53 protein-coding genes and 2 tRNA genes (1 of these 55 cut by a window edge) are annotated in these 56,931 nt (G+C 64.1%); 25 read left to right on the forward strand and 30 right to left on the reverse strand.

The window, feature by feature from the left end; all coding sequences use genetic code 11:
* Positions 1–206: the 5' end (the start) of a radical SAM protein gene (locus VNK82_02355; protein ID HXE89783.1), read on the reverse strand. The gene continues 1,930 nt to the left of window position 1, outside the view; only the first 206 of its 2,136 coding nucleotides appear in the window; it begins with the start codon at positions 204–206; its stop codon lies off the left edge, out of view.
* 322 nt (positions 207–528) lie between these two features.
* On the opposite strand from VNK82_02355, the gene VNK82_02360 reads away from it, so the two are divergent.
* From VNK82_02360 to VNK82_02390, 7 genes are all read left to right on the forward strand, one after another.
* On the forward strand, positions 529–1,185 hold the full coding sequence (locus VNK82_02360; GenBank protein ID HXE89784.1) for a hypothetical protein: 657 nt from the start codon (positions 529–531) through the stop codon (positions 1,183–1,185).
* Between the two features lie 2 nt (positions 1,186–1,187).
* Positions 1,188–1,646 carry a hypothetical protein gene (locus VNK82_02365; protein HXE89785.1) on the forward strand — a complete coding sequence of 153 codons (459 nt, stop codon included), beginning with the start codon at positions 1,188–1,190 and terminating at the stop codon, positions 1,644–1,646.
* A 651-nt stretch (positions 1,647–2,297) separates the two neighbouring features.
* Positions 2,298–3,707, forward strand: coding sequence for a hypothetical protein (locus VNK82_02370; GenBank protein HXE89786.1), 1,410 nt, complete (start codon positions 2,298–2,300; stop codon positions 3,705–3,707).
* A 121-nt stretch (positions 3,708–3,828) separates the two neighbouring features.
* A complete protein-coding gene (locus tag VNK82_02375) occupies positions 3,829–4,629 on the forward strand; it encodes an alpha/beta hydrolase (protein HXE89787.1) in 801 nt (266 codons plus the stop codon).
* A gap of 143 nt (positions 4,630–4,772) precedes the next feature.
* Positions 4,773–4,976: a hypothetical protein gene (locus VNK82_02380; GenBank protein ID HXE89788.1), complete on the forward strand. Its 204-nt coding sequence runs from the start codon at positions 4,773–4,775 to the stop codon at positions 4,974–4,976.
* Positions 4,977–5,134: 158 nt separating this feature from the next.
* A complete protein-coding gene (locus VNK82_02385; GenBank protein HXE89789.1) occupies positions 5,135–5,674 on the forward strand; it encodes a septal ring lytic transglycosylase RlpA family protein in 540 nt (179 codons plus the stop codon).
* 101 nt (positions 5,675–5,775) lie between these two features.
* Positions 5,776–6,117: a histidine triad nucleotide-binding protein gene (locus VNK82_02390; GenBank protein ID HXE89790.1), complete on the forward strand. Its 342-nt coding sequence runs from the start codon at positions 5,776–5,778 to the stop codon at positions 6,115–6,117.
* A gap of 136 nt (positions 6,118–6,253) precedes the next feature.
* Here VNK82_02390 and VNK82_02395 read toward each other — a convergent pair whose 3' ends face one another.
* The 7 genes from VNK82_02395 to VNK82_02425 form a co-directional block, all read right to left on the reverse strand.
* Entirely contained in the window at positions 6,254–6,874 is a 621-nt protein-coding gene (locus VNK82_02395) for a response regulator (GenBank protein ID HXE89791.1), read from the reverse strand.
* 794 nt (positions 6,875–7,668) lie between these two features.
* Complete coding sequence (locus VNK82_02400; protein ID HXE89792.1) at positions 7,669–8,145, reverse strand: VOC family protein; 477 nt, start codon at positions 8,143–8,145, stop codon at positions 7,669–7,671.
* A 4-nt stretch (positions 8,146–8,149) separates the two neighbouring features.
* A complete protein-coding gene (locus VNK82_02405; protein ID HXE89793.1) occupies positions 8,150–8,950 on the reverse strand; it encodes a hypothetical protein in 801 nt (266 codons plus the stop codon).
* Positions 8,951–9,100: 150 nt separating this feature from the next.
* Complete coding sequence (locus VNK82_02410) at positions 9,101–9,451, reverse strand: hypothetical protein (protein HXE89794.1); 351 nt, start codon at positions 9,449–9,451, stop codon at positions 9,101–9,103.
* A 336-nt stretch (positions 9,452–9,787) separates the two neighbouring features.
* Complete coding sequence (locus tag VNK82_02415; protein HXE89795.1) at positions 9,788–10,144, reverse strand: hypothetical protein; 357 nt, start codon at positions 10,142–10,144, stop codon at positions 9,788–9,790.
* 171 nt (positions 10,145–10,315) lie between these two features.
* Positions 10,316–11,377, reverse strand: a complete 1,062-nt coding sequence (locus VNK82_02420; protein ID HXE89796.1) for a serine/threonine-protein kinase — start codon at positions 11,375–11,377, stop codon at positions 10,316–10,318.
* Positions 11,374–12,117: a sigma-70 family RNA polymerase sigma factor gene (locus VNK82_02425; protein ID HXE89797.1), complete on the reverse strand. Its 744-nt coding sequence runs from the start codon at positions 12,115–12,117 to the stop codon at positions 11,374–11,376. Before VNK82_02425 ends, VNK82_02420 begins: the two co-directional genes overlap by 4 nt.
* A 333-nt stretch (positions 12,118–12,450) precedes the next feature.
* Here VNK82_02425 and VNK82_02430 point away from each other — a divergent pair, with 333 nt between their 5' ends.
* From VNK82_02430 to VNK82_02450, 5 genes are all read left to right on the forward strand, one after another.
* Entirely contained in the window at positions 12,451–13,953 is a 1,503-nt protein-coding gene (locus tag VNK82_02430; protein ID HXE89798.1) for a radical SAM protein, read from the forward strand.
* 43 nt (positions 13,954–13,996) lie between these two features.
* A tRNA-Val gene (locus VNK82_02435) sits at positions 13,997–14,071 on the forward strand.
* Between the two features lie 303 nt (positions 14,072–14,374).
* Complete coding sequence (locus VNK82_02440; protein HXE89799.1) at positions 14,375–15,004, forward strand: sigma-70 family RNA polymerase sigma factor; 630 nt, start codon at positions 14,375–14,377, stop codon at positions 15,002–15,004.
* Positions 15,001–15,495 (forward strand): hypothetical protein, encoded by a 495-nt coding sequence (locus VNK82_02445; GenBank protein ID HXE89800.1) that lies wholly within the window; start codon positions 15,001–15,003, stop codon positions 15,493–15,495. Before VNK82_02440 ends, VNK82_02445 begins: the two co-directional genes overlap by 4 nt.
* Before the next feature lie 307 nt (positions 15,496–15,802).
* Positions 15,803–16,396, forward strand: a complete 594-nt coding sequence (locus tag VNK82_02450; protein HXE89801.1) for a DUF3106 domain-containing protein — start codon at positions 15,803–15,805, stop codon at positions 16,394–16,396.
* A gap of 89 nt (positions 16,397–16,485) precedes the next feature.
* Here the strand turns inward: VNK82_02450 and VNK82_02455 are convergent, their stop codons facing one another.
* The 6 genes from VNK82_02455 to VNK82_02480 all read right to left on the reverse strand — a co-directional run bounded on the left by VNK82_02455 (position 16,486) and on the right by VNK82_02480 (position 21,688).
* On the reverse strand, positions 16,486–17,091 hold the full coding sequence (locus VNK82_02455) for a sterol desaturase family protein (GenBank protein HXE89802.1): 606 nt from the start codon (positions 17,089–17,091) through the stop codon (positions 16,486–16,488).
* 467 nt (positions 17,092–17,558) lie between these two features.
* Positions 17,559–18,095, reverse strand: coding sequence for a VOC family protein (locus tag VNK82_02460; protein HXE89803.1), 537 nt, complete (start codon positions 18,093–18,095; stop codon positions 17,559–17,561).
* A gap of 122 nt (positions 18,096–18,217) precedes the next feature.
* Positions 18,218–18,637: a group I intron-associated PD-(D/E)XK endonuclease gene (locus VNK82_02465; protein ID HXE89804.1), complete on the reverse strand. Its 420-nt coding sequence runs from the start codon at positions 18,635–18,637 to the stop codon at positions 18,218–18,220.
* Between the two features lie 205 nt (positions 18,638–18,842).
* The gene (locus VNK82_02470; protein ID HXE89805.1) at positions 18,843–19,760 is read right to left on the reverse strand and encodes a proline dehydrogenase family protein; all 918 of its coding nucleotides are present in this window, start codon (positions 19,758–19,760) and stop codon (positions 18,843–18,845) included.
* 116 nt (positions 19,761–19,876) lie between these two features.
* Positions 19,877–20,803 (reverse strand): thioredoxin-disulfide reductase, encoded by a 927-nt coding sequence (trxB, locus tag VNK82_02475; GenBank protein HXE89806.1) that lies wholly within the window; start codon positions 20,801–20,803, stop codon positions 19,877–19,879.
* Between the two features lie 216 nt (positions 20,804–21,019).
* Positions 21,020–21,688: a hypothetical protein gene (locus VNK82_02480; GenBank protein ID HXE89807.1), complete on the reverse strand. Its 669-nt coding sequence runs from the start codon at positions 21,686–21,688 to the stop codon at positions 21,020–21,022.
* Positions 21,689–21,768: 80 nt separating this feature from the next.
* Here VNK82_02480 and VNK82_02485 point away from each other — a divergent pair, with 80 nt between their 5' ends.
* The 6 genes from VNK82_02485 to VNK82_02510 all read left to right on the forward strand — a co-directional run bounded on the left by VNK82_02485 (position 21,769) and on the right by VNK82_02510 (position 28,079).
* Complete coding sequence (locus tag VNK82_02485; GenBank protein ID HXE89808.1) at positions 21,769–21,969, forward strand: hypothetical protein; 201 nt, start codon at positions 21,769–21,771, stop codon at positions 21,967–21,969.
* 212 nt (positions 21,970–22,181) lie between these two features.
* Complete coding sequence (locus VNK82_02490; protein ID HXE89809.1) at positions 22,182–24,374, forward strand: SpoIIE family protein phosphatase; 2,193 nt, start codon at positions 22,182–22,184, stop codon at positions 24,372–24,374.
* A 104-nt stretch (positions 24,375–24,478) separates the two neighbouring features.
* Complete coding sequence (locus VNK82_02495; GenBank protein HXE89810.1) at positions 24,479–25,186, forward strand: lipid-binding SYLF domain-containing protein; 708 nt, start codon at positions 24,479–24,481, stop codon at positions 25,184–25,186.
* 173 nt (positions 25,187–25,359) lie between these two features.
* On the forward strand, positions 25,360–26,346 hold the full coding sequence (locus tag VNK82_02500; GenBank protein HXE89811.1) for a substrate-binding domain-containing protein: 987 nt from the start codon (positions 25,360–25,362) through the stop codon (positions 26,344–26,346).
* A 4-nt stretch (positions 26,347–26,350) separates the two neighbouring features.
* Positions 26,351–27,610, forward strand: a complete 1,260-nt coding sequence (locus tag VNK82_02505) for an MFS transporter (GenBank protein HXE89812.1) — start codon at positions 26,351–26,353, stop codon at positions 27,608–27,610.
* 31 nt (positions 27,611–27,641) lie between these two features.
* Complete coding sequence (locus tag VNK82_02510; GenBank protein ID HXE89813.1) at positions 27,642–28,079, forward strand: nuclear transport factor 2 family protein; 438 nt, start codon at positions 27,642–27,644, stop codon at positions 28,077–28,079.
* Positions 28,080–28,128: 49 nt separating this feature from the next.
* Here VNK82_02510 and VNK82_02515 read toward each other — a convergent pair whose 3' ends face one another.
* On the reverse strand, positions 28,129–28,593 hold the full coding sequence (locus tag VNK82_02515; protein HXE89814.1) for a hemerythrin domain-containing protein: 465 nt from the start codon (positions 28,591–28,593) through the stop codon (positions 28,129–28,131).
* 197 nt (positions 28,594–28,790) lie between these two features.
* Between VNK82_02515 and VNK82_02520 the strand changes: the two genes are divergently transcribed.
* Positions 28,791–30,239, forward strand: coding sequence for an aldehyde dehydrogenase family protein (locus VNK82_02520; protein ID HXE89815.1), 1,449 nt, complete (start codon positions 28,791–28,793; stop codon positions 30,237–30,239).
* Between the two features lie 104 nt (positions 30,240–30,343).
* Positions 30,344–30,904, forward strand: coding sequence for a DUF4256 domain-containing protein (locus tag VNK82_02525; GenBank protein ID HXE89816.1), 561 nt, complete (start codon positions 30,344–30,346; stop codon positions 30,902–30,904).
* Positions 30,905–31,058: 154 nt separating this feature from the next.
* On the opposite strand, the gene VNK82_02530 is transcribed toward VNK82_02525, so the two are convergent.
* The 11 genes from VNK82_02530 to VNK82_02580 all read right to left on the reverse strand — a co-directional run bounded on the left by VNK82_02530 (position 31,059) and on the right by VNK82_02580 (position 47,847).
* Entirely contained in the window at positions 31,059–31,784 is a 726-nt protein-coding gene (locus VNK82_02530; GenBank protein ID HXE89817.1) for an alpha/beta hydrolase, read from the reverse strand.
* 40 nt (positions 31,785–31,824) lie between these two features.
* The gene (locus VNK82_02535) at positions 31,825–32,499 is read right to left on the reverse strand and encodes an isochorismatase family cysteine hydrolase (protein ID HXE89818.1); all 675 of its coding nucleotides are present in this window, start codon (positions 32,497–32,499) and stop codon (positions 31,825–31,827) included.
* A gap of 44 nt (positions 32,500–32,543) precedes the next feature.
* Positions 32,544–33,611: a nitrilase-related carbon-nitrogen hydrolase gene (locus VNK82_02540; GenBank protein ID HXE89819.1), complete on the reverse strand. Its 1,068-nt coding sequence runs from the start codon at positions 33,609–33,611 to the stop codon at positions 32,544–32,546.
* A 99-nt stretch (positions 33,612–33,710) separates the two neighbouring features.
* Positions 33,711–36,845 carry a TonB-dependent receptor gene (locus tag VNK82_02545; GenBank protein HXE89820.1) on the reverse strand — a complete coding sequence of 1,045 codons (3,135 nt, stop codon included), beginning with the start codon at positions 36,843–36,845 and terminating at the stop codon, positions 33,711–33,713.
* Positions 36,846–37,047: 202 nt separating this feature from the next.
* On the reverse strand, positions 37,048–39,375 hold the full coding sequence (locus tag VNK82_02550) for a molybdopterin cofactor-binding domain-containing protein (protein ID HXE89821.1): 2,328 nt from the start codon (positions 39,373–39,375) through the stop codon (positions 37,048–37,050).
* Positions 39,376–39,389: 14 nt separating this feature from the next.
* A complete protein-coding gene (locus VNK82_02555) occupies positions 39,390–39,854 on the reverse strand; it encodes a (2Fe-2S)-binding protein (GenBank protein HXE89822.1) in 465 nt (154 codons plus the stop codon).
* Between the two features lie 15 nt (positions 39,855–39,869).
* The gene (locus VNK82_02560) at positions 39,870–40,757 is read right to left on the reverse strand and encodes an FAD binding domain-containing protein (GenBank protein HXE89823.1); all 888 of its coding nucleotides are present in this window, start codon (positions 40,755–40,757) and stop codon (positions 39,870–39,872) included.
* A 42-nt stretch (positions 40,758–40,799) separates the two neighbouring features.
* Positions 40,800–43,925 carry a TonB-dependent receptor gene (locus VNK82_02565; GenBank protein ID HXE89824.1) on the reverse strand — a complete coding sequence of 1,042 codons (3,126 nt, stop codon included), beginning with the start codon at positions 43,923–43,925 and terminating at the stop codon, positions 40,800–40,802.
* Positions 43,926–44,161: 236 nt separating this feature from the next.
* Positions 44,162–45,277 carry a carbon-nitrogen hydrolase family protein gene (locus tag VNK82_02570; protein HXE89825.1) on the reverse strand — a complete coding sequence of 372 codons (1,116 nt, stop codon included), beginning with the start codon at positions 45,275–45,277 and terminating at the stop codon, positions 44,162–44,164.
* Positions 45,278–45,355: 78 nt separating this feature from the next.
* A complete protein-coding gene (locus VNK82_02575) occupies positions 45,356–46,480 on the reverse strand; it encodes a nitrilase-related carbon-nitrogen hydrolase (protein HXE89826.1) in 1,125 nt (374 codons plus the stop codon).
* A 128-nt stretch (positions 46,481–46,608) separates the two neighbouring features.
* Entirely contained in the window at positions 46,609–47,847 is a 1,239-nt protein-coding gene (locus VNK82_02580) for a styrene monooxygenase/indole monooxygenase family protein (protein HXE89827.1), read from the reverse strand.
* A 191-nt stretch (positions 47,848–48,038) separates the two neighbouring features.
* Between VNK82_02580 and VNK82_02585 the strand changes: the two genes are divergently transcribed.
* The 4 genes from VNK82_02585 to VNK82_02600 are packed head-to-tail and all read left to right on the forward strand — an operon-like array spanning position 48,039 to position 53,121.
* Positions 48,039–49,763: a styrene monooxygenase/indole monooxygenase family protein gene (locus tag VNK82_02585; protein HXE89828.1), complete on the forward strand. Its 1,725-nt coding sequence runs from the start codon at positions 48,039–48,041 to the stop codon at positions 49,761–49,763.
* A gap of 17 nt (positions 49,764–49,780) precedes the next feature.
* Complete coding sequence (locus VNK82_02590; GenBank protein HXE89829.1) at positions 49,781–50,863, forward strand: LLM class flavin-dependent oxidoreductase; 1,083 nt, start codon at positions 49,781–49,783, stop codon at positions 50,861–50,863.
* On the forward strand, positions 50,860–52,302 hold the full coding sequence (locus tag VNK82_02595; GenBank protein HXE89830.1) for a styrene monooxygenase/indole monooxygenase family protein: 1,443 nt from the start codon (positions 50,860–50,862) through the stop codon (positions 52,300–52,302). Before VNK82_02590 ends, VNK82_02595 begins: the two co-directional genes overlap by 4 nt.
* Positions 52,303–52,332: 30 nt before the next feature.
* The gene (locus tag VNK82_02600) at positions 52,333–53,121 is read left to right on the forward strand and encodes an SDR family oxidoreductase (GenBank protein HXE89831.1); all 789 of its coding nucleotides are present in this window, start codon (positions 52,333–52,335) and stop codon (positions 53,119–53,121) included.
* A gap of 41 nt (positions 53,122–53,162) precedes the next feature.
* On the opposite strand, the gene VNK82_02605 is transcribed toward VNK82_02600, so the two are convergent.
* The 4 genes from VNK82_02605 to VNK82_02620 all read right to left on the reverse strand — a co-directional run bounded on the left by VNK82_02605 (position 53,163) and on the right by VNK82_02620 (position 55,695).
* Positions 53,163–53,237, reverse strand: a tRNA-Glu gene (locus VNK82_02605).
* A gap of 81 nt (positions 53,238–53,318) precedes the next feature.
* Positions 53,319–54,011: a hypothetical protein gene (locus tag VNK82_02610; protein ID HXE89832.1), complete on the reverse strand. Its 693-nt coding sequence runs from the start codon at positions 54,009–54,011 to the stop codon at positions 53,319–53,321.
* 101 nt (positions 54,012–54,112) lie between these two features.
* Positions 54,113–54,820 carry a hypothetical protein gene (locus VNK82_02615; protein ID HXE89833.1) on the reverse strand — a complete coding sequence of 236 codons (708 nt, stop codon included), beginning with the start codon at positions 54,818–54,820 and terminating at the stop codon, positions 54,113–54,115.
* A gap of 26 nt (positions 54,821–54,846) precedes the next feature.
* Positions 54,847–55,695 carry a hypothetical protein gene (locus tag VNK82_02620; GenBank protein ID HXE89834.1) on the reverse strand — a complete coding sequence of 283 codons (849 nt, stop codon included), beginning with the start codon at positions 55,693–55,695 and terminating at the stop codon, positions 54,847–54,849.
* 235 nt (positions 55,696–55,930) lie between these two features.
* On the opposite strand from VNK82_02620, the gene VNK82_02625 reads away from it, so the two are divergent.
* Positions 55,931–56,779: a hypothetical protein gene (locus VNK82_02625; protein HXE89835.1), complete on the forward strand. Its 849-nt coding sequence runs from the start codon at positions 55,931–55,933 to the stop codon at positions 56,777–56,779.
* The last annotated feature ends 152 nt before the right edge of the window (positions 56,780–56,931 follow it).

Consider the following 56,931-nt stretch of genomic DNA (forward strand, 5'->3'; position numbering starts at 1 on the left):
GGCACGCAGCGCGGGCACAGCGAATCCGTGGTGCGCGGCCAGCCCAGCGGCGGCTTGGTCTTCTGGTAGGACTTCAGGATGGGCTTCTCCGACCACTTGGGCGTGAAGGAGGGATTCGGGCGGTACTGGTTCAGCCAGTCGTACACTTTCCAGCCGCCCTTGGCGGCTACGGTCAACCCGAATTCGACGAACTTGATCGGCTTCATCGTGTGCGTTTCTCCCTACCGAGTTTGTGCGCCCACCGGTTCCTTGCTGGCGCGGAAGCACAGTCCTCCCGCGTCATTAATCCTTCAGGCTACAGGGACTTGCGCCGTCGCCCACCAAGAAACCCCGGAAAGGTGAGAAATCGCGGCTCAGTGGCGGGCTTGTGCATTGAACGGTGCGCTGGTTTTTGTCTGCTAACCCCTTCGGAATCAACAAGAAAACCTGCTTCCAGGCGGCGTCATCCGGGACGCGCGCATTCTAGCAGACCGCTGCCGCTCGTCGCTAAGGAATTTGCTATCCTGACACCTGAGACCTGATACCTGAATGTCCCATCCGCATCCCAACCTGTTTGTCACCCTGCACGGCATTCCCTTGCGCATCGAGCTGCGGTGGCCGTTCCACCGTGCCACCTCCGGAGCTGACTTCTACGTACTCCACGGCGATGTCCAGTTGGAGGACGGGAGCGGCCTGCGCGCCCAGGTTTCCGCCAACCTGACGCTTACCTTGGCCGGAGAGCTGCCGTCGCTCGAGCCCGTCCACGCGGAATCTCTGGTCATCAACGCCATCCGCAAGACGGTGGACAACGGCCAGCTCGAGTTCCTGAAGTCGGCCAAGCTGCAGCCGGTCGAGGTTTCGTCCCGCTACTACGCCTTCCGCGAAAAGAAGATCCGCTTCCCCACGCAGAAAGAAGAGGACGTGGTCGGGCTGCTGCGTCGCAAGGTGTACTGGCTTGCGGTCCGCCTGGGCGCTCCCAAAGTCTGGCTCGCCGATCCGCACGATGCCAGCTACGTGAACCTTCCCGCGGAGAGACTGTTGCAACTGGCACAGGGGTTGGCTGATGCAGGCCTGATGCAGATGGAGGGCGAGTACGCCACGCCCACCGCCGCGCTCGCCGCCATGCAGGAAACCCTCCAGCACGAACTGCAGGCCGGCCTGGCGCGCACCAAGGCGCAGTACAATCCGTCGATGATCGCTTCCTGACGATGGAATACGCCACCATCACCGAGATGGCTCAGGACTTCGCGCAGGGCGCCGTCGATATCGCCCGCGAGTTCCAGGTCGAGCTCGACTACAGTGAACAGAGCCTCGAGCGCGTGGAGTTCATCCTCGCCCGCTTGCACGACGAGTTGCGCGGAGGCCCGCCGGGCGTATCGTCCGCCGAGGCCGTCGCTCCGCCCCCCGACCAGATGGAGATGATGTGCAAGCTCTGGGGCGGCTACCTGGGCGAAGTCGTGCGCCGGCGCTGGGGCGGCGAGTGGAGCGTCGAGACCTATCCCGGCGCCCTGTTCGCCACCCTTACCCTCACCATCGGCTCCGCCAAGCTGTTTCCTTCCATCAAGATCTACCGGCGCCTCACCGAAGGCGAGCCCGACAACATCTGGACCTTCTACCAAGCCGTGCGCGAAAAACTGGAAGCCAAGCCCGGTTCCTCCGTGCAGTAGGCTCCCCCGTTCGCGCCGGTCCCGTTGCCGTTCCCTGTTGTCGTTTTGGTCTTGTCATCCCGAGTCCGCCGCGGCAACCGAAGAATCCCTACACCTCAGAAATCGCAGGTTGCACGCAAGCGTACCACTTGATGGTTGCTCGGCTTTCACCAGAAAGTTGATGGCCTCGTTTCGTGCCAGCTCACGCCGAGTCCCGAAGGGACGGCAACTCGATAGCCCGGCACGTCAGTGCCGGGTAGCGATAGCAAAAGCGCCATTGAGTGCCGTAGGCACGACACCGTCTCGGCCCCATCACCGACGCTGCCATCCCGAGCCGCGCTCCCATTGCCCGAGGGAGTCCGCCGTGGCGGAGGCGGGATTCCTGTGGTCGTAGATTCCTCGCGAGAGTGTAGGTTGCTCGCTGATAGGCCACGTATCAAGGCACGACTTCAGTCGTGCCGACGCCTGCGCCTCTCTCACCCCCGCTGCCATCCCGAGCCGCGCTTCGGCGACGAAGGGAGTCCGCCGTGGCGGACGACTGAACGGCGGGAGCGCGAGCGAGGGATGGCAGTCTCGACTCGCCGAATCCTTCAAAATCTTCAAAAATCATTCAATCCGAGATTCCTTGCGCACCCGGCAAGTGCACGGTACAACCATCACACGGAAACGCCCATGAAGCTTCCTGACCTCTTCCGCTGGCAAGGCACGGTCGACCGTGGCACCTACACCCTGGTCGGCGTAGTCGGATTCGCCATCAAGCACAACCTCGACCGCATCGTCGCCTCCTGGGTCTTTCACAAGGAATGGGGCATTTTCAATTACTACATTCCGCCGGGACAGGCGCTGCACGTCACCTCGCTGCCCCGCGAGGAAGCCGTGTTCTTCGCCACGATGGTCGCGATCTCGCTGCCCTTTATCTACGTGGGAGTCGGGATGACGCTCAAGCGCCTGCGCTCGGCCGGGCTGCCGGAGTGGCTGGTGGTGCTATTCTTCGCCCCCTTCCTGAACCTGCTCTTCTTCCTGCTGATGGCCGTGATCCCCGCGCGCGCGGAAGTGGCGCGCGCCTTGCCGCCGCACAGCCGGCTGCTTGACCGACTCATACCGCGCTCTGCGCTGGGTAGCGCAACCATGGCGGTGCTGCTCGTGGTCCCGTTATCGCTCGGGGTGCTGCTGCTGAGCACCAACGTCTTCAACGACTACGGCTGGGGACTGTTCGTCGGCTTGCCTTTTGCCATCGGTCTGGCTGCGGTGCTGCTCTATGGCTACCATGCGCCGCGCGGATTCCCCGGCTGCATCGGCATCTCCACCCTGGCCGTAGCGCTGGTCGGCGTGTTGCTGATGGCGGCCGCCATCGAAGGCCTGGTCTGCATCCTGATGGCCGTGCCGCTGGCCGTGCCGCTGGCCTGGATCGGCGGCGCGGTCGGCTACGTGATGCAGCGGCGCCCGTCACATCCGCAGCCTGCTCCGGCCACTCTCGCCATGCTGGTCCTGGCAGTGCCGGGACTCATGGGACTGGAGCATGCGCGACCGCTCGAGCCGCCGGTCTTTGCCGTCGAAAGCGTGGTCGAAGTGAACGCGCCGCCCGCGGTAGTGTGGCAGAACGTGGTCGCCTTCGCGCAGTTGCCGCCGCCGACGGAGTGGCTGTTCCGGGCCGGGGTCGCCTATCCCACGCGCGCCGTGATCTACGGCAGCGGGCCGGGCGCGGTGCGCCACTGCCAGTTCTCCACCGGCGCCTTCGTCGAGCCCATCGAGATCTGGGACGCACCCCGTCGCCTGGCCTTCCGCGTCACCGCGCAGCCGGCGCCCATGGAAGAGTGGACTCCTTACGAGCAGGTCGACCCCGCGCATCTGCACGGATTCCTCGAGGTGCAACGGGGCGAGTTCCACCTCATCGAACTGCCCGGCGGCCGCACCCGCCTCGAGGGCACCACCTGGTATCGTCATCGCGTATGGCCCGCCAGCTACTGGAAGCAATGGGCCGACTTCGCCATCCACCGCATCCACTTGCGCGTGCTGCGCCATATCCAGCGGCTCTCGGAAGAGAAGGCGGTCGCCAACATTCCTAAACGCTCCTTACCGTAGAGACGCAGCTTGCTGCGTCTCCCTGAGACGTTGCAAGCAACGTCTCCACCTAACCCCGCCGTCCGCGCTTTTCCTTTGCCTTTTTCCCCTCGCCTTTTTAACTTTGCCCTGCGGAGTTGCCGTGCCTGAAACTTCTCTCCTGCAGAAGATGCTCAACCTCCTTCTTACGCTCGCGGCCGTCTACGGCGCTGTGCTGGCCTATCTGTGGTTCTTCGGCGACACGCTCGTCTACTTCCCGCCTCCGTCGAGCTACCGTGATGACCAGCACATCCTGAAGATCTCCGCGCGCGACGGCACCCGCCTCTCGGCTATCTACCTTCCCAATCCGCAAGCGCGCTTCACCGTTCTGTTCACGCACGGCAACGCGGAGGACATCGGCCACAACGATTCTTTTCTCCAAGCCCTGCATGACGCCGGCTTCGCCGTGCTCGCCTGGGATTACCGCGGTTACGGCACCAGCGAAGGCCGGCCCTCGGAGGCCACCTTCTATAGCGACAGTGAGGATGTCTACGATTACCTCACGCGCGAGCTGCGCGTTGCGCCCGAACGCGTCCTGCTTCTCGGACGCTCGCTCGGCGGCGCGTCGGCCGTGCATGTGGCTTCCGCCCGGCCGGTCGCCGGACTGGTTCTCGAGAGCACCTTCGTCTCCGGCCGGCGCATGCTGGCGCGCCATCCTATCTTCCCCATCGATCGTTACCGCAGCATCGACCGGCTGCGCCACGTGCGTTGTCCGGTGTTCGTCATTCACGGCACGAAGGACTCCACCATCCCGTTCGAGCATGGCCAGACCCTCTTCGAGACCGCCAACCCGCCGAAGCGCTCCTGGTGGGTCGAAGGTGCCGGGCACAACGACCTGTTCTTCGTCGCCGGCGCGGAGTACTTCCGTCGCCTGCGCGACTTTGCTGCCTCGCTCTGCACCTAGCTTCCCGCACTTGGCTCTTGGACATTGGCCCTTGGCGGATGGGCCTGCTGAGTGCTTCTTCTGGTTCTCAACCGTTGACCCTCCCTGCCCGGAACGCGATAATCGTCCCGCCTGGCATCCGCAATTCATCGAGGTGTATCTCCGTGGAGAACGCACAGAAGCCTGCCTCCGCTCCGGATTCGCTGGAGGAAGTGGGCCGCAAGGTGGGCCGCGAACTGGGCGAGATCGTCAACTATCTCAACAACGAGGTGGTGCCCAAGGTTCGGACGCAGTCCAGCCAGGGTCTGCGCACGGCGGCACAGAAACTTCTCGAGTTGGCCGACTACATGGATCGCAACCGCCGCTGAACCGCCGTCTGGTTGCGGCCCTGCTGCTTGCCGCCACCCTTCTGCTGGCCGGCTGCGGCGCCAAGCGCACCACGCGCGCCCCGGTTCCGCCGCCCCCGCCGGCATCCTCGTCCTCGTCTGCGACGATCACCGTTCCCAAGGACGCAAAACCCATCTACGTGGAGACCGGCCTTGCGAGCTGGTACGGAGGTCCGTATCACAACCGCCGCGCGTCGGACGGCTCCGTCTATGACATGCATGCCGCTACCGCCGCGCATCGCACGTTGCCGCTGGGCAGCATCGTGCGCGTCACCAATCTCGAGACGCGCCGCTCCACCCTGGTGCGCATCACCGACCGCGGGCCGTTTGTCGAGCGCCGCATCATCGATCTCTCGCTCGCCGCCGCCAAGGAAGTCGACGTCTACCGGCCCGGCGTCGCCCCGGTGAAGGTCGAGGTCCTGCAGACGCCGTCCCCGCTGTTCAAGGGCGGCCGCTGGGCGGTGCAGATCGGCGCCTTCGACGATGAAGACGGCGCCGTCAAGCTCAAGGACAAGCTCGCCCGCCGCTATCCCGACTCGCGCGTCCTGGCCTTCGTCAGCCCGGTCGGAAAATGGTGGGTCCGCGTGCGCGTCCCCGACGACGACCGCAAGCAGGCTCTCGAGGTCGCCCACCACGCTCAGCCCTCCCAGGGACAGACCTTCCTGGTGCGTTTGGATTAGTTCAGTTCTTCTCAGTTCTCAGTTCTCAGTTGACGAACTGGCTGTATCCTTCTGGTTTCGGGAACTCGATGCTGACTGAGAACTGGGAACTGAGAACTTCCATGTCCGACTGTCTTTTCTGCAGAATCATCGCCGGCCAGATTCCCTCGAAGAAGGTGTACGAGGACCAGCACGTCTATGCCTTCGAGGACATCAATCCGCAGGCGCCTACGCACGTGCTCGTCGTGCCCAAGAAGCACATCCGGGGGTTGAAAGAAGCGCAGCCCGAGGACGCCGAGCTGCTGGGACGCTGTGACCTCGCCGCCGCCCACATCGCGCGCCAGCGCCAGATCGAAGACGGCTACCGCACCGTGTACAACGTCGGACCGCGTGCCGGTCAGTCCGTCTTCCACCTGCACTTGCATCTGCTCGGAGGCCGCGGCTTGCACTGGCCTCCGGGTTGAGCCGTCTAGCGGGCCTGAGTGAGTCCATGCGGCGGACGAGCGGGAGCCCGTCGGCGTGTATAGCGATGATCAGCGGGAACGTGGGCTGCCCCACCCTTGTCGCGACTGGGCTTGGAGCGACAGGGTGGGAACGGCGCTAGTCGAAGCTCTGCTCTTCCGGCGCTCCGTGCCGCCGGAGCAACTGCGGCAGGTTCTGCGAGAACGCTGAGCGCGGCATCACTGCGTCGCATCCCGCTTGTTGCGCCTTCAGCTTCAGGTCGCCCTGCACGTGCGAAAGGAAGCCGATCACCGACGTCCCTTTCAGCTTCGACTTCAGCTTGGGAATGGTGGAAAGCGGCTTGGCCGCCACGCTGTTCAGGTCCAGGATGATCAGCGACGGCGTCTCGGCGCCGTTGCTCTGCACCCGCTCCAGCAGCTCCTTGTCGCTCTTGACGAAGTCCACCTTCACGTTCAGCTTGCGCGCCGTCTCCTGCACCTTGGCGATGAAGAACAGGTCGTCGATGGCCGCCACGATCCGCGTCGGCGCATCGGCGGGCAGCGCCAGCGGTTCCACCGCCGGTTCCTGGTGGAAGCGCTGCGGCTGATAGCCGCCGCGGAAGCGGTGGCTGTTGCCCTGCCCTTGTGGGTTGCGGTAGCTGTGGTCCATGGGACCGGTGAAGGCTGCCGGGCGTTGATGTCCGCCCTGTCCCGGACGCCCGCCCCGGCGACGCCGCCGGTTGCGCCCCGGACGCGATGGTTGATTCGGTCCGTGTTGCATCACACTCTCTGGTTGGTCTTCGGTTGGGCCGGCGTCCCAGGCGCCGGCTGGCTGTGTCGGTACGTTCCGCCTCGTGGCGTTACGCAGGCTGTGTTCGCGGAAACCCTCGAATACCGGGGGAACTCACCTGTTTCCGTCCGGAGCATTTCCGCTCCGGTCTGGATGTCGCTCGTTGATTCTCTCGTCCGTCTGCGCGCTGTTGCCGTGTGGCGCGGAGTGCCGTCGGGCGCGCCCGGCTGACCGTGAGGACAATCCTGATACTACCCTCACCCCGCCCCGAGCGCAAGCCCTCCTCCAAGAGATGCAAACCGCCACTAAAAAGATGACCGAGTTCCCTTCCGGACCGGCCTCACTCGGTACTCGCGACTCACAACCAGCCGCTCAAAGAAAAAGGCCGTGCCCCACGTTCGCGTCGTGCTTTTCGGCGCGTCCGTGGGAAGCGAAAAACGCAGCGGATCCGCAACTCGGTACTCCAAGAAAATAGGGCGCCCGCCGGCGCCCTGTCGAGGGATACAACGGAGGCGCGCCGCAATCCCGGGCGGAGCGAAGGGTCTCTCGCCCGCGGTCGCGCCTCCCTTATCTGTTTTGACTGTTTACTGCTGCAATCCACGCACCGAACCCGCCACCACGCGTCACCAACAACTTACGTTGCCTTTTGTGACCAGCGCGTCCACTTCTGCGGAAGCGTCACAGCGCACGGTACGCAATTTCATACGACCTTGTCCCGCACGGCGACGGACGCGAGGTTCATGGATTCAGTGATTCCATGAATCCATCCACCGGTCCGCAACGGCCTACTTGGTCGCTTGGGCAAACATCTGCTCCATCCGCCGCTGCATCTCTTCCGGCGAGACGTCTTCCTTGTGCGTCGCCAGCGCCCAGTTGTGCCCGAACGGATCCACCAGCTTGCCGAAGCGGTCGCCCCAGAACATGTCCTCGGGTGGCATCACCGCCTTGGCTCCGGCCTTCACGGCGTTGGCGAAGGTCTTGTCCACGTCCTCCACGTACAGGAAGACGCTGACCGGAGACCCCTTCAGCGCCTCCGGCGACACTGCTCCCTGCTGCGGGTTCTCGTCGCTCAGCATCAGTACCGAATCGCCGATGTCGATCTCGGCATGCGCGATCGAGCCGCCCGGTCCGTCCATCCGCAGCCGCTCCTTCGCGCCGAACGCACGCTGGTAGTAATCGATTGCTTTCGCTGCGCCGCGCACCACCAGGTACGGCGTGATGCTGTGGTAGCCATCGGGAATCGCTTTTACTTTGCCTGCCATGAGTTCATTCTCCTTGAAAGTTGGATTGCGTATTTCCTATCGGATGCGACAAGCGAATCAGCCGCTTCGATTTTTCCGGGGCCGAACCGGACTCGCCCGCATTGCCACAACTAGTGGCAGAGCCGCCGCTTGCTCCACCGTTGCTCTGACTCTCCCCGGCTCTACTCCCAGCCTCTTCCACCGGCACTGGCACGATGATCAGCGCTCCCGGCTTGCCTTCGTCGAGCACGAAGGCCGGCGCTCCCGGCCCCGCCTTCGCCCCGATATCCGCATTGGTCAGATACGGCGCGTAGAACATCAGGTGCGGACGATACGGGAGCACGGTCTTGCCCTCTTCGTCGATGGGCAGCAGGTTCTCCTTCGACAGCATGTACACGATCCCCGGTCGCCGCGGCGCGCGGAACCTCCCGCTGGCGTAACCCTCAGCCACCGCCTGCTCGATTTCCTTGCGGTTCTTCCCCTGCATGCGCAATTCGGCTTCGTAGAACGCAACCGGCAGGCGCGTCTCGCTGCCCTCGGCGTCGTAGCATTCGGGCTCCTGGCTTCCCGGCACCGAGCGCCCCACGAAGCAGTGGAAGCCGTTCTTGCTCTCGCGGATCTTCACGTACCCGTTCTTCTCCAGCACGTACACGCCGGCTTCTTCCGCGAAGTGCGCCGGACCCGCGCTCAGCGCCAGCGCCACTTCCCGCTCCCGCGGCATCAGTTCCGGCTTCCAGCCCGCCTGCGCCTGCGACGTCGCCAGCGACGCAAACAGTAGTGTCGCCACCATCTCGACCGCGATTCCTCTCCCACGCTCGCTTTTCATTGCTCCGCTCCGCTTGCTGACGGCTGAGTGCTGACTGCTGAATGCTGTACCTGCATCGTTCCCCCACTCCCCGGCTAAGTGCCAATTGCTAAGTGCCGAGTGCCTATCGCTGATGCTTATCGCTTATCGCTGATTGCTTATTGCACATCGTCATCGCGCCTGCGCTACCGGCCTTCCGAACTTCTGCGTCGCGAATCCCACGATCAGTCCCAGCAGCGCTCCGGGCAGCATGATGTCCCAGAACAGCGTGGCCTCGGCCGTCAGCGCCACCAGGTAGCTGAACACCACGCCCACGGTCAGCCCGCTCACGATCCCCAGCGGCAGCGAGTTCATCCGGCGCGCCACCAGGCCGATGATCGTGCCGCTCACGAAGCCTTTCAGCGTCGAGTACAGGATCACCGTAGCCATCACCGGCGCCAGTTCCGGGTACAGATACCCCGAGAGCCCGTCCAGCAGCCCCAGCACCCCGCCCAAAAGCAGGCCCAGCAGCGGCCGGGACATGGCTCGCCTCCTGTTCATCGCACCTTCATCCTTCCCTTAACCGCTCTCACAGGTTCCTTTAACCCGTTCTGCAGATTGCCACTCCCCCAAGCCGCTCGAGCGCTGATGCGGTAATTGTCCTGGCACGGTCGCAGCCCCGAAGGGGCGACAAATCCGTAGCCCAGGGTGGAGAGCGTAAGGGAGCCCAGCGACCGCGCGCTCGGAACCCTGGGTAAACCTCCAATCGATTCCGCGCCCGACCGAGCCGGAGGTCGCCGCCGCGACCGCAGGCGGAAGGAGGGCGCACCAAAAAGCGGCTTCACTTCGCAGTTCGCAGCTCGCCAGATCGCAGATGCCCTACGCCGTCCTCGCGCTTCGCCCGTACTTCTGCGTCGCGTATCCCACCAGCAAGCCGACGATGGTCCCGGGCAACATAATCTCGAAGTAGTAATGCTTCCCGCTCGGATCCGGCATCGCCGCCACCGCGTACGCCAGCAGCAATCCCACCGTGCCGCCGAACAGGATTCCCAGAGCCAGCGAATTTACCTTGCGCGCGAAGAACCCGATGAGCACGCCCGCGATGACGCCCTTCAGGGTGGAAAAGACGACGATCATCACAATCTGGTCCCGCACTTCCGGCGTGAACCACGCCGTCAGCCCGTCGATGGCCCCCAGCACCGCGCCCAGGATTACCCCCAGCAGCACCTTGTTCATGTCTCCTCCTTGGACCTCCCGCCCCTCGCAACTCGTACTCCCCACTCGCTCCTCTATTCACCCCTACCGCTGGATTCCTTTAGCCGCGCCTCCTGCACTTTGCACTTTGCACTTTGCCTTTTGCATTTTGCATTTTGCATTCTGCACTCGGCGCTCTCGGCAGTGCGAATGCTATCGTCTCGTCCACACGATCAGCGCCACGCGCATCACCAGGTACGCCACCACCAGCAGGATGGCGACCTTATGACGCGCGAACAGCCGCGCTGCCCGCTCCGCCAGCGACTCGCGATGCGCTTCCACCGGCAGCCCGTCGCGGTAGCGGGCCACCTCCGCGCCCAGTTCTTTCGCCGTGGGATAGCGTGCCGCCGGGTCCGCCGCCATGGCCTTGGCGCAGATCGCCGCCAGCGCCCGCGGCATCGATCCTGAAGCCGACGGCGCACGCGCCGTCTCTCCCCCCGTTCCCAGGGTCGTGGCTTCCGGCGGCGCATGTCCGGTCAGCAGGAACCGCAGGATGGCGCCCAGCGCGAACACATCCGCGCGCGCATCCACCTGCGCGCTCTCGCCCCGCGCCTGTTCCGGGGCCATGTAGCCCGGCGTGCCCAGCACCATGCCGTGACCCGTCTGCTCGGCGGAAGCAGTCCGCAACTGCGGCCCCGCGACGGTTACGGCTTCCGCGTCGGCCGCCTCGCGCAGAGCCTGTCTTGAGGCGACAGCGGAAAGAATCTTGGCCACGCCCCAGTCCATCACCAGCACCTCGCCGAAGGGACCCACCATGACGTTCTCCGGCTTCAGGTCGCGATGCACCACGCCGCGGTCGTGCGCGAACGCGGCCGCGTCGCAGATGCGCTCGAAGATGCGCAGCCGCTCCGGCAGCGAAGTGGCCCCCGTCGCCCAGCGGTCCAGCCGCGGCCCTTCGACATATTTCATGGTGTAGAACACGCGCCCGTCCGGCAGCGTGCCCACGTCGTGCACCGGCACGATCCCGGGATGCTCGAGCTGCGCCAGGATCTTCGCCTCCCGCAGCAGCCGCGCCGCCAGTCCTCCGGAAGAATCCGGCAGCCGCAGCACCTTCAGCGCGATTCTCCGGTCGAGTGCCGTATCTGTCGCCAGGTACACCGTGCCCATGCCGCCCGCGCCCAGCCGCTCCACCAGCCGGTAACGAGTGCCGGAAAGATCGGGTTCGTCGGCGGCGGCGCGCAGCCGGTCGAGCGCCCGGTCGGAAAGCCAGCTCACGAGCCCTCCACGCCCAACAGCGCCCGCGCCTCGCGCCGGAACTCGTCCTCGCCGGCCGTCATCTCTCGCAATTTCTCCAGCACGATCCTCCGGAACTCGCGCCGCGCCCACGCCAGGTAGTTGGTCACGTCCGTGGTCGCGAGGTCCATCTCGCGCGCCAGTTGTTCGTACGTAGGACGCCGCTCGCCCGCGTCGTCCATGTCATAGCGCTCGAAAAGCCGGAAGTGGACCATCTTGCCCCGCGCCTCGCACTCCTTCTTTAACCCTTCGATGGCCAGTTCAAACAGGCTGCGCACCCATTCCCGCTCAAAAAAGTCTTCCGCCGCGGCCGGCGCCGCGCGGCCCAGTTCGCTTTCAGCCGCGTCGAAATCCAGCGACATCATCACCGCATCGCCGCCGCGCTTCAGTCGCCGCGCCGCCCGGTCCGCGTTCTGCACCACTCCGTCCACGCACACCCGCAGAAACGTCCGCAGCCGGCCCTTCGCCGGATCGTAAGTCTCAAGGAAGTCCTTCTCGATCAGCCGCGCGAAGAACTCCTGCGTCAGGTCCTTGGCGTCTTCATTGGATCTGTTCCACTGCACCCGGATGTACTTGTACACCGGCTTCCAGTAAGCCGCGATCAGCGTCTCGAGAGCCCGCTGCCGCTCCGCCGGATCGTCCGAGCGCGCGGCCTCGATCGCCGACCACCGCGTCTGGGGAAACCGCGCACTCCCCCCGCCTATGGAGGTGTCGTCACCCATGAAGGACTCGCCGGGGGAGTGTAAGTCGTGGAGGACCGCAGCAACAAGCTCAGGTCAAGTCGAGGGTACTGGGATGATTCACTTCAATGATTCAATGAATCAATGACTCAATGACTCAATCCCCATGACGGTGCCCCATGTCTGCGCCGTGCCTTTCGGCGCAGACGTGGGGATAACGGGCCGCCCCCACCCCTGTCGCTCCCGCTTTTGGAGCGACAGGGTGGGACGCATTTCAATGGTTCCATGACCCATTGATTCAATCCCCGGGCATCCCTTCCCTCTTCTCCCTCATCCATGCCACTATCAGCGCCACACTTCCCGCGGAGGCCTTTGGTGAGAGTCCTCCTCCTCTCCATGCCGGACTCCTTCGAGCACATGCCCTCGCTCGTCATCCGCATGCCCAACGGCGCGCTCACGTCGCTCGCCGGCAACGTGGATTCGCGCCACCAGGTCGCCGTCGCCGACCTTATCCTCGTGCAGAAGACCGTCCGCGCGACGGTCGAGCGCCTCGTTCGCGAGCTTCAGCCCGATATCGTCGGCCTCTCCATCATGACCTTCCAGCGCCGGACGGCATTCCGCATCATGGAGCTGGTCCGCGCGCTGCGACCCGAAGCGCGAATCGTCGTCGGCGGCTACGATCCCAGTCTCGCGCCCGAAGCCTACGTCGCAAGCGGCCTCGCCGACTTCATCGTCCGCGGCGAAGGCGAGCTGACGTTCTCTCAACTGCTGCGCTCACTGGAACAATCTCCTGCGAGCAGCGACGGTCTGAGCGACATCCCCGGCCTCACCTGGCGCCGAGGCTCGGAATGGCGTGAGAATCCGCCGCGCCCCGTCCACGACCTCGAGAGCGGCCTCATCCGCCTGCCCAACCGCGCCGCCCGCGTGCTCACCGGCTACACCATGCTCGGCCGGCCGGTGGATGTGGTCGAAACCTCGCGCGGCTGCACTTACGATTGTTCTTTCTGCTCCATCATTGAGATGCGCGGCCGCAACTTCCACACCTACTCCTTCGACCGCGTCCTGGCCGATATCTCGGACGCCCGCGCCCACGGCGCCCGCGTCATCTTTCTCGTCGACGACAACATCACCCTCAACGTCCGCCGCTTCGAAGCCCTCTGCCGGGCGCTGATTGATTCCGGCCTCAACCGTCTCGACTACATTGTGCAGGCCATGACCTCGGCCATCGCCGCCCACGGCGAGACCCTTGCTCCGCTCATGCGCCGCGCCGGTTTCCGCTACGTTTTCCTCGGCATCGAGAACATCCTTGAATCCGACCTCGCCTTCCTGCGCGCTGACTCGAAGAACGCGCTGCGCGAAAAAGGCCGCACCGCGGGCAACGCCACCCTGCGCGCCACCGACTGCCTGCATCGCCACCGCATGTACGTGGTCGGCGGGCTCATCGTTGGCAATCCTGACGACACCGCCGAATCCGTCGAAGCCAACCTCGCCTTCGCCCGTCGGCATATCGACTGGCCCTACATCCAGCACCCCACGCCTTATCCCCGCACTCCCATGACCAAAGACTTTCGCGCCGCAGGCCTGATCACCAACGACCGCCTCGAGGAGTACGACGGTACCACGGCCGTCGTGCGCACCCGCCACCTCCCTGCGGACGAAGTCGAGTACCGCCGCTGGCGCGCCGAACGCTGGATGAAAGTTCGCCACCTGCCCTCTGTTTTCCGCCAGAATCCTTGGTTCGTCCTCACCCACGGCCCGCGCATGCTCGCCCACACCTTCCGCGGTTCCACCCTGCGCTCGCTTCTCGGCCTCGAAAGCCCGCGCAAATCCTTCGAGCGCTACCGCGCCCTGCGCGCCGCCGAGCGCATCTACCTCTGATTTCTGCTCATCGCGCCCTTCTGCTAAAATAGCCCTCTCTCGTGGGCGCTTAACTCAGCGGTAGAGTGCCATCTTCACACGGTGGAAGTCGAAGGTTCGAATCCTTCAGCGCCCACCATTGCAGGTCTGATCGCGACCGCCTGACCGCCACCATCACCGCCCACAACCAAGAGCAGCGCTGCGCGGCACGGGGCGCGCGGCAGGTCAGCCAAAGCGCGGATACGACCCAACGACGACCACTCACGAGATGATGGGCATTGATCGGTCTGTGGGATCCGATCAAGGACGCGCCTTGCATGTAGAATCCGTTGCAGAGCGCATGGCGAAGGAGCCCGAATCCGGGGCGGAGCAAACGTCGCAACTTTTTGAAGGCGCGCGGGTTAACAGGACCGTGGGCAGTGTTGCGCTCCACCGTGAGGCGATGGGCACCGCGGCGCGGCAGGAAGAAGCCGGCGACGGATTCCTGGGAGGTCCGCTCGACCTGCTGAGCGACGCCGAGGTGATGCTGCGCGTGGCCGCGGGCGACGACGCCGCCTTCGACCACCTGGTGGAGAAGTTCCGCCGTCCCATCGTGGGCTTCATGTATCGCATGGTGCACAACCAGGCGGTAGCGGAAGAGCTGGCGCAGGAAGCGTTCCTGCGGGTGTATCGCTCGCGCAAGAGTTATCGCGCGGAGGCGCGGTTCACCACCTGGCTCTACCGCATCGCGACGAACCTGGCGGTGAACTACGCACGGGATACGCGCAACGAGCGCGCGCAGGCCACGACCAGCCTGGATGAACCGCCTGCGGAAGGCGAGAGACCACTGGATGTGGCCGACGGCGCACCCACGGCCGAGCAACTATTGCTGGCAAAGGAGCGGCGGGAGGCCATCCGCCGGCGCGTGGAAGCGCTGCCGGAGCGGCAGCGCCTCGCGGTGCTGCTGCACAAGTACCAGGGAATGGACTACCGGGAGATCGGCGAAGTGATGAAGCTGAGCGAGTCGGCGACCAAGTCGCTGTTGTTCCGCGCCTATGAGTCGCTGCGGGAGAGTTTGAAGGAGTTCCTATGAAGTGCGAACAGTTGCGGGAGGAGTTGCTGGACCTGGCCGCGGGGCGCGCCACGGCGCCGGCGGAGGCGCAGGCGCATCTGGAGGCGTGCGAGAAATGCGCGCGTGAGCTGGCCTCGCTGCGGCAGACCATGAACCTGCTCGATGAGTGGCAGGCGCCCGAGCCTTCTCCCTACTTCGACCAGCGGCTGAAGGCGCGCGTGCGCGAGGAAGGGGCGAGCGCGGCGCCGGGGTGGCTGGAATGGCTGCGCAGGCCGGCGTTGGTGGCCGTCTTCGCCGGGCTGGTGGTGGCGGCGGTGTTCCTGTTCCGCCAGGCCCAGCCTCCGGAACGGCTGGTCGAGACCGCAGCGACGACGACGCCTGTGGTGGCAGTTCACGCGCAGCCCGGTACGGCGGTGAGCGACCTCGAGAACCTGGACAGCAACCAGGACCTGTACGCGAACTTCGATTGGCTGGATGAGTTGGAGGAACAGGCGCAGCCAGCGGAGAACTAGCCGGCGGCTGGCGGGAGGCAGGCGGCGATCCGGCAGGAAGGCAGCGCGCGAAGCGCGCGGCAGAGATTAGCCCAGCCCGTCAAGGTGGAGCACAATGCCAGCCCGCGGAGCGGGCGGCACGCCTTCAGCGGATGAAAAGGGTTTGAAATCGACGAAGGACAATTCGTTGGGTGCCGCCCCTACGGGGCTCGGTCATTCCCGGCAACGTTCCCAGCACTTCCGTGCTGGGCTAACGAATGCCGCCCTGACGGGCTGGGATGTAAGAGCGCTCCACATCTTCGTTGTTGTCCTCGCGCTTGCTGCGCTTTTGGCTGCGCCTGCCTGGGCGCAGGAAGCGGAGACGACTCCGCCCCGCGCCCAAAGCCAGGAAAAAGACAAGGACTACGAGCGCAATCGGGAATGGAAGAAGGGCAAGGGCGGTTCCGGACGTCACTGGTCACGGCGCGGGCCGGGGCCGCATGCGGGCGACTGGCTGCGCCGCTACAAGGACCTGCCGCCGGCGGAGCAGGACCGCGCGCTGTCCGCCGATCCTGAGTTCCAGAGGCTGCCGGCGGAGAAGCAGCAGCGCCTGCGCCGGCGCCTGGAGGACTTCCGCAGCCTGCCTCCGGAACAGCAGCAGAGGATTCTCGAGCGCATGGAGCGCTGGGAGCACCTGACGCCGGAACAGCAGCAGCGCCTGCGCGGGATGCATCGGCGCATGAAGCAGCTTCCGCCGGAGCGCCGCCAGGCGATGCGGAGCGCGCTGGAACATCTGCGAAGCCTGCCCCCCGAGGAGCGCGAGCGCGCGCTCAACTCCGAGCGCTTCCGCCAGAAATTCAGCGAAGATGAGCGGGAGATGTTGAGGACGTTGTCAGAGATTGGTCCGCCGACACGAGGGCCGGTGCCTGCGCCGCAGGATTGAAAATCGTTTTCACTGCAGAGAACGCAGAGAGGCGCTCAGGATGACGGCAAGAAGAAGAGTGCTGTCGTGTGCAGTCCGAAACGTCAACTTCACCGCGAGGCGGTGCGCAGCAAGCGATCGAACAGCGGCAGGAAGATGCTGAAGTCCTGATCGGGGTGCTGGTGGTGGGCGAGGTGGCGGGTGCGGGCTGTGCGCAATGACGCCGGGAGCCAGCCGCCCATGTGGAAGCGCCAGTGGATCTGCTCGGTCACGATGAAGTAGAGGCTGAAGGCCACCAGCATGCCCGGGGCGAAGCCAGCGTGAAGGAAGAAGCCGGCCTGAGAAAAGACGAGGCGGTCGAGCAGGACCACCGGAACGCCGTTGACCACGAACATGGCCACCACGAAGATGGCGCGGCCGCCCAGGTTGACGTAGAGCGGCTCCTCGGGCTTGCCCAGCGAGCGGTGATGCAGCATGTGGCCTTCGCCGGGATAGCTCCCCGCCCAGTGCAGCAGCCAGCGGTGCAGGGCGTACTCGAAGAAGTTGGCCCATAAGAACCCGGCGGCGAGACCCGCGAGCCACATGGCTGGTGTTGGCGGCGCGAGGTATGCCAGGAGCGCCGCGGGGCCGCATCCACAGAGGGCGGCGACGACGGCGTTGCGCCGGTTGATGGCCTGGCCGCGGCGGAGGGCGAGGGGATCGGGAGTGGGGGGCATTCCTGCAGCGTGTAGCAAAGTCTTCTCGCGAGTATGGAGGGCTGCCCTCAGGGGCTAAAGCCCGTGTAGTTGTAAGACCCGGAACGGCACGGCTGAAGCCGTGCCCCTCCGAAACCAATTTCTGGGGAGATTCTAGCGCTGGTGCTCAGTACCGAGTACCTAGTACCGAGTACCGAGTTGACGGCTGGCCGTGCGAACTCGGTTCACAAGCATCCTTGAGTTTCGAGCTTCGAGTTTCAAGTTTCGTGCTCTAAAGAGCAACGACAACTGCGAGATCCTTCGACTCGCGCCGCGACCGCGCCAACATCGGCGCGGCTCAAAGGCGTTCGCGGCGCTCGCTCAGGATGACAGAATCAATTGGTTGCGTTTTCGGCACGCCTGAAGGCGTGCCCTGTTACGAAGACAGGACCTCTTATGCAATCCTCCCTCGACTTGGCTGGGGAGAGGTTCCGGCCTGCTCCAGCCACTCATTCCTCCGGTTGCCACAGTTCGATGGGATTTCCTTCCGGGTCATGCAGGCGGGCGAACCGGCCAATCCCGGGATAAGTCTCGGGGGCCTTGACCTCGATGCCTGCGCCACGCAACTGGGCAACCATCCTGTCGAGATCGCGGACGCGGAAGTTCACCATCCACATTTTGCTGGGGTCGCCGAAATAATCGGTCGTCTCCGGGAAAGGAGAAAACACGGTCATTCCGGCCTCCTGCTTCCACACCGAGCCTTCGGGGCTGGTGGGCGAGGGGTTGATGCCCAGGTGCTGCTCGTACCAGCGCGCCAGGGCTTTGGGATCGCGCGCCCGGAAGAACAGCCCTCCGATACCTGTGACTTTTTCCATTTCCGCTCCTTTCGCGAGCCCCGGGCCGGCGGCGGCTACCGCCGGGGATGAAGATACCGTTGGCGGCGCAGCGGTCTGCGACGCCCGGGCGAGCCGATTGCCGCTCAGGACGAAGCTCGACCCGAACGTGAAGGACATCATGCGCAGCAGTTGGCGCCTTGGAATTGCCATCCCACCCTCCTCCGAGACGACCGGATTACCATACCTGCGCGAACGGGTCCTGGGAAGCGGGCAGTTCTCAGTTCTCAGTTCTCAGTTCTCAGTACCCAGTGGCAGCTCTCCGCGGCTCGCTATTAGCCGGAAGCCGAAAAGAGGAGGTGCCAGGCTTCGCGGAAGGGCTCGAAGCGGCCGGGGCGCTGGCGGGTGGGTGCGGGATGGAGTGAGATGGTGTGGACGGCGCGGAGCACGGGAGAGGGGATGAGGTACCAGATGTCTTCGGGGATGATGTAGGCGGCGAGGAAGTCGATGTCGCGGGGCGTGTAGGGGAACCGGCTGCCGGAGCCGGCGGCCACGCAAAGGTGATACGCATTGCGCGGCGAGGGGCGGGAGACGGATTTGACCTGGACGCGGGAGAGGAGGCCGCCGGAGTCGACGATGAAGTCGTAGCGGGCATTGTCGCCCCAGGGCTGTGAAACGACCAGTCCAAGGGAGACGGCGCGCAGGAGGAAGAGAGTTTCGGCGGCTTCGCCCTGGCGTTTGGCGGTAGAAAACATGCTCTTGGCCGTTGGCTATTGGCTCCTGGCTTCTTTCGCCCCTCCAGTGCTTAGTTCTCAGTTCTCGGTTCTCAGTTCTCAGTACCTAGTTACTCAGTACCCAGTAGCCAGACTGAAGCCGTGCCCTGATACGAACCCAGCATTCCTCGGCGAGCTCGGCGGGCTCGGAAGTGAGAGAGGCAGTTTCGAGTTTCGAGTTTCAAGTCTAGCGGAAGAGGTTCTTGAGGATGAAGAAGACGTTGGCCGGGCGTTCGGCGAGGCGGCGCATGAAATACGGGTACCACTCGGTGCCGAAGGGGATATAGACGCGCATGCGCCAGCCCTGGCGCACCAGGTCCTGTTGCAAGTCGCGGCGGATGCCGTAGAGCATCTGGAACTCGAAGGCGTCGGGCGGAACCTTTTCGGCGCGGGCGAAGGCGATGGTGGCGGCGATCATCTTCGGGTCGTGAGTGGCGATGCCGTGGTAGACGCCGCTCTTGAGCAGCAGCTTCATCAGGGCGACGAAGTTGGCATCGACGTCGGATTTCTTCTGAAACGCGATCTCCGGCGGCTCCTGGTAGGCGCCTTTGCACAGGCGGATGCGGATGCGCTCGGCGCAGAGTTCCTCGACGTCTTTCCGCGAACGATACAGATACGACTGGATGACAGCGCCGATGATGCCGGCGTTCTGCGGGTGGCGATGCAGGTGGCGGACGAAGTCGAGGGTGCGCTGGGTGTAGGGCGAGCCTTCCATATCCACACGCACGAAGCTGCGCAGGCGCGCGGCGTGGGCGACAAGGTCGGAGACCAGGGTGTGGGCGAGCGATTCATCGACGTCCAGGCCCATGTGGGTGAGCTTGAGGCTGATGTTGGCGTCGAGCGAGCGGGCGGCGATGTGGTCGAGGAGCTGGTGGTAGAGCGCGGCGCTGCGGCGGGCCTCCTCGGCGTTGGTGACGTTCTCGCCCAGATTGTCGATGGAGACCGACATGCCGGACTGGTTGACGGCACGGGTGGCGGCGAGCACTTCCTCGAGCGTCTCGCCGGCGACGAAGCGGCGGGAGACGCGGCGGCCGGCGGGAGAGCGCTCGGCAAAGGCGCGCAGGGAGCGGCTCTCAGAAAGACGGATGAACAGCGCCCTCAGCAAGCGGCACCCGCGCGGTGAGATGGCGTGCGACGCGGCGACATGCGGAGCGATGGTTGTAACACAACAGTGGTCAGTTGTCAGTGGTCAGTGGTCAGTGGTCAGTGTGGCAGGGTGGATCAGTGGCCCTCGGCTTCGAGGAATTTTTCGGCTTCCATGGCGGCCATGCAGCCGGTACCCGCAGCGGTGATGGCCTGGCGGTAGCGGCGGTCCATGACGTCGCCCGAGGCGAAGACGCCGGGGACGCGGGTGAAGACGTAGTCCCGGGTGATGAGGTAGCCCTCGGAATCCATGTCGAGCTGGCCCGCGAACATTTTGGCGTTGGGGATGTGGCCGATGCCGAGGAAGAGCGCGCTGGTGGGAAAGTCCCAGGTCTGGTTGGTCTTGAGGTTGCGCAGCTTGACGGCGGTGACTTCTTTCCTGCCGACGTCATAGACGTCTTCGACCACGACGGGGGTGAGGAACTTGATCTTCTGGTTGGCGCGGGCGCGGTCGAGCATGATCTTGGAGGCGCGGAATTCGTCGCGGCGATGCACGATAGTGACTTCGGTGGCGAAGCGGGTGAGGAAGAGCGCTTCCTCCATGGCGGAGTCGCCGCCGCCGACCACAACCACGGGCTTGCCGGAGAAGAAGAAGCCATCGCAAGTGGCGCAGGAGGAGACGCCGTGTCCGATGAGCGCCTGCTCGTTGGGCAGTCCGAGCCAGCGGGCTGAAGCCCCGCTGGCGATGATGAGCGTCTTGGACTCCAGCGTCTCCTTGCCGAGGTTGAGCTTGAAGGGACGGCGGCTGAGATCGGCGCTGACCAGGTGGCCGGAGCGGTACTCGGCGCCGAAACGCGCGGCCTGCTTCTTCATGTTTTCGATGAGTTCGGGGCCCTGGATGCCGTCGGGGAAGCCGGGGAAATTTTCCACCAGGGTGGTGAGCGAGAGCTGGCCGCCGGGCTCGTGGCCCTCGATGACCAGAGGTTTGAGGTTGGCGCGCGCGGCGTAGAGCGCGGCCGTGTGTCCGGAACATCCGGAGCCGAGAACCACGACATTGTGAATCAAGCTTCTAGCTCCTAGCTGCCAGCCACTAGTTCTTAGCCAGCCGTTGTTAGATGGCGAGACTGACTCGCTTGATTCAGGCGAGTGTAGCACCAGTGCTCTTTCAAAATGTCTGCCGGTTCTCCTGAGGGGCCAAAGCCCTTGTAGGGAAGGAAAGCCGGAACGGCGCGGCTGAAGGCGCGCCCTTTCAAGACAGATTTCAACCGAGGTGAACCACTTTCAGGGATTGTTGGGTTTCGGCGGAGAAGGCGCAGGTTTGGCGGGTGCAGACTTCCGGGCGCCGACGCCCAGACGAGAGAGGTCGCCGGGCACGGTGGAGCGCACGCGCAAGATGGCGCGGTAGCGGGCCATGATGTCCGAGGCCTGGCGGAAGAGCGGTTCGAAGCCGGACTGGTCGGCCTTCGGGCAGCGGGCGAGAGCGACCGAAGGCTTGCCGAAGCGCTCGATCTTGACGTGGTTGGCGGGCGTGTTGAGGGCGAGGACGGAAGCGATGTCGGCCGAGGCGCTGACCGTATCCTGAATGGAAAGCATGAGGACGTCTTTGGGATCGCGCAGGCGGAAGACCAGCGTCTCGGCAATGCTGTTGTCGTCCACACTGATGGAGTACTGCACGCTGGAGAGCAGGCCCTCGGGGATCTCGCGGCGGATGCGGACCCAGTTGGAAACGGGAGCGTCGGGCATGGTGGAGCGGCCGCGGGCGACCTCGAAGTCGGCGGCGAAGCGGACACGCTCAGGAATGGCGGCGAGCGCCGCGGCCAACGCCTGCTTTTCGTCGGGCGAGGGAGCGCAGACGTTAAGGTACGTGACGCGGACTTCAGGCTTGGCGGCAGGTTCCTGGGCCAAGGCCAGAAGCGAAGCGAGAACAAAGGCCGGCAGCGAAAGGCGCACGAAGGTCATTCTAACGTAGAGGCGGTGGTTGGCTGTCGGTTCCTGGCTCCTGGCCGTTGGCTCTTGGCTAGAATGCGGACATGGCTAACCTGACCCTGGTGTACGGCATGCGGCTGCTGCCGTCGGACGATATCGCGGAAGTGGGAGAAGCGCCGGTGAAACTGAAGAGCGGGCGCGAGGCGCGCATCACCATGCACATCCTGGAAGGCAGCAAGGAAGATATCGAGAAGCAGTTGCGGGCGAGCGTGGAGGCGTTTTTCGATTTTTATCCGGAAATCTAGCGGATGCGGCGCGCTTCCCGCTCTGCGCTTTCCGCTGTCGGCTTGGCCTTCGGAACAGCAAGCCCGAGATTCTTCGCTCGGGTTTCCCGCGCTGGAAAGTGCGCGCGGTAGCCCTCCCCCGCTCAGGATGACGGCGGCATGGGGAGAGGTCGAGTGCGAGTGGCGTGCTCAGCACCGCGCATATAATCAAGGCTCGCGACTCCGGTCCCGCCGTGAGACTTTACCGATTTCTGCGTCGCAAGCTCGGGCAGGCGGCTCCCACCAGCCTGCTGGGGCAGCTTGCGCTCTACCTGCTGGCGGTGGACCTGGCGCTGATGGTGGTGCGCGGGGTGTGGCTGCTGGCGAAGCCCGGGCCGGGAGCCGGCGGGAACCTTTCCGACTGGATCACTTTTTTCAACGTAGTGCTGGCGGGGATGTACGGCCTGCTGCTGGTGGGCTGGGTGCGGCGGGTGCTGCTGTGGCGGCTGCGCAACCGGCTGATCGTGACCTACTTTCTTGTGGGCGTGGTGCCGGCGGTGCTGCTGGTGGCCATGGCGCTGGTTTCGTTCTACATCTTCGCGGGACAGTTCGCGACCTTCCTGGTGACCTCCGATCTGCAGGCGGAAGTGAAGGCACTGCAATCGGCCAATGCGAGCCGGGCGTCGGCGCTGGCGGGCAGCCTGCGGCGCGGGCGCGGGACGAGCGCGTCGGTGACGGAGAGCCGGGAACTGGAGATCGGCCTGCCGGTTTCGTCGAAGACGCAGGTGGTGGCGTGGTACCGGGGACGTCCGTTCGTGTTGCAGGGCGAGCCGGGAACACAAGCGTTGGCGGCGCCGGCGTGGCTCAAGGACAACTTCAGCGGGGTAGCCCTGGACGAAGGCGGGCTGTACTTGCGCGCCGCCACCTCAGTGAACGTGGGCTCGGAGCGGATGACCGTGCTCAGCAGCACGCCGCTGGACCGGGAAGTGGTGGAGCGCGTCGCGGCGGGCCTGGGCCGCACGACCTTCTACGTCACGAGCGGAGAGTTCAGCGTGGGCTCCGATTTTGAACCCGCGCAGGAGGGCGAACGTCCGCTGGTGCAACTCGAGAACCGGCCGGAAGGAACCGAGCGGCCCGGGTTGCGGGTGCGGCGGAGGACGTCGCAGCCGGCTCCGGGACAATCGAGCTTGAACGTAGAGGGCGGGCGCTTGCCGCCGGCGACGCGCTGGCTGGACCGGCCAGTGACCTTCGGCGCCATCTTCATGTATGCGGACTGGAAAACGGGCGAGGAGGCGGCCAGCCTGTTCACGGTGCGGACGCGTCCCTCGGCGCTGTATGCCCGGCTGTTCGGGACGTTCGGGGCGTGGGCGGGAGCGTGGGCGGCCGTGCTGGTAGCGCTGGCCGTGTTCCTGGCCATCATCGCGCTGGTGGCGGTGGCGGTAGCCATCGGGCTGACGCGCACGGTCACCAGATCGGTGCATTCGCTGTACGAGGCCACGCAGCACATCAACCGCGGCGACCTGAGCTACCGCATCGCGGTGCGGCAGAAGGACCAGTTGGCGGAGCTGGAATCGTCGTTCAACTCCATGAGCGCATCGCTCCAGCGGCTGCTGGTGGAAGAGAAGGAAAAGAACCGCCTGCAGAGCGAGCTGGCCATCGCCCAAGAGGTGCAGAACCAGCTTTTTCCGCGCGAATTCCCGTCAACGCCGGGTCTGGAGGTGCACGGTGTGTGCCAGCCAGCCCGGATCGTGAGCGGCGACTACTATGACTTTCTGGTTGCCGGCGATGACCGACTGGGGATCGCACTGGGCGACATCAGCGGCAAGGGGATTTCGGCCGCGCTGCTGATGGCGACGCTGCACTCGGCGGTGCGGGCGTTCCAGATCGGCAGCGTGATGGAGAGGGCTGGAGTAGCCGCAGTTCACGGGCGCGGTGCCGGCGGTTCGCTGGCGGTGGCCTCGGTGAACGGCGCCATGTCGCCGGCACATTTGCTCAAAGTGCTGAACCATCACTTGTACCGCAGCACGACGCCGGAGAAGTATGCGACGCTTTTCCTGAGCTTTTACGACGGCGCGTCGCGGACGCTGCATTATTCGAACGCGGGACATCTGCCGCCCATCGTGCTGCGCGCCAACGGAGAACTAGAGCGATTGTGCGAAGGCGGCACGGTGCTGGGAATGTTCGACGACCTGAGCTTCGAGGAGGCCCGGTGCGAACTGCGTCCGGGGGACATTTTCCTGGCTTTCAGCGACGGCATCACCGAGCCGGAGAACGAGTTCGGTGAGTTCGGGGAGGCGCGCCTGATCGATCTGGTGCTGGAGAACCGCCATCTGCCGCTGCCACAAATCACCGAAGCCGTGGTGGGGGCTGTGAGAGACTGGATCGGCGGGGTGGAACAGCCGGACGACATCACGCTGGTGCTGGCGCGGGGGAAAGGGAGTGGCTAGTGGTCAGTCGTCAGTGGCCAGTGGTCAGCTAGTCTGGCGCGCATGCAGGCAACTCGACGTTGCGGGCGGTCATCTTTCGGTAGGATGTGGTGAAGGGAGGAATCATGCATCGATCCTTGGCGTGGGTCCTGGTGGTGGTCATGGCGGCGGTACCGGCGCTGGCCGGCGATAAAGAGAATGAGCGGCTGGAGAATGCGGGCCAGGTAATGAAGGAGATCCTCAATATCCCAGACAACATTCCGCAGGACCTGCTGGACAAGGCGGAGTGCATCATCGTACTGCCGGGCGTGAAAAAGTTCGCCATCGGGATCGGGGGCAGCTACGGGCGAGGAGCGATGGTCTGCCGCGGCGGGGCGAACTTCACCGGGCCGTGGGGCGCACCCGCCATGTTCCGGCTGGAGGGCGGCAACATCGGTCTGCAACTGGGCGGCCAGGAAACCGATTTCGTGCTGCTGGTGATGAACCCGCGGGGGGCGCGGTCGGTCATGGGCAGCAAGGTAAAGCTGGGAGCCGATGCGGCGGCGGCGGCCGGTCCCAAGGGCCGCACGGCGACGGCGGCGACGGACGTGGTGATGCGGGCGGAGATCCTCTCCTATTCGCGCTCGCGGGGACTGTTTGCGGGGGTTTCGCTCGAGGGCTCAACGCTGCGACAGGACAACGGTCCGAACAAGAGTCTTTACGGGCGGGAGATCAGCGCGCGCGAGATCCTGCGGGAGGGGAAAGTGGGCGTGCCGTCAGCCGGACAGGCGCTGGTTTCGCTGCTGAACTCGAAGACACCCAAGAATCTTTCCGACCCGAAGTCGCTGGAGTAGGTGCGGCAGGGCCAACGAACGAAGGTGAGGGCGGCGAGACGAGTCCGCCCTTTTCATTTTCTCCTGCGACTGATCTAGAATCGCGGCCATCTCCAGCCGCGGCCCACCGGCGTGCCAGCGCACCTACCCGGTCGAAGGCCCGTTTCGGCGGCGCGCGCGAGAAGGAGTTCGCCATGTTCCAGACAAGTCTGTTGCGGCTGGCGGCGAGCCTGGCGTTGCTGCTCCTGACGGTCGGCTCCTGCAGCCGTTCCCCTCACGACTCCGACGAGATGTACTACCTGGTAACGGCCAACAAGAAGGTGGGCTACTGGCAGGAGGCGCGGGCCGGGTTCGAGGATGCCGCCCGGCAACTCAAGGTGCGGGCGGACTTCGTCGGCCCGGATACCTACGACCCGAAGGCGCAGCAGGAGGAGTTCCACAAGATCGTGCAGAAGAAGCCGACGGGCATCCTAGTGTCGGCCGCCGACCCCAAGCTGATGAGGCCGGAGATCGATGCGGCAGTCGCGGCCGGCATTAACGTCCTCACAGTGGACGCGGACGTCCCGGAGAGCAAGCGCTTGTTGTTCATCGGCACCAACAACTATGAGGCCGGCAAGCTGGGCGGCGAGGTGCTGGTCAAAGCGCTGGGCGGCAAGGGCAACGTGGTGGTGTTCACCATGCCCGGGCAAGCCAATCTGCGGGAGCGCCTGAACGGATACCGTTCGGTGCTGGAAGCGCATCCGAAGATCAAGATCGTGGAAGTCGTGGACATTCAGGGGACTCCGACCCTGGCCTTCGACCGCGCCAAGGAAATCGTGGAAAAGTCCAAAGACGAGGTGCAGGCGTTCGTCTGCCTGGAAGCGCTGGCCGGCAAAGAGGTAGCGGAGGTGCTCGACCGCCATGACGCGCGGGACAAGGTGGTGGTGGCCATGGACGCGGATGAGGGAACGCTGGACTGGATCGGGAAAGGCGTGATTCTCGCCACCATCGCGCAAAAGCCCTACACCATGGGCTTCAGCGGACTGAAAATGCTCGACGAGCTGTACCACAAGAAATCCGGTGCGGCGGGTGAAGGCGCCCGCGCCGAAGTGCCGCAGTTCGTCGATACCGGAACCATGCTGGTGGACAAGTCCAACCTGGACGCCTTTCGCAAGTCGCTGGCCGGGAGCGCCGGCAAGTAGGCCCGTGGCTGCCGCCGACCGCTCGCTGGATTCCCTGAGCCGCTGGAAACTGCTGCTGCTTCTGTGCGCGGCCGACTTCATGGCCTACGTGGCCATCTTCTCCGTACCGCCGGTGCTCGGCGAGGTGGCGCGGCATTTCGGCGTGGACTACGAACGCGCCGGCCTGATGATGACCGCCTACTCGGTGGTGCGCACGGCGGGCAGTTTGGCCGCGGGCATCTACAGCGACCGCTTCGGGGTGAAGCGGTTCGTGCTGGCGGGGTTGGGCCTGGTGGCCACGGCGGGATATTTCTCCGCTCATGCGCCGAGTTTCGGGTGGCTGCTGGGGTGCCGCGTGCTGATCGGGATGGGCGCGACCATGGTGTTCATTCCCGGCCTGGCGGCGGCCATTCATCTGTTGCCGCGGGAGCGGGTGAACCTGGCCAGCGGATCGTTCCTGAGCTCGCTCTACCTGGGAATGTCTGTGGCGTTGCTGGCCACGCCGATCCTGGCAGCGCGCATGGGCTGGCCGCGCGCCTTCGAACTCTACGCCGCGGTCACGGTGGCCGTGGGCGTGCTGTTCCTGCTGCTGACGCGCGGCGAGAGCCTGCGGAACGCGCCGGACGCCGCGGTCAACGGGTCACCGCGTTCGTCGGTTCGGACGCTGGCGGGGAAGGCGTTGCTGCTGGCTTCCGGCGTCTACTTTTTGTTCCTGTTCCAAACCTACGGGCTGCTGACCTGGCTGCCGGAGTATCTGAAAGTGGTGCGGCAGTACACGCCGCCGGAAGTGGGCTCGGTTTCGATGCTGCTGGGCGTGGTGCTGATCCCGGGTTCGGTGTTCGCGGGCTGGCTGAGCGACCGCGTGGGCGCGTGGGGCGTGGCGGTGGCCGGATCGCTGATCTGCGCCGTGTGTCCCGTGCTGTTGGTCATGTTTCCGGCGATGACCATCGGGCAGGTTTCGGCAGTGGTCTTCTGGAAAGCGGTGGGGACGAGCATGATCGCCGTGCCGCTGGCCGGGCTGCTGGCGCACCTGGTGCCGGCTTCCGACAGCGGCAAAGCCGTGGGCCTGGCGCACACGGCGGGCTATGCCGGATCGATCGTGTCAACTTACCTGGGCGGATACCTGCTGAACCGCTTCGGGAACTACGACTGGTCGTTCGGCATCTTCGCGGTTTCCATGATCGTCAACGTGGGGCTGCTGACGCTGCTGCGAGGACCGTTCCGCAGCGCGCGGGCGGCCCTCCACGGCGCTGCAAAAAGAGAAGCAGCGCCGGCGCGGGCGTAGAGGCGCCGCCGCGTCCTGTAGGGAGGTATGCATGGGCATGACAGAACAGGAGATGATCGCCTTGTGGGAAGAGCATATCGGGGCTGAATTCGAGCGCAAGGATGTGGAGGCCGCCATGGCCACCATGACCGACGATCCGTTCGTGATCAACGTTGCGGTGGGGTCTGGAGGCCGTGGGCGCGAAAGCGTGCGGCGTTTCTACAGCGAGCAGTTCCTGCCGTCACTGCCAGCCGACAACGAGGTCCGAGTGGTGCGGCGAATCGTGGGGAAGAACGCGCTGGTGGACGAAGTCCGACACGCGTTCACTCACGACCGGAGGATGGAATGGCTCCTGCCCGGGGTGGCACCGACTGGACGGCGCATCGACATCGAGGTCGTAGCCATCATCCTGTTCGATCAAGGAAAGATCGCAGGGGAGCGCATCTACTGGGACCATGCCACCGTGCTGCGCCAAGCGGGGCTGCTGTAGAGGCGCCGCCGCGTCCCTTGTGGAGCGCGGGTCAGTGGTGCGGGGCGGTCTAGAGAAAGCCGCGGAGCTGCTCTTCTTCGAGCGCGACGTGGCCGGCCAGGTTGCGGGCCACCTGCCACCCCTGCTCGCGGACGCTGGCGACGATATCCGGCAGTTCCTCTTCAGTGGCGCCGCGCAACTGCTCGAGGGCACTGCGAAAGTCGCGCAGTTCGCCGCGCAGTTGTTGGTGCTGGCCGACCATCTCGCGGGCGAAGTCCGCCAGTTCGGGACTGATGGCCGACACTTCCTCCTGCAGCCAGATCTCTTCGCGCGAGAAGTGGTCGGGAATGGTCTCGCAGAGACGGACACCGTAGCGATAGAGATCGCCGGTATCGCTGAGCTGCGCGAAACCCTGGCCGTAGCGTTCCAGGCTGTCGAGGGCATAGGCCAGTTCGGCCAGGTCGGCCATCACCGATTCGTGGTCATCGTGGACGCGCTCGCATTCCACCCAAAAGTTCATTCTTGATGTCGTCATGCCCGCCTCGCTTGCGAGTCCACACTCCCCGGTGAACTCCGCTGAAGGGTAGCCGGACGGGCCTGCACCGGGCGGTGACGAGGGTCACGCGCCGAAGTGACAGGCATCACGTCCTCCCGACTTGCGGGACGCCGGAACGAAGCCCTACCATTGGCCGACGACAGACGGACGGCAGCGTCAGACCAGGAGAACCAGCCATGCAGTTGGCAGAGCACAAGCTATTCATTGCCGGTGAATGGGTGGCGTCGACCGGCGGGGTCCTTTTTCAGGACATCAACCCGGCGACCGGCGAGGTGATCGGGACCATCCACCAGGCCACCGGGGAGGACGTGGAGCGCGCCATCAGGGCGGCGTATGAGGCGCGAGCGCTGTGGGCGGCAACTACAGCGGCGCAACGCGAGCGCGTCCTGCTGAAGGCAGCGGACATCGCCGAGGCGCAAACCGAGGGCCTGGTCGACCTGCTGATGACAGAGACGGGCGCCGCCTTCGGCTTTGCGCACTTCCAAGTTCACCTGGTGACCGACTTTTTGCGCGCCATGGCGGGCGAGTGCCGGCGCATCACGGGCGAGACCATGCCTATGCTGCAACCGGGACAGTTCTCGTTCTCGGTGCGGCGGCCGCTGGGCGTGGTAGCGGGGATAGGGCCGTTCAACGCCGCCATGTTCCTCCCGCTAAAGAAAGTGGCCATGGCGCTGGCTGCGGGGAACACGTTCGTGCTGAAGCCCTCGGAGGAAACACCCATCGTGGGGCTGAAGATCGCCGAAATCTTCGCGGCGGCAGGATTGCCTCCGGGCGTTCTGAACGTGCTCTCCGGGCCCGGACCGGACATCGTACGGCAGCTCATCGCCGACCCGCGCGTGAAGTTGATCACATTCACGGGGTCGGACAAGGTGGGACGCATCCTGGCCGCCGAGGCGGCAAAGTACTTCAAGCGCTTCGTGATGGAACTGGGCGGCAAGAACCCGTTCATCGTGCTGAAAGACGCCGATATCGACTACGCCGTCGATTGCGCCGCCTTCGGCATCTACATCCACCAGGGACAGGTGTGCATGGCCAGCTCGCGCATCATCGTGGAAGACCCGGTATATGACGAGTTCTGCAGGAAGTTCGTGGCCAAGACGAAGACGGTGAAGGTGGGTGATCCGCGCGATCCGGCGACGGTGATCGGACCTATCATCCGCAAGTCACATTGCGCCTTCGTGGACGGCCACATCGAAGACGCGGTGGCCAAGGGGGCGAAGCTGCTGACCGGCGGCACGCACGACGGCCCGTTCTACCAGCCCACAGTCCTGGCGGAAGTGACTCCCAAGATGAAGGTCTACCACGAAGAGACGTTCGCGCCGGTGACTTCGATCATCCGGGTGCGGGATGCGCAGCACGCCCTGGAAGTGGCCAACGACACCAGCTACGGGCTTTCCTCCTCGGTGATGACGCGCGACATCGACATGGCGCTGAAGTTCGCCGAGCGGCTGGAGGCAGGGATGGTCCACATCAATGACTGCACCCTTCACGACGAACCCACGGCGCCGTTCGGGGGCGTGAAAAACAGCGGCTTCGGGCGGGAGAACGGCCGCTGCGGCATCGAGGAGATGACGGAAGTGAAGTGGATCACTATCCAGCAGGGGAAGCGGCCGTTTCCGTTCTAGGGCAGGTCGTCCCACGTTTGCGCCGAACAGCATGGCGCAAACATGGGGCACCCTCGGCTGTTTGGCCAACGCTGGTTTTGAATTTCCCGAGTCCACGTAAGACTATGCCCAACGCAACGCTTTCAAAACAGCAACGAGAAGAACTGCTCAAAGCACTAAGCGCCCGTTTCGAGAAGAACATGAACCGGCATAAAGGTCTTGAGTGGGCCAAAGTACAAGCAAAGTTGGAAGCGAATGCTGAAAAGCTGTGGTCCCTCAATGAAATGGAAAGGACGGGCGGCGAACCGGATGTTGTTGGTCATGACAAGAAGACCGGCGAATACATTTTTTATGACTGTTCAGCGGAAAGTCCCAAGGACCGCAGGAGTGTTTGCTATGACCGTGAAGCGCTGGAGTCAAGGAAAGAGCACAAGCCAAAGAACAGCGCTGTGGATATGGCAGAGGCGATGGGCATTGAGCTGCTGACGGAAGGGCAATATCGAGAGCTGCAGAAACTAGGAAACTTCGACACGAAGACGTCGAGCTGGGTGAAGACACCGGCTGGGATCCGAAAACTCGGCGGCGCCCTGTTTTGTGATCGCCGCTACCACACTGTTTTCCTGTATCACAACGGTGCGGATTCCTACTATGCGGCGAGGGGGTTCCGTGGCTGGCTAGCGGTCTAAGGCCCCGTGGTTGTTCGTTCTCCCGTGTCTCCGCGGAAAAACACCGCGTAGACATGGGGCACCGTCGCGGTCTAAGGCTGTTGCCCAGAAACGAACCAGAGCGCGGGCAGGATGCCCGCGCGACAGCCAGCGAGACTCCGGCGCTACAGTGGCGCTAGTCGCGCCCGGCCTCGATGAGTTTTTCCGCCAGACCCTTGGGGTTGGTGAAGATCACTTCATGGCTGCCGGGCATCTGCACCAGGCGGCAGAGTCCCAGGCGGCTGGACATGCGCGGATGCCAGCCCCATTCGCCGGGAGGAAGGGCGATGTCCTCGGTGCAGTTGAGGTAGCTGCGCGGAATCTCGAGCGAATAGAACTTCTTCATGTCCAGCTTGTCCTGGAAGGGCTGGTAGGGCTCGGGTGAAAGGGATTCGTAGGCGGACTTGGCGAGGGCGAGGTCGGCGTCGTTGATGAAAGCCTCGCGCCAGATGGGAAAGGGCGCCATGACGGTGTGGTCGGCAGATTCCCGGGCGAGCCGGTCGAACAACTCACGATAGTAGGGCGGAATCTCATCGAGCAAACAGTTGCCGTCCTGGAGCACGAAGGCGTTCCAGAAGACCAGCCGGCGAATGCGCTCCGGCATGACTTCGGCGACCTTGGCGATGATGGTGCCGCCGAAGCTGTGTCCCACCAGGACGAAGTCGCGCACGTCATTGCTCACAATGTAGTCGACGATGGACTGTGTGCACTGCGCGTGGTTGACGGCCTTGTTGCTGCCTTTGCCGTGCCCCGCGATGGTGGGCGTGAAGGCGGTGTGCCCCGCAGCCTTCAAGTGCTGGGTGGTCTGGCTCCAAGCACTGCCGCTGTGCCATGAGCCGTGAATCAGGACGAATTTCGCCATCTGCCAACTCCTGTGGAGGTCACGCGGTCATGGATGTCACTCAACGTTGAGCGTCGCGGTGGGAGGATTGTGCGGTAGCACCAGCCATCGCTCCTTCCATCTCCGCCAGAAGCTGGTCGGTGGTCATCACGCGGCCGAAGAGCAGCTCGATGTTGCGCAGCGTAGCCTCGTGCATGGTTGCGTCAAAGGTGGCGTTCGCGTCGCTGGGGAAGGCCACCTGGTAGTCGCGCATGAACGCGGAGCGCGCGGTGGATTCGCAGCAGGCGTTGGTCGCTGTCCCGGTGATGATCACGGTGTCGATGTTGTGGTAGCGAAGGATGGCGTCCAGATCGGTCTCGAAGAAGGCATCGAACTTGTGCTTCACGATGCGGTACTCGTGCGCGCCCTCCTGCGGCTGGAGCATGTCGGGGTACATCTCGAAGCTGGGCTCGCCGCTCCACAGCACCCGCTGTTCCTGAATAATGGGGAACTTGCGCAGCATCAAGCCGCCGTAGGGTGGCCGGTGGTCGGACTGCGTCCAGACGATGGGCATCCGCTGTTCCCGGGCGAAGCGGATCAGGCGCTCCAGGCGCGGCAGCATGGCGCGCGCTCTGGGCGTTTCGAAGGGAGCGCCCTCGGCGACGAAGGCATTCTGCATGTCAATGACGATGAGGGCGGTTCGCCGGGGATCGACGGTGAAGAAATCGCTTCCGGAGGCTTTCAGATTGGACGACATGGCGTGGTTCCCTTCCCGACCCGGAGGTCCGGCTGACGCAGCGCTCAGCGGCCGGGTTTCTTCCAGATACCGCGGTCGTGCATGAGACGGATCTGGCGCTTGATGACCCTGGAGCGGTACTCGGCATGCTTCATCGGTTCCCGCTTGAGGTACAGGTTCTTGGGGTAAATGGGTTTCTCGTACACGATCTGGTAAAGCTCCGTGCGCAAGTCCTTCAGCCAGTTGTCCCATTGGGCGCGGGCGCGATGGTCGCGCAGGGCCTCGATGTCGATGACCCCGGCCACGTAGGTGGAGCAGCCGCTGTATTCCTGCCGGCCCACGATCTGTCCCTTGTAGTTGAAGATGAACGAGCGGCCGCCGAAGGTGTCGATCGCGGTGGTGCTGTCCGGAAACAGATAGTACGTGCCCAGGTTGGGAGCTACGACATAGAAATTGTTGTCCAGGGCGCGGGCGCGACTCTGAATCTCGAAAAATTCGTTTCCCGTGCCGGGGTGGGGATAGGAGGCGCGATAGACGACTTCGGCGCCGTTCAGCGCCAAGGCGCGGGCGTTCTCCGGATACGACCCCTCGTTGGCCATCATGATGCCCAGGCGGCCGATCTCGGTATCCACTACCGGCCAGAAGGCGTCGAGATTGCGGCCGTACTTTTCAATCCACCAGTCGTACACATCATGCGGACAGACGGAATGCTCGACCGGAAACAGCGGCGAGACCTTGTAATGCTTGAGGATGACTTTCCCGCGCGGGTTGATGACGAAGCCGACATTGAAGAAGCGGTCTTTCAGCTCCGGGTGGCGGGCCTTGGCCTGCGCCATGATGAAGGCGTTGTATTCACGCGCGATCTTGCCCAGTTCCTCGGTTTCTTCGCCGGGGATGTCGATGGCGCATTTGCGGGCGAACTCGACGTGGTCGAGGTCGAGGACCTCGTCGTTGAAGGCCTGCAACGCGCCTTCCGGCAGCGCAATGAGACGCACGGGGATGTCGAGCGCCGAGAGCCAACTGGCAGCCTTCACCAGATGCTTGATGTGCTCGAGGTTGATCCTGATGTCCTTGCGGCTGCGGATGCCGCGCACGGTGGGGATGAGTCCGACTGCCGTATAGGGCTTGATCATGATTTTCCTGAACAGTGCCGGGCTAACTGCGGCCGGCCAATTTGGGCTTGACCCGGCCGGGAGAAGCAACTCTCCCGGCCGACCGTCCGAATCCATCCGCTAGAAGCTCAAGCGGAAGGATAACTGGATCTGGCGCGCCGGCGCCGCGAACTTGGGCGACCCAAAGCCAGCGGGCGTGGTGATGCCATCGCCGAATTCCCGGGGAACCGGCGTGACGAAATCGGGCGCCCCATACACGTGGTTGACGTCCTGCACGTTGACGATGTTGAACAGGTTGAAGAACTCCACGCTGAAGTCGCCGCGGATCCGCTCGCTGAAGGGGATGCCGCGCTGGACGCGAAGGTCCAGGTTGAAGTAGGGATCTCCCTTGTAGGTGTTGCGGCCGATGGTCCCGACGCGATCGGAGAACGGGAACAAATCGCCGTTGGTGTCGAAACCGGCGTTGATGGTGAAGTAGCGGGCGCTCTGTGCGCTCATCAGGATGGAGGACTTGAAATCGCGCAACACGCGCGGCCACTGCCTGGGCGACTCGCCGAGCACGGCCACCGTGACGCGATGGCGGATGTCGTTATCGCCGATGGCGCGGTCCAGGTCGTGCCGCAGGTAGTTTTCCGGCACGTTGGGCAGGTTGATGGTGGTGGAGATGTCGATGGACTTGGAGTAGGTGTAGTTGGCCAGGATGCTGTAGTGGTTGGCAAAGTTCTTGCGCAGGCTGGCCGTGCCCGCGTGGTAGATGGAGAATCCCACCGGGTGCACGTACAGCGTAAAGCCAAAACTGGGATCCGCCGGACAGAAGGTCTCCTTGCCGAGCGGCGTGGGAGCCACGGAACCCGCCGGCGCACAGGGCAGAGGCAGTCCCGTGATGGGGTCGCGTCCATTGGGATTCGGCAGTCCGTTCACGCTGTCGTAGACCGGCAACTGCAGCGCGTGGATGTACTGATACCCGGCAGAAACGAACCAGTTCTTGCCCAGCTCATGTTCCAGTTCCAAGCTGGCCAGTTGCGAATAGGCGTTGGGGAAGTCCCGCTTGGCGTAGCCCAGCGGAAACTGGAGCGGGAAGGGACCGATGGGCGTGGGGTAAGCTCCGGTGGTTGCAAAATTGAAGAAGGCGGAAGGGCCGGGAAAGATACCCGACGGCAGCCCCACAGCCCCGGAAGCGCCGAATCCGATCAGAGTGTTATTAGGATCGGAGAATTCAGGAAGTAGGGGAGGGCCGAACGGACCGACGTTGGTGTCCAGCATATACGTGAACTCCGAAGCGCCGATCCAGCTCACCAGGATGTCGCTGTAGACGAAAGGGGCGTTGAAGAGCCCATAGCCGCCGCGCAAGACGTCCTTGCCTCCCCGGAACGAGTAGGCAAACGACACGCGCGGCTGGAAGTTGTTGTAATCGGTGGTGTGGAACCTGCCCGGGCTCACCAGGTCGGGGCCGGTGGTCTTGGTATCGACTGCGGAAGGCAGGACATCGACGTCGTAGCGAAGGCCGAAGGTCAGGCTCAGGTTGGGCTTCACACGCCACTGGTCCTGCACGTAGAGCGAGTAGAGCTTGTGAACGTAGCTGACGCGCGTGCTGGCGTCGAAGATGGGCGCCGCCGGGCCGGTGAACAGGTCGCTGAAGAACGGAGCAGTGCGCGCGGGGATGGGCTGGCCGAAGAATTCACGCGGTTCCAGGAACAGAAAGACCTCTTCGATGGGCTGCGTGACCCCGGGACGGCACCCGGAAATAGGCACGCCAAAGAAGCCGTCGGGGCAGAAGACTCCGAATCCCGGGGTGAACAGCGGCACCTGCGTGTTGGTCCACACGGGGTGGATTTCGCCGCCGAATCTCACCGTGTGCTTGCCGTGAGTCCAGGTGACATTCTCGGCGAACTGCACCCGCTGCTCGCGGTAGAAACGGACGCTGCCCACGAATCCGCCACCGGAGAGCAGATTGGGAATACTGATGGCGGGCTCGAGCCCCGCGCCCTTGGGGATGAGGTCGAAGGTGCGGCGGCCGTACTGTAACAGCGTGCTGCTGGTCCACTCCGGCGAAAAGACGTGAACCAGGTTGGTGTACACCGTCTGGTCGCGCACCGGATTGTCCCGGTAGGAAGAAGGCAGGCCTTCGCCCGGAGGTGCGCCGCGCACGTTCTCCTTGCGGGTGTCGTTGAACAGGTAGCCGATGTTCCAAAACGTGCGTTCGCTCAAGACGTTGTTGATCTTGATGAAGAATTTATCGTAGTTGTCCACGGAGAGGATGGAGCCCAGCGTCTCCGGCTGCAGGCCGAAGAACTGCTTGGTTCCGTTGATGCTGAGGCAGGCGGGATTGAAGGTTCCGGGCGGCGGCAACACCGGGCACGTCGCCGGATTCGGGTTGATGGTGTTCAGGATGAAGCTGGAATAGATGGGCGACTCAGCCCGCCGCTGGCCTTCATACCCGGCGAAGAAGAAGTTCTTCTCCTTGCGCAGCGGGCCACCCAGCGTGCCTCCGAACTGATTAAAACGCAGGGTGGTGAATCCGGGCGCGGAGAGCAGGTTGTTGGCGTTGAGCGCGTCGTTGCGAAAATACTCGTACAAAGTGCCGTGCAGGTCGTTGGTGCCGGACTTGGTGATGGTGTTGACTACCGAACCCAGGCTGCGTCCGGTATCGGCGTTATAGGGGCTTTCCACCACGCGGAACTCCTGCACCCAGTCCTGCGACGGGCTGACGCGCTGCACGCCGGAGATGCTGGTGGTGTAGTCCAGGCCGTCGAGGGCGAAGAAGGAGGTATGGCTCTCGCGCGTGCCTCCGAAGCTCAGCTTCAGGACGGTCTCGGTGAAAGGAGATTGGGCGCCGACCGCCGTGCTGCGGCCGACCGCCACCGACGGGGTGAGCAGCACGAAGTCGATGAAGTCGCGCCCGGAGATAGGCAGGTCGGCGATCTTGCGCGACTCGATGACCTGGCTGACATCGGATTTTTCCGGATCGATGGCCTGGGCGGTTTCCTGCACCTCGACTTCCTGGCGCACTTCAATCCCCAACCGGACCGTCAAGGTCGCGGTCTGGCCGACCGAAAGCTGCACGGGAACGGTGCGGGCAGTGAAGGTCTTGGCCTCGGCGGTCAGTTCATAGCTGCCTGCGGGTACGCCAGCAATTACCGCCAGACCGTTGGCGTCGGTGACGGCAGTTCGCCGAGCGCCGGTTTCCGTGTTCTTCAGTGTGACGTTAGCGCCGGGAACCACCGCGCCGGTGGAATCGTCTACCGTCAACTTCAAGGTCGCCAACTGTTGCCCGAAGGCGCTGACTGCAAGCAACAACACTGTGCAAGCGACTGCCCAACCGCGTCGAAGCATGGCCCTAGTCCCCCTGTGCAAGGCCGGAAGTCTGTCACTAAGGCTCGTGCAAATCAAGCGGAATCTTACGTTTAGCGGATGATGCCTCGAGGTCGACGCGAATCGGCGAAATGCCTGAAGCCGATCAGAGCTTTCCCAGGCCGGCCAGGATCTTTTCCGGCGTGATGGGCAGGTCGCGCACGCGCACACCCACAGCGTCGTAGATGGCGTTGGCGATGGCGGGCGCGGGAACGATGAGACAGGATTCCGCCAACGACTTGGCGCCGAACGGACCTGTGGGCTCATTCGATTCTACGAAGATGCTTTCGATCTTCGGCGGCATCTCCATCGCTGTGGGCATCTTGTAGCTCAGGAAGTCGGCAGCCAGGCAGGCTCCATTGGAGTGATCAAAGGTCAGATTCTCCATCAGTGCGTAGCCCAGCCCTTGCTGGAAGCCGCCCTCGACCTGGCCCTCGGCACCGGCGGGATGAATCACACGTCCGATGTCGTGAGCGAACACCACGCGCAGCACCTTGACCTCGCCGGTTTCCGTGTCGACCTCGACTTCGACGAACTCGGCCGTGGCCGGAGAAGGATTGGACGCCGGGGCCAGCGAGGCCATCCCCATGATGGTGCCCTTCTGCTCGAGCGACGTCTTGCTCATGCCGTCGGGGACCATCTGGATGTACGGGGATTCCGCCTGCTTCACGACGCTCGCGATGGGAACGGAGCGGTCAGGAGATGCTTTGACCCGTACGCAGCCGTCGGCGGTTTCCAGGTCCTCCGGCGCGGCCTGGAGCATGGGTGCGGCGACCGCCAGCAGCCGCTTCTTCGCAGCAGCGGCGGCGGCCCGGACGGCGTTCCCGGAAGAATAGGTCACGCGGCTGGCGTGGCTGGGAGCGTCAAAGGGCACGGTCTCCGTGTCGGCGTAGGTGACGCGCACGGCCTCGACGGGAACTCCCAGTTCCTCGGCAGCAATCTGGCCCAACACCGTGTTCTGCCCGCAGCCCATGTCGATGGTCGCGGTGGATAGATCGACGCTGCCATCGACGTTGAGCTTGAGAATGGCCCCGGAATGCTCATAGATATCCGGGAATCCCACGCAACCGCTTACCCAAAGCGGCTGGCAGGCGAAGCCGACGCCGCGGCGTTTAGTTCCATTGGAGCGGTGGGTGGGCCGGTCGTGCCAGCCGATCCTGGCTGCGCCCTGCTGCAGGCAGTCCGCGAGCCGATAGGTCGAAAGCTTGAACGAGGGCTCGAACGGGTGTGGCTCGCCTTCCTTGTGCGCGTTCTTCAGTCGGAACTCGATGGGGTCGAGCTTGAGTTGATGGCAAATCTCATCGATCTGCGACTCCATGGCAAAGGCCGCCTGGGGAGCGCCGTAGCCGCGGAAGCCGCCGCCGATCATGTTGTTGGTATAGACCGAGCAGCCCTCCCACTTCTGGTTGGGGCAACGATAGGGCAGCAGGAACCCGTAGAAGCCATGCACCATCAGGACCACGGCGCCATGCGTAGCGTGCGATCCCGTATCCAGGATGCTCCGCGCATAGCGAGCGGTGAATGTGCCGTCTTTCTTAACCCCAGTCTTCAGGTGGATCTTGATGGGATTGCGCGCGGTGGTGATGAAGTCTTCGTAGCGGGTGTGCTCGGCGCGCACGGGGCGGCCGGTCTTCCGGCTGAGCAGCGCGCAGATGGGCTCGATGAAGCCCATGTCGAGCTTGCCGCCGAATCCGCCGCCGATGTACGGCGGTTTCACCACTTTCACCTTGCCCACCGGGATGCCGAGAGCAAAGGCCAGCTTCTCACGCAAGCCGAAAAGGTGCTGCGTGGAGGACCAGACGGTCAGGTTCCCGTGCACGTCGCTGTCTACGATGCAGACGCGGGGTTCCATGTAGCAGGTGTGCACGCGCTGTGTCTGGTACGTGTTTTCGAAGATGAAGTCGGCTTCAGCAAAGCCCTTCTCCAGATCGCCGAAAGTGAACGAAGGGTTGAGGGCGATGTTGTTGGGGGCATGTTCGTGGATCTGCGGAGCGCCGGGCTTCATGGCCTCCTCAGGATCGAAGACGGCGGGAAGCTGCTGGTACTCGACGTGAATCAGCTCGGTGGCCCTTTCCGCAATCTCCGGCCGGGTGGCGGCGACCGCCGCAACCGGCTCGCCGGCGAAGCGCACCGTGTCGCTCAGGATCAGCATGTCGCGCACCATGCTGCGGGCCTCGCTGGGAGCGAAATAGACCGGGTGGAACTTGATCTTGGGCACTTCGGACGGAACCAGCACGGCCTTCACGCCGGGCAGCCGCTCGGCCTCGGAGGTGTCGATGCGCAGGATGCGGGCATGCGGGTAGGGGCTGCGCAGCACCTTGGCATGCAGCATGCCAGGCAGGCGAAGGTTGACGACATAGCCCTTGCCGCCCGTGACCTTGTCGTAGGCATCGGGCTTGGGAACGGTCTTCCCAACCGCGCGTAACGTGGACATGGTTCCTGCCTTTTTCAACGGTGGGACGCAGTCATACGGACTGCGTCCACGATCTTCTGGTAGCCGGTACAGCGGCACAGATTGCCGGCGATCCCCTCGCGAATCTCCTCATCGCTGGGCGAAGCGCATTCCGACAAGAAGGCCTTGGCCGCGAGAATCATTCCGCAGGTGCAGTAGCCGCACTGCACGGCGCCGGTGTGTACGAACGCTTCCTGCAAGGGGTCGAGTTTGCCGTCGGTCTCCAGTCCTTCGATGGTGGTGATGCTCTTGCCTTGGGCCGACATGGCAAAGAGCATGCAGGAATACGCGGCGCGGCCATCGACCAGCACCGTGCAGCAGCCGCAGCCACCGGTGTCGCACCCTTTCTTGGCGCCCATCAGGCCCAGCTCTTCGCGCAGCACGTGAAGGAGCGTGTCCTGCGGCTCGGCCATCACCTCGTGAGTCTCGCCGTTGACGGCAAGGCGGATGACTTGCTTCATCGTCCTCTCCCCAACTCAGTCGCGTCGGGCCTGGAGCCGGTCCAGTGCGCGAGCCAACGTTCTGCGTACGAAAACCTTGGCGAGCGCCGCGCGATACTTCGCCGACGCCCGATGATCGGAAACGGGGTGGACGTCCGCCGTCACTTTCTCGGCGGCTTCTTCCACCAGCCCCGGAGTAATGCGCTTCCCTGCCAGAACCGTTTCGCAAGAGACCGCCCGGACCGGGGCCTTGCCCACGCCGCCGCCTGCGATCACGCGTGCATCCCGGCACGTCCCGGTCTGGTCGACCGTAAGACGCACCGCCACGTTGAGCAAAGCCAGATCGTTGGCGTTGGTTTCCAGCTTGAGGAAAGCGCTGGCCGACCCGGGCGGATGCTTGGGGATCCGCGCCTCGACCAGCAGCTCGTCGTGCCGCAGCGCGCTCTCGAAGTAGTCCACAAAGAATTCGTGCAACGAAATCTCCCTGCCGCCGCGTGGACCAAGCACGTGGACGGAAGCATCGAGCGCCATCAGCGCCACCGGCAAGTCGAACAGAGGCGACGCTGCGGCCAGACATCCGCCCACTGTTGCCATGTTGCGGATCTGCGCCGGGGGATAGCGCAGCGCATCTGCGATTGCCGCAAGCGCCGTGCTCTGCTGAACCGGAGCGGCGTCCGTAAGGGCGGCGAGCGTGGTGGCCGAACCGATCACCAACCCGCTCTGCTCCGCCTTGACATAAGCAAGGTGGGCGCCCTGCAGGTCGATCAGGGCGTCCAGCCGCAGGCCCAGACCACGGGCGGCGATGCCGTGAAGGAACGTCCCGCCACCCAGCAGGCGCGCGCTGCTGCCGTATTGGGCCAGCAGCGCCACCACTTCACCCGGGTTTGTCGGCCTGAAGTATTGTTTGACCTCAGTGAACGCCATTCCATCCTCCGCTGGAACCGGGCGGCCACACAGGCCGCCACACTAAAACGTCAGCCGAACGGAAAACTGCAACTGCCGGGCATCGGCAATGCTGCGAGGCTGCCCGAAGCCAGGGTTAGCACCGACCACGCCGTCGCCGTACCGGCGCGGTTCCGGCCCGATCAGGTCTGGCGCGCCGTAAATGTTGTTCACGTCCAGGACGTTCGCCCGGTTGAAGAGGTTGAAGACCTCGAAGCTGAAGTTCAGGTGTGCTTCGCTGTTCGAGACGGTGAAGGGGATGTCGCGCTGCACGCGCAGGTCGATGTTGTGGAACACGTCGCCCTGGTACGTGTTGCGTCCCAGCAGGCCGACGCGATCGGTGAACGGGAAGCCGTCACCATTGACGTCAAAGCCGACCTGGACCGCCTGGTAGCGCGGTGTCTGAAGGGTCGTCGTGAGCCCCAAGGTCCAGTTCTTTGCCAGCCAGTGACGGAAGGGTGAATCCGCCAGTCCGGTAAGGACGAAGCGGTGCGCCACGTGATTGTCGGAAACCGCACGCTCCAGATCCTTGCGCAGGTAATTCTCGGCCCCGGTGGCGTACTGGATGGTGGTCTGATTGTCGATCGACTTGGACCAGGTGTAGTTGGCGGTGAAGTTGAAGTGGTGGCTGAAGCGCTTGTTCACGGTGATGAACCCGGCGTGATAGATGGAGTAGCCGGCCGGTTCGTCCAGGAAAGCGAAGCCGAAGTTGGGATCGGCGAGCGCCAGCCTTTGTTTGCCGTTGGGCAGGAAGCCGTCGGGGCGGACGTTGGTCTGGCACCCACAGTAGTGGATCTTGAGGGCGTGGATGAAGGAGTAGCCCGCCGAAATCTGCACGTCCTTGCCCAGCTGCCGTTCGATCTGCAGGCTGGCGTTCTCCGCGTAGGGATTGGGGAAATCGCGGGTGGTGAACCCGTGCGAGAATCCGATGAGTTGCGAGGGATCGGGGTATGTGCCCGTGGCCGTGAAGTTCGCAAAGGCCACGCCTGCGGTAAAGGGTCCGGGCACCACGCCGACCGGGCCAAAGAAGGCCAGGCCCACCAGGGTTTCGGTCGGATTCACAAAGGCCCCCACGAAGGGATTGTTCATGTAGCCGTTTACCGGACCGAAGGCGGTGGTCGTCCCTACCAGCTCGCTCCAGTTGAAGGGACCGGTGTAGATGCCGAAGCCGCCGCGAATGACGGTCTTCTCATCCGGGGAATACGCGAAGCCGACCCGGGGCTGGAAGTTGTTGCGGTCGGGCTGGTACCAGTCGCGCTCGTGGAAGGGCCGGGTTTCATTGTCATAGCGCAGCCCAAACGTCAGCGTCAGTCGCGAGCCGATGCGCCACTTGTCCTGGATGTACAGGGCATACACCTGCCGGGTGAAGTCGGCGGAGGAGGCGGCGTCGAACTCATCGAACATGGTGGGCGGCAGCAGGCTGGATTCCCAGTCGGTGCCGCGGGGGATCAGCGGCTGGCCCCAGAGCGAGCGGGGCATGCCGAAGTAGAACACCAGGGCGGTCGGCCCCAGCGCTGAGAAGTCGCCGCAGCCGAACACGTTGGGCGTGCCGAAGTAGCTGTCCGGGCAGAACGCGGCCACCCCGGGCGTGAACATCGGCGACTTGGTGGTGTTCCAGATGTTGTGGAACTCGCCGCCGAACTTGAGCGTGTGGTTACCGAACGTGTAAGTGACGTTCTGTCCCACCTGCAAGCGGTTCTCGCGGTAGAACGTGAAACTGCCTACCGGGCCGCCGGACTGCGCCAGATTGACCAGCGCCATGAACGGCTCCCGGCCGGCTCCTACGGGATCGAGATGGAAGGTGCGACGCGCAAACTGGACCACCGTGTCCCCGGCAACCTGAGGCGAGAAGGTGTGGATGAGGTTGGCCGCGACCGACTGATCACGAATGGGATTGGAGCGGAAGCTGCTCGGTAATCCCAGTCCCGGCGGAGCCCCGGGGGTGTCCTCGTTGCGCTCGTCGGAGAACAGGTAGCGCGTGGTCAGCATGGTGCTGCCCGAGAACTGGTGGTCCACCTTGCCGATGAACTTGTCGTAATCGTTCACGATCAGGACCGAAGCCAGGTTCTCCGGCTGCAGCCCGAAGAAGTTTTTCGTGCCGTTAATGCTGATGCATGCCGGATTGAACGTCCCGGGCGGGGGCAGAACCGGGCATGTGGCCGGGTTCGGGTCAATCGTGGCCAGGATGAAGCTCGAATAGATGGGCGACTGCCCGCGGCGTTGTCCTTCGTATCCGGTGAAGAAGAAGGTCTTCTCCTTTGCGATCGGCCCGCCCAGGTTTGCGCCAAACTGGTTCAGCCGCAGCACGTTCGACGTAGCCAGGGGGTTATTGGCGTTCAGAGCGCCGTTGCGGAAGAATTCGTAGATGCCGCCGTGAAAGTTGTTGGTGCCGGACTTGGTCACGGTGTTGACGATGCCGCCCAGAGTGCGGCCGACGTCGGATTCGTAGCTCCCGCTGACCACGCGAAACTCCTGCACCCAATCCTGCGCGGGTGAGGCGCGCTGCAGGCCGGAAAGGCCGGTGGTGTAGTCCACGCCGTCCAGGGAAATGAACACGGAGTGAGTCTCGCGCACGCCGCCGAAGCTCAACTTGGGGGTCTGCTCGGTGAACGGCGCCTGGCTTCCCACCGAGGTGCTGTTGCCCAAGGTGACTTCGGGCGTGAGCATCACGAAGTCGATGAAGTTGCGTCCCTTGATGGGCAGGTTGTGGATCTGTCGTTCCGTTAGCACCTCGCTCACTTCGGCCTTGTAGGTGCTGACGCCTTCCTCCGTCGCCGAAACGGTGACTTCCTGTGCCGTTTCCACGAACATGGTCATAGCAATGGAAGCGCTTTGACCGACTTCGAGACGAAGAGTTCGGGCCGCCGGCTTGAAGCGCTCAGCCTCGACCCGCAGTTCGTACTCTCCCGGCGGCAGATTGACGATCTGGGCGAACCCGTGCGAGTCGGCTGTCGCTTCGCGCTGCAACCCGGTTGCGGTGCTCTTCAGGATGATCTTCGCCTGGGGAATCATCGCCCCGGTCTGATCCTGGACGGAAATGGAAGCGCTGGCCAGCGTCTGCGCCTTGGCTGCAGAGGCGAACAGGCACAAGCAAACCGCGAGAGCCAGTGCGGCCGCCGCGCGATGTGTATTTCTGGGTCCACTTGTCATGATTCTCTCCCTGAAAAAAGGGGGAGCCGAACCATCCCCCGGTTTTCGGAAGCATGGCCGCGGTCCACAGGCAAGTCTGTGACCTGGAGCACATTGAAGTGTGACGCCCGCGGAGTTGGAGCCTGGCGGACCGCGGCATCATTCTGGGGCGTAGGCGCGTGTGTCGAAGAAGGGCTGCAGCCCGGTCGCAACGCCAGGGCCGGCCGGTCAATCCGTAAGCTGGAGCGTGGCTGCCGTCAAGCGGAGCGGCGGGTCAGGTCTTCCAGTGCGGTTTCGACGCTCTGGCGGCTTACGCCATGTTGCTCTGCGATCTCGTCCAGGCGATCGCGCGGAGTCTTCTCAAGCGCGCTGCCCGCAAGGTCCTCCAGGCGGAGCGGGGCGCCGAGATACTGCAGACGCACGATGTCCGGGCGGGCGTAGTGCCCCACCGTGTCGATGATCGCTTTCCACACCTTGATCATGTCGGCGCGGCATTCGGCGTAAAGGATGGTGTCGCCGGCGGTGGGCGGAACCAGCGGGATGCCGAGCGGCGCGACGATCTGGCTGCCACCCTGCGCGTAATCGACGTTCAGGGTGGCGCGCAGAGGAAAGTCGGCAGGGACGTCGGAAGGCGTGAGGTAGCCGCAGGCAGAAAGAACAAATGCGCCGGCCTCGAGTGCGTGCGCCCGCGTCAGCGTGTGTCCCCAGAATGATGTGCCCTCGGCGTCCGCCTCTTCCAGCTTGGGTCCGCTATGGAGCGCGAACGCGCCGGGGAAAACGGCGACGTGGAAGTCCTCGCCCTGCTCGATCATGCGGGCGCGGATGAGGGTCATGAGATGCTCGCCGCAGATCAGGCCTCCGATGCGGCCGATATCGGTCTCATAGGTGACCAGGTCGCTGCCGTCGCCATTGCCCCACACGGCGCGCTCCACGAAGGTGGGCATGGTCTTGCGATGGCGTCCCAGGACTTTCCCCGAGCGGTCCAGGAATAGGAGGGTGTTGTAGATGGTGTGCACGCCGCGGCGGGGATCCATCTCATTGCATCCGATGACGACGTATGCGTTGGCTTTGGCCGCGGCTGCGCCCAGGCGCTCCGTGTCCTCGCTGGGGATAAGCAGCGCGTTGTCGTAGAAGCGGACCCGGACGGGCACCCACTCCCGCAGGTTGGATTCCCAGCCCTCGCCCCAGTAGGGATAGCCGGCAAGCCAGGTCTCAGTGAAAACGATCAGCTCGGCGCCCTGCCGTGCCGCCTCCGCAATCTTCTGGCAGGCGCGTTCCACGCTGCGCTCGCGGTCGAGGTACACAGGCGGCGTCTGCACCACCGCTACCTTCACTAGTTCCCTGCCGCCCAGGACCTTCTGGCTCGGTCGCATTTGGTTAACTCCTCATTCCGTTTGGCTCCGCAGGAAAAAACGGGGCGCTCCGAATCACCCTGGCGCGCCCCGTTCGTTCTACCCCCGAGTCAGGATTTTCTCCGGCATCGGCTCCTCGGTCTTCTCGGTTGGCTCCGTTGCCTTCGGGGTGGGACGCCGCCACGTCCCGCGCTCGACCATACGCTCGATCTGCCGGCGGACGATCTCGTCGTTCGCCGCGTGCCGGCGCGGAGGCTCATCGAGACACAGGTTCTTCGGATAGACCGGCTGGTCGTAGATCAGCCGGTATTGCTCGGTGCGCAGGTCCTTCATCCAGTTGCCCCACAGGGACCGTGTACGGTACTGGCGCAGGGCCTCGATGTCGATGATCCCTCCGGCATAGGAGGAACCCGAGCCGTACTTGTGTTCGGACACGATCCGGCCCTGGTAGTCGACGATCATGGACGCGCCGCCGAAGGTGTCGATGGCCGTCTCCGACTCCTGGGTCAGGTAGTAGCAGGCGACGTTAGGAGCGATCACATAGCAGGTATTGTCCAGCGCGCGGGCGCGGTTCTGGATCTCCCACAGGCCGTTGGCCACGTAGGGCTCGGGATAGCTGGGCCGGTAGATGATCTCGGCGCCGTTCATGGCCAGGCCGCGCGCCGTCTCCGGATACGAGCCTTCCATGCAGATGATGGTTCCGATGCGACCGATCTCGGTGTCGCAGACTGGGTAGAACGCGTCCAGGTTCTCCCCGTAGAGTTCCACCCAGCGGTCCCACACGTCATGCGGCACGGTGGAGTGCTCGCGCGCGAACACCTGCAGCTTGTAGTGCTTGTGGATCACGTTGCCGCGCGGGTCGATGATGAACGCGCAGTTGAAGAAGCGCTCCGGAAACTCCGGATGCTTCACTTTGGCCTGGGCGATGATGTAAGCGTCATGCTGCCGCGCCTTGCGGCCCAGGAATTCCGTCTCCTCCCCCGGAATGTCGAGCGCCATCTCCTGCACGTACTTGCGATGGTCCCAGTCGAAGACCTCGTCGGTGAAACCCTGCAGAGAGCCCTCCGGGATGGCGATCAACCGCACCGGGAGATCTATGGCGCTCAGCCATACCGACGCGTCAATCAGATCGGAAATGTGCTTCAGGTTGGTGATGACTTCGGAGCGCTTCCTGCAACCCCGCATGGTCGGCTGCAGGGCCAGGGCCATGTATTGCTCTACCATATCCACCTCCTTGGTCGTGACCGAGTTGATTCGCTGATACGACGCAACGGCGATTCCTGGAGTCGAGAAGAGTTCCGGGAGATGCTCATTCCATACCTGGCGGCGGCCGCTGTCAACTCGTCAGGCGGCTAGGCGACTGAGGCCTCCTTCTGCAGCCGCTGGATGAGCAAATCAGCTTCCGCAGCACTGAACCACCATGGGCTGTAATCCGGCGGGTTGTTAAACCCGTTGGCAATGCGGCTGGCCAGGGCGGGAATCTGGCTGGCGGCGCCCATCAGTTGCAGGATCTGGGGCTCCGGCGGCACCAGCAGTGAGTTCGTCCAGCGCACCACCCACTGCGCGTAATCCCAGAAGGCATCGAAAGTGCCCTGCATCCAGGCGGCATCGAACGGCTTCGAGCCGCGCTCCAGGATGCGATCCATGTACACCTTGGCCGCCTTGCTGGCGGTGTTCGAGCCCTGGCCGGTGATAGGGTCGTTGAGCACCACGACATCCGCCATCCCAAGCGCCAGGCCACCGCCGGGTAGCTTGCAGATGGGCTTGCGAACGGTTGGGGCGAAGCGACCCACCAGGATTCCCATTTCGTCGGTGAGCTCGATATTGCGGCAGCGCTCGGCTTCCCAGGGCAGAAACTTCGCCAAAATCTCCCTGCTGCGGGCCAGGTGCTGCTGCGGCGTCTTGACGTCTTGCCAGCAGTCCATGGGCCCGCCGACCACGCCTTCGAACACCATGATCTCGCACTCGCCGTTGAGCGTGAGAGCGGGGAAAACAAAATATTCGCCGACGCCGGGGATCAGGCTGAATGCCACCGCCGTGTAGGGCGTGCGCGGCACCATGTTCTTTACATATGTGAGCGCCAGAGCCCGCATGGGCGTGGAGTAAGGGGAACGTGAGTCGTCGCGCTCGAACATCCGGGCGATCTCTCCCTTACCGGCGGCCACCAGTACAAGGTCGTGGGTACGGGCATATTCGTCCAGGTGTTCGGGGCCGGCGTCCTCGATCAGCACCCTGCCGCCGCGACGGGCAAACTCTTCCATCCATCCTGCGAACTTCACGCGCTGGTCGACGGACTGGCCGTAATGGTCGAGCCGGGCTTCCCAGAACAGAGCGCGGCTGCCATCGGGGCCGGGAATGGAAAAGGCAATCCCTTCCGTGATGGGACATTGTTTTTCCCAGAAGTTGATGCCGAGGTCGCGTTCGTTCTGCAGCGAATCGTGGAACATGAACTGGCTGGAGGTCACGCGGCCGGCACGGATCTGCTCGGGCGTCCGGTTCGAAACCACGGTGACGTCGTAGTCGCGCTGCTGGAGTCCCAGCGCCAACTGCAGGCCGGACTGTCCAGCGCCGACAATGGCAATCTTCCTCATGGAAAAGTTTTTCTCCCCTGCTTCCTGGAGCTGCGAATCGTTCGGTCCGGCGATTCGTCCGCGGAGCCGGCGTCGATGGGGTGCCCACTATACCCGAGAGCCGCGCTGATTTCATCCCTCGTCGGATGTTCCCTTGTCCCTCCCCAACCTGCGTGATAGGTTTGCATGCTTCGTTCCAGGGCCCCGGTGGAATGAAACGCATCGCCATCATTGGCGCCGGCCAGTCCGGCCTGCAGTTGGGCCTCGGCCTGCTGGCCAGCGGCTATCAGGTCACCCTCTATTCCGGCCGCTCGGCGGCGGAAATCCACGACGGGCCGGTCATGTCCAGCCAGTGCATGTTCGATTCCGCCCTGGAAGCCGAGCGCGCCCTGGGCCTGAACTTCTGGGAGGAGAAGTGTCCCCGCGTGGAGGGTATGGGATTCGCCGTGCCCGACGGCCTGGGCGGCAAGGTAGTCGATTGGGCCGCACGGCTGGATGATTACGCCCAGTCCGTGGACCTGCGCCTGAAGGTGTCGCACTGGATGACCGAGTTCGAGCGCCGCGGCGGCGAACTGCACATCAAGGAAGCCGACCTCGACGACTTGGAACACTGTGCGCGCGATCACGACCTGGTGATCGTGGCCGCCGGCAAGGGCGCCATCGGGCAACTTTTCGAACGCGACGCCGAGCGCTCCCCGTATGACAAGCCGCAGCGCGCTCTGGCGCTCACCTATGTGCGCAACATGGTTCCGCGCCAGCCCTTCAGCCTGGTTTCCTTCAACCTGATCCCGCAGGTCGGCGAGTACTTCGCGTTTCCCGCTCTTACCACCAGCGGATCCTGCGACATCATGACCTTCGAGGGCGTGGTCGGCGGGCCGATGGATTGTTGGCACGACGTCCAGACACCGGAGCAGCACCTAGCCCGCAGCAAGCAGATCCTGGAACGCTGGCTTCCCTGGGAAGCGGAGCGCTGCCGGGAGATCGAACTCACGGACCCGAACGGCGTCCTGACCGGCCGCTTTGCGCCCGTAGTTCGCAAGCCGGTGGCCAGGCTTCCTTCCGGGCGCTACGTGCTGGGCATGGCGGACACCGTGGTGTTGAACGATCCCATCACGGGGCAAGGCTCGAACAACGCCGCCAAGTGCGCGGAATCCTATCTGGAGAGCATCCTGGAACGCGGCCAGCGCCCGCCCGATCCCGAGTGGATGCAGCAGACCTTCGACCGCTACTGGACGGGTTACGCAAAGTGGGTAACCGAGTGGACCAACCTCATGCTGAATCCACCGGCGCACGTGATGAAGATCCTGGCGGCCTGCGGCAGGATCACGGCGGTGGCGCGGGCGTTCGTGAACGGCTTCGACGATCCGCGGACTTTCTTTCCCTGGTTTATGGAAGCCGCGGAAGCGGAGAAATTCATTCAGCAGGAAGCCAAGGCGGTGGCCGACCGCTTCGATCGGCGCGATTACCGGCGAGCTCTGGGCCAGTTCGCCACCGGAGTCACCGTGGTCACAGCCTGCACGCCGGACGGCCGCCGCGTGGGCATTACCGTGAACTCGTTTTCTTCGGTCTCGCTCGACCCGCCGCTCATCTTGTGGAGCGTGGCACGGAATGCGGGCAGCTTCCAGGATTTCTGCAGTGCGACCCACTTCGCGGTCAACGTGCTCGAGGCGCGTCAGCATCATCTTTCCCGCCAGTTCTCCACCCCGATGGCCGACAAGTTCGCCGGCGTGGAGTGCTCGGAAGGCAGGGCGGGCTGTCCGCTGCTGAGCGGCGCGGTGGCCTACTTCGTCTGCCGCAAAGTGAGGCAGTATGACGGCGGCGACCACGTCATCCTGCTGGGCGAGGTGGAGGAATACAAGTACCAGGAAGGCGAACCGCTGGTGTTTCACTCCGGCCGGTATCGCGTGGCAACCCGCCACCCTGATATTCCAGATTAGGGGAGACCTTCGTCATCGTGGGATCGAACGGACTGGGAGTTTTCCTGGAGGCTCTGCCCCTGGGCGAGGTCCGGCGTTTTGCCCGCCTCGCCGATGCGTGCGGCTGGCAGAACGCGTGGTTTCCGGAAATCACGTTCGGCGACGCCTTCGTGCCGGCTGCTGCAGCGGCGCTGGAAACCAGTCGCCTCTGCCTCGCGACCGGCGTCGTCGGTATCTGGAGCCGTTCTCCCGTCGCCATGGCCTTGACGGCGGCGAGCCTCAGCCAGCTCTGCCCCGGACGCATGATTCTGGGGCTGGGATTGCAAGCCCGCTCTTACGTCGAGGACTGGCATGGCGCCCGCTACGCCAAGACCCTTACGGCCATGCGCGAATATGTGACCATCCTGCGGCGTATCCTCGGGGGGGAATCTGTCACCTTCGAAGGCGAGGTGTTCCGGGTCAGGAACTTCCAGCTCCAGGTGCTGCCTCCCGACCCGCCCGTCCCCATTTACCTGGCCGCCATCGGGCCCAAGATGGCCCACCTGGCAGGCGAGATGGCCGATGGCATCCTGGGTTATTTCTATTCGCTGCCGTACCTGAGTAACGTGGTGGTGCCGAATATCCGTGCGGGCGCGGCGCGGGCCGGACGTTCACTCGACCATTTCGATATTGCCTGCGGCCTGCCCGCCATCGTCAGCCGCGACGACCGCGCTCTCGAGCAGATCAAGGGACAGGTGCTGATGTTCGCCACCGCCGGCGGCTCTTCACCTTATTACGCCGAGAGCTTTGTGCAGGCCGGTTACGGCAACCAGGTCCGCCAGATCCAGGACCTCGCCGCCCGCGGCGAACTGAAGCGAGCGCTGCGCGTCGTAACCGACGACATGGCCGCGGCCTTCACCCTGGCAGGCACGCCGGAGTACGTGCGTCGACGCATTGCCGAGTATCGCGCCGCCGGCGCGACCACGGTGGTGCTTAATCCTTCTCCGCCGGACGTCTATTTCCCGCTTTTTCAGGGACACTTCCCGGATGGCGCGGAAATGCCGCCGTTCTCTTTTCCGGCTTACCTGAAAGTGATCGGCGACGCGATTGAGCTGATGGGAGGTGAATCACCGGGGCGATGAGAAAGGTAGCCATCATTGGAGCCGGTCAGGCGGGCCTGCTGATTGCGCACGCGCTGCGACGGCACGGGTATGACGTCAGCCTCTTCTCCGACAAGACCCCGGACGACTTCCTGAATCGCAGCCGGCCCACGGGCACGGCGGCGCGTTTCGATATGTCGCTGGAGTGGGAGCGTGAGCTCGGCATGAACCACTGGGACCACCTGGCGCCCAAAGGCGAAGGCGTGCACCTGACGTTCGTTCCCGGCGCGCTGGGCAACGTGCTGCTCACGCTGATGGGACGGCTGACCCGTCCTTTCCTCGCCATCGACCTGCGCTTGCAGAGCGCGCGCTGGATCGAGGACCTGAAGAAGATCGGCGGCAAGGTGACGGTCGAGGACGTGACTATCCCCCGCCTGGAGGAGATTGCCGCTGCGCACGACCTGACTATCGTGGCCGCCGGCCGCGGCCCGGTCATGAAGCTGTTTGCGCGCGACGAGCGCCGCAGCACCTACACCAAGCCGCCGCGGTTCCTCGCCATGGTCAACGTGGTCGGCATCCCCATGTACCGTGACTATTGTCCGTTCCTGCCGGTGAAGTTCAACTTCTTCGGACGATACGGCGAGTGCTTCTGGGTCCCCTGGTTCCACAAGGACGGCCATCAGGCCTGGAGCTGTGTGTTCGAAGCCAAAGAGGGCGGTCCCATGGACCAGTTTCGCGGCGCCAAGACCGGCGCCGAAGCTCTGGCCATTGCCAAGAAAGTTACGCGCGAGATGGTGACCTGGGACGCGGAGTGGCTCAAGAACGCCGAGCTGGCCGATGAGAACTCTTGGCTGGTAGGAAGCTTCGTGCCCGAAGTGCGCAAGGTCGTGGGCGTCCTGCCCTCCGGCCGTGCCGTGATTGCGGTGGGCGACACGGCGCACTCGCTCGACCCCATTGGCGGGCAGGGCGCCAACAACGGCAACAAGATGGCGCGCAACCTGGTGCAGTGCATCCTGGAGCGCCAGGACCAACCCTTCGACGTGCCCTGGATGGAGAGCACCTTCGAGCGCTTCTGGGCGCGGCACCGCTTCATCGACTTGTTCAACAACACGCTGCTCGAACCGCTGACCGACCCCGGCAAGGAGCTGCTGATCGCTCAGTATGGTTCCAGTGGGCTGCTCGACGATGCCAGTGGCTGTCAGGCCATCGCCAATGCCTTCGTCGAGAACTTTAATGACCCCGCTTACATCACCGAAGCCTTTCACGACATGGCCGAGGTGCGCGCGCTGATCCGGAGGCTCACCGGCCGGCACTGGCTGTGGTCGGCCCTGCGGGGAAGGACTAAGATTGCCGTCGCGCAGGCGCGCCAGGCCATGGGACTGCCTTCCGGACATCCCGGCACCGAGCCGGTGCCGCCGGGACGTCGCTTCTGGGAGACCGGGAACGAACCGCAGGCGCCGCAAGCGGCCGCTGGCGCCTGAGATCACAAGACCACAAGGGAGACGCCAAGCATGCAGGGACTCAAGGGCAAGGTTGCGATCGTCACCGGCGGCAGCACGCTGCTGGGTCAGGGAGTAGTGCGCGGGTTCGTCCGCGAAGGAGCGAAGGTGACGGTGGCGGACGTGGATGCCAAGGGCGGCCAGGCCATCGCCGCCGAGTTGGGCGAGAGCGTACTGTTCGTCCCCACCGATCTGCGCAACGACCAGCAGGTCGCCGCTTGCGTGGAACGCACCGTCCAGAAGTTCGGCGGCGTGGACTTCCTCATCAACCTGGCCTGCGTCTACACCGACGATGGCTTCGGCACCAGCCGCGAGAAATGGCTGGACGCGTTCAACGTGAACGTAGTTGGCGGCATCATCATGGCGCAGGCCTGCCGTCCGCACATGGTCAAGCGCGGCGGAGGCGCCATCATCAACTTCGGCAGCGTCAGCGGCAAGATCGCCCAGCCCGGCCGCGCGGTCTACCCGGTCACCAAGGCGGCCATGATCCAGCTCACGCGCAACCAGGCGCTGGAGCTCGCCGCGGACAAGATCCGCGTCAACTCCGTTTCCCCGGGATGGATCTGGTGCCGCCTGATGAACGATTGGACCCACGGCGACCGCGACCTGACCAACCAGGTGGGCGGCCGCTTCCACGCGCTCAGCCGCGTGGGCGATCCTGAAGAGGTCGCTCAGGCCGTGCTCTTCCTCTGCTCCGACGGTGCTTCCTTCATCACCGGGACCGACCTCGCCGTGGATGGCGGCTACACCGCCATCGGCCCGGAAGGAAAGGTCAACGCCATCCCAGAACTGATCCGATAGGAATGGGGAAATCCAGCAGAGTGAAAACTGAATGAGACCGTTGGTAGCGCTACCGGGAATCGAACCCGGGTTTGGAGATTGAGAATCTCCCGTCCTAACCCCTAGACGATAGCGCCTTAGAAGCAGTTGTCAGTGGCCAGTGGTCAGTTGCCAGTAAAGGAACGAACCCAGGGCGCAGAAAAATTATAACAAACCAGTCAGTCGCCGGCTGCTTGGGCCCGGCTGGGCTCGATCACCCCAGGCAGCCGAACGTCGTCATTCTCGTAGATGGCGTCCGAGTGAGCTACCGGATCGTCCTCGGCGAAATGCACGCGTTGCGCCGGGAAATAGATGCGCCGGTAGTCGCGCGCGATCTCCTCCGGCGGCAAGCCCTCCTGGTTGCGCGCCAGGGCGCGGGCAAGCGCGGTTTGGAATGAGCACTCCACCCAATAGCGCAGGTCATAGAGCTCTCGGAATTCCCGCTTGAGCACGAAAATGCCCTCGAGCAGGATGGCATCGACTTCGCGGAAGTCATAGGTGTAGTCGTAATAGCGGTCGCGGGCGATCTCGATGAGCCGCGTGGAGAGGTGAATCGAGCGCGCGGCGCGCAAAGGCTCGATCAACAGGCGGAAGAAGTCGTCCCAGCGGAAAGTATTGCGATAGAAGTGGCCGCCCGGATCGCTCTCGCTGAAGCGGACCGTCTGCGGCAGATGCCACGGGTCGATGTTGATGACGGCCGGGTTGATGCCGCGGGCCGTCAGTTCTTCCGCCAGCCGCGCGGCGACGTAGCCCTTGCCGGAGGAATCGATACCGCTGATGGCCACCAGTACAGCGCGCTGGCCACGTAGTCCCGCCACGCGTTTCTCAACAGGACCGACCAGATCACTCAGGTTGCGGGTGCGAAAGGGCATGCCACCGCTGAGATGAGCGGAGCAGATGGAAGTTTCGCAACGCGGAAGACCCGGGCCCTTCGTCAGCCGTGGCGGACTCAGATGTCCTGAAAGCTAGCGGGTCAGTTCAGCCGCTTCTCGATGGCATTCACGATGGTGCGCAGCACCTTCACGCGCGCCCAATATTTGTTATTGCCCTCCACCGCCGTCCACGGCGCGTAGGACGTGGAGGTATGCAGCAGCATGTCCTCGACCGCGCCATAGTACTCGTCCCACTTGGCGCGGTTGCGCCAGTCCTCATCGGTGAGCTTGTAGGAACGGTAGGGGTCGAGCTCGCGGCTCTTGAAGCGCCGGTACTGCTCGTCCTTGCTGATGTGCACCCAGAACTTGCAGATGACCATGCCGAAGGAATTCTGATGGGCCTCGAACTCGTTGATCTCGGCGAAGGCGCGGCGCCACTCGTCTTCCGAGCAGAACCCCTCGACCCGTTCCACCAGGACGCGGCCGTAATAGCTGCGGTCGAAAATGGCCAGGTGCCCGGTGCGCGGCAGCTTGCGCCAGAAGCGCCACAGGTAATGATGGGTGCGCTCCTCGCCGTGCGGTGCGGCATAGGCGGAAACGGTGAAGCCGCGCGGGTCGAGCGTCTCCGTGACGCGCTTGATGGCGCCGCCCTTGCCGGCCGCGTCCCAGCCCTCGAACAAGCACAACACCGGCACCTGCTGCTTGAACATCTCGAAATGCAGCTCGCGCAGACGCACTTGCAGCTTGCCCAGTTGCTCGTCGTACTGCTTGTCGTTCAGCTTCTTGTTCAGGTCCAGTTTCTCCAGCATGGTCGCCTCGTTCGGGGTGGCAATCCCTAGGCAGGGATGGCTTCGGTGGTCTTGCGTTCCTCTTCGCGGGCGCGCTCGGCATCGCGGGCGGCGCGGGCTTCGCGCGCCTGCTTGCCGGCCGCGCGCGCGGCAGCCGTGCGCGACACCAGCTCTGGATGCTCGCGGCGGCGCTTCAGCGCATCTTCAATACGCGACACCAGCGTCTCAAAGACCCGCACCCGCGCCCAGCGCGAGTCGTTGGCCTCGATCACCGTCCAGGGCGCATGCGCAGTGTTGGTCTTGGCCAGCATCTCTTCCACCGCCTTCAGCCAGCGGTTGTATTGCTTGTGGTGCCGCTTGTACTCCTTGGTGATCTTCCAGCGCAGCAGCGGATCCTTCAGGGCGTCTGCGAAGCGCTTCTTTTGTTCTTTCTTGGAGATGTGCATCCAGAGCTTGATCAGCACCTGGCCGTCGTCGGTGAGCCAGCGCTCGAACTCGTTGATCTGTTCGTAGGCGGCGCGCCACAGCTTCTTCTTCACCAGCTTGTCGCAACGCTCCACCAGCACGCGTCCGTACCAGGAATGGTCGAACACGGCCATCTCGCCGTCGTTGGGCAGCGCCACCTGGTAGCGCCACAGGAAGTGATAGCGCTGCTCGAGCGGCGACGGCGGCGAGCCGGGATGCACCCGGAACAGACGCGGGTCCAGCCGCTCGGTCAGCTTCTTGATCACCTGGCCCTTGCCGGCTGTGTCCCAGCCTTCCAGGCAGATGATCACCGGCAGTTCCGCCTTCTGGGCGGCGTATTGCAGCCCGCGCAGTTTCTCCTGCAGCTCCTTCATGGCCTTGGAGTAGGCGGGCTTGGAAAGCTTCTTTTTCAGGTCCAGGGTTTCCAGCATGGCGCCTCCCGGGAATGAATCCTCAAGGTTTACCGCCCAGTAACAAATGAAGCCTGGCTGTGGGGGAAGAGGGTCGATTTTGTATCACGGCGCGCGCTATTTTGCACGTCTTTTTTGCTCCAAAAAGGGCTTGACAAGCCTCTCCGAGGGAGAGCAAAATGTCCTTCGCTTGGCGAATAAAAAGCGAAAGTAAGCGCTTCTCCGCGATCCTTTCCGCTTCTTGCATAAGGACTCCATGAACGCCGCTGCGCTCCGCTCTTATCTTTCTTCCGAGGGAAAGCTGGGCCCGGGAAGCCTGATTCCCTTCCCTCAACTGGCTGAGCGAACAGGCCCGGAAAACGTGCCTACCGGGGTGGCGGAAATCGACGCCCTCACCGGCGGCCTACCGCGTGGGTCGCTGACAGAGATTTGCGGCCCAGCCTCCTCCGGCCGCACCAGCTTGCTGCTCTCCGTGATGGCGGTGGCCGCTGCCCGGGGTGAAGTCTGCGCCCTGGTGGACACCTGCGACGCCTTCGACCCCGAGTCCGCAATAGCCGCGGGCATGGATTTGCAGAAACTGCTGTGGGTAAGGTGCGGGAAAGCAGAAAGAGGATGCGCGCCTTTCGCGCACCGGCGCGAATCGGCGCGCCTAAATCCTTCGCTCGGGATGAAACAAAAGCCCCTCGCTCAGGATGACCCCTTGAGAAGAGTGGAGCAGGCTCTGCGCGCCGCCGACCTGCTGCTGAGCGCGGGCGGGTTCGGACTGGTGGTGCTCGACTTGGGCGACGTGCCGCACCGCATCGCGCGCCGTGTGCCGCTCACCACCTGGTTCCGTTTCCGCCGGGCGGTCGAGCACACGCCTGCGGTCCTGGTCGTCCTGGAGCAGGAACCTTGTGCGGGAAGCTGCTCGTCCCTGGTGCTGCGGCTGGAACCGGCGGGCGCGCGCTGTGTCCCGCAAGCGGACAAGCCGGCGCCGCCGCATGCCCGCCTGCTCGACGGGCTGGAGATTGCCGCCCAAGTCGTGCGTTCGCGGGTCCCGCCCGCGCGCCCGGCCCGCCCGGCCGCAACCCGGTTCTGCGCGCAGGCGAAATGGAGGATTGCGTAAGAAGGATTGGCGTGTTGAAGGATTGACGAATTGCGCCTGCACGTCCTGGCCGACAGGAGCACGAATGGAAGCCGTGCTGCAGAGCCACTGCCGGCCAGGAGGGAGCTTCCTCCCTGAGGAGATTCGTCAATTCCTCAATCCGCCAATCGGCC

This window comes from Terriglobales bacterium, assembly GCA_035573675.1.
In the GTDB taxonomy this organism is placed as follows: domain Bacteria; phylum Acidobacteriota; class Terriglobia; order Terriglobales; family Acidobacteriaceae; genus DATMAB01.

Excerpts from the sequence above, each read along its gene's own strand:
- VNK82_02595 (HXE89830.1), top strand. The coding sequence starts at position 50,860 with ATGAGAAAGGTAGCCATCATTGGAGCCGGTCAGGCGGGCCTGCTGATT.
- VNK82_02530 (HXE89817.1), bottom strand. The coding sequence starts at position 31,784 with ATGGCGAAATTCGTCCTGATTCACGGCTCATGGCACAGCGGCAGTGCT.
- VNK82_02585 (HXE89828.1), top strand. The coding sequence starts at position 48,039 with ATGAAACGCATCGCCATCATTGGCGCCGGCCAGTCCGGCCTGCAGTTG.
- VNK82_02535 (HXE89818.1), bottom strand. The coding sequence starts at position 32,499 with ATGTCGTCCAATCTGAAAGCCTCCGGAAGCGATTTCTTCACCGTCGAT.
- VNK82_02400 (HXE89792.1), bottom strand. The coding sequence starts at position 8,145 with ATGGCAGGCAAAGTAAAAGCGATTCCCGATGGCTACCACAGCATCACG.
- VNK82_02620 (HXE89834.1), bottom strand. The coding sequence starts at position 55,695 with ATGCTGGAAACCCTGGACCTGAAAAAGAAGCTTTCCAAGCCCGCCTAC.
- VNK82_02440 (HXE89799.1), top strand. The coding sequence starts at position 14,375 with ATGGGCACCGCGGCGCGGCAGGAAGAAGCCGGCGACGGATTCCTGGGA.
- VNK82_02360 (HXE89784.1), top strand. The coding sequence starts at position 529 with ATGTCCCATCCGCATCCCAACCTGTTTGTCACCCTGCACGGCATTCCC.
- VNK82_02510 (HXE89813.1), top strand. The coding sequence starts at position 27,642 with ATGGGCATGACAGAACAGGAGATGATCGCCTTGTGGGAAGAGCATATC.
- VNK82_02460 (HXE89803.1), bottom strand. The coding sequence starts at position 18,095 with ATGGCAATTCCAAGGCGCCAACTGCTGCGCATGATGTCCTTCACGTTC.
- VNK82_02560 (HXE89823.1), bottom strand. The coding sequence starts at position 40,757 with ATGGCGTTCACTGAGGTCAAACAATACTTCAGGCCGACAAACCCGGGT.
- VNK82_02555 (HXE89822.1), bottom strand. The coding sequence starts at position 39,854 with ATGAAGCAAGTCATCCGCCTTGCCGTCAACGGCGAGACTCACGAGGTG.
- VNK82_02395 (HXE89791.1), bottom strand. The coding sequence starts at position 6,874 with ATGCAACACGGACCGAATCAACCATCGCGTCCGGGGCGCAACCGGCGG.
- VNK82_02565 (HXE89824.1), bottom strand. The coding sequence starts at position 43,925 with ATGACAAGTGGACCCAGAAATACACATCGCGCGGCGGCCGCACTGGCT.
- VNK82_02405 (HXE89793.1), bottom strand. The coding sequence starts at position 8,950 with ATGAAAAGCGAGCGTGGGAGAGGAATCGCGGTCGAGATGGTGGCGACA.
- VNK82_02610 (HXE89832.1), bottom strand. The coding sequence starts at position 54,011 with ATGCCCTTTCGCACCCGCAACCTGAGTGATCTGGTCGGTCCTGTTGAG.
- VNK82_02580 (HXE89827.1), bottom strand. The coding sequence starts at position 47,847 with ATGAGGAAGATTGCCATTGTCGGCGCTGGACAGTCCGGCCTGCAGTTG.
- VNK82_02570 (HXE89825.1), bottom strand. The coding sequence starts at position 45,277 with ATGCGACCGAGCCAGAAGGTCCTGGGCGGCAGGGAACTAGTGAAGGTA.
- VNK82_02415 (HXE89795.1), bottom strand. The coding sequence starts at position 10,144 with ATGAACAAGGTGCTGCTGGGGGTAATCCTGGGCGCGGTGCTGGGGGCC.
- VNK82_02625 (HXE89835.1), top strand. The coding sequence starts at position 55,931 with ATGAACGCCGCTGCGCTCCGCTCTTATCTTTCTTCCGAGGGAAAGCTG.
- VNK82_02445 (HXE89800.1), top strand. The coding sequence starts at position 15,001 with ATGAAGTGCGAACAGTTGCGGGAGGAGTTGCTGGACCTGGCCGCGGGG.
- VNK82_02495 (HXE89810.1), top strand. The coding sequence starts at position 24,479 with ATGCATCGATCCTTGGCGTGGGTCCTGGTGGTGGTCATGGCGGCGGTA.
- VNK82_02410 (HXE89794.1), bottom strand. The coding sequence starts at position 9,451 with ATGTCCCGGCCGCTGCTGGGCCTGCTTTTGGGCGGGGTGCTGGGGCTG.
- VNK82_02455 (HXE89802.1), bottom strand. The coding sequence starts at position 17,091 with ATGCCCCCCACTCCCGATCCCCTCGCCCTCCGCCGCGGCCAGGCCATC.
- VNK82_02485 (HXE89808.1), top strand. The coding sequence starts at position 21,769 with ATGGCTAACCTGACCCTGGTGTACGGCATGCGGCTGCTGCCGTCGGAC.
- VNK82_02425 (HXE89797.1), bottom strand. The coding sequence starts at position 12,117 with ATGGGTGACGACACCTCCATAGGCGGGGGGAGTGCGCGGTTTCCCCAG.
- VNK82_02500 (HXE89811.1), top strand. The coding sequence starts at position 25,360 with ATGTTCCAGACAAGTCTGTTGCGGCTGGCGGCGAGCCTGGCGTTGCTG.
- VNK82_02515 (HXE89814.1), bottom strand. The coding sequence starts at position 28,593 with ATGACGACATCAAGAATGAACTTTTGGGTGGAATGCGAGCGCGTCCAC.
- VNK82_02550 (HXE89821.1), bottom strand. The coding sequence starts at position 39,375 with ATGTCCACGTTACGCGCGGTTGGGAAGACCGTTCCCAAGCCCGATGCC.
- VNK82_02600 (HXE89831.1), top strand. The coding sequence starts at position 52,333 with ATGCAGGGACTCAAGGGCAAGGTTGCGATCGTCACCGGCGGCAGCACG.
- VNK82_02575 (HXE89826.1), bottom strand. The coding sequence starts at position 46,480 with ATGGTAGAGCAATACATGGCCCTGGCCCTGCAGCCGACCATGCGGGGT.
- VNK82_02525 (HXE89816.1), top strand. The coding sequence starts at position 30,344 with ATGCCCAACGCAACGCTTTCAAAACAGCAACGAGAAGAACTGCTCAAA.
- VNK82_02370 (HXE89786.1), top strand. The coding sequence starts at position 2,298 with ATGAAGCTTCCTGACCTCTTCCGCTGGCAAGGCACGGTCGACCGTGGC.
- VNK82_02615 (HXE89833.1), bottom strand. The coding sequence starts at position 54,820 with ATGCTGGAGAAACTGGACCTGAACAAGAAGCTGAACGACAAGCAGTAC.
- VNK82_02520 (HXE89815.1), top strand. The coding sequence starts at position 28,791 with ATGCAGTTGGCAGAGCACAAGCTATTCATTGCCGGTGAATGGGTGGCG.
- VNK82_02390 (HXE89790.1), top strand. The coding sequence starts at position 5,776 with ATGTCCGACTGTCTTTTCTGCAGAATCATCGCCGGCCAGATTCCCTCG.
- VNK82_02540 (HXE89819.1), bottom strand. The coding sequence starts at position 33,611 with ATGATCAAGCCCTATACGGCAGTCGGACTCATCCCCACCGTGCGCGGC.
- VNK82_02365 (HXE89785.1), top strand. The coding sequence starts at position 1,188 with ATGGAATACGCCACCATCACCGAGATGGCTCAGGACTTCGCGCAGGGC.
- VNK82_02465 (HXE89804.1), bottom strand. The coding sequence starts at position 18,637 with ATGTTTTCTACCGCCAAACGCCAGGGCGAAGCCGCCGAAACTCTCTTC.